This is a genomic window from Saccharothrix stipae (assembly GCF_054781895.1).
Window position 1 is genome coordinate 1 of the sequence record NZ_BAAGTN010000015.1, and the last position, 57671, is coordinate 57671.

A 57671-nucleotide genomic window follows, 5' to 3' on the forward strand; every position below is an offset into this window, starting at 1 on the left:
AGACCTGGAAAGTCCTGGCCAAGCTCCGCTGCTGCCCACGCCGAGCCACCGCGATCATCGCAGCCATCCTCGTCCTGCACCACATCGACACCCGTCGTCAACCACGATGAAAAAGGTTCAGTGGTTCTGGCGGGCCACGATGCCCGGCGTCGCCACCGACCACTACGGCGCGGTGGAGGACCTGGGCCGCAACCGCGTGAACCTGAACGAGGTGATCACGCACTGGCTGGACATGCTGAAGGTCGCCGGTTCCACCCGCTGACACACCCGCCGATGCCCGCGAACACGAAACGGAGACAGAGGCCGCCCGGATCACGCGGTGCAGGCGGACGGCGCCGGGCTGAGCGCCTGCCTGGCACCTCGCCTTCGGCACTCGGCGTAAAAGCCGGGAGGGAACGAACCGGCGGCGCTCCCAGCAGGTGGCGGATGACGATGCGGAGCCTGCCCGAGTGCCGTGGTCGAGCGTGGAGATCGTGTCACCGCACGACCCCGAGACGCGGTTCAGCCACAAACCCGGCAAGGTCGAATGGGCCGGATACAGGGACCATCAGACCGAGACCTGCGACGAGGAGCGACCGAACCTCATCGTGCATGTGGTCACCACACCGGCTCCGGAGCAGGACATCGGCGTCGTTGGCGGCATCCATGCCGCGTTGGCCGAACAGCAACTGGTGCCGGCCGAGCACTTTGTGGACAGCGGCCATGTCACACCCGAGACTGTTCACCACGCGGCGACCGATCACGGAATCACCATCGTCGGGGCGGTCCGTCAGAATCCCCACGCCGAGGAACGACCGGGCTTCGCCGAGGAGGACTTCCGCATCGATTGGCAAGCCGAGACTGTTGTGCCCTACGCGCCGGCGCCACCGTCTCGGAAGCCGTGCGCGCCCAGGGACTACGCCACTGCCGATACCGCGGCCTCGCGAAGACTCACGTCCAACACGTCCTCACCGCAGCCGGCACCAACCGGATCGACGTCGACGGCCGCGAAGGCCTCTGCAGCAACTCTTCCGCACTCCGACCGCCGACTGACTCCCAAGATCACCAACAGCATCCGAAATGTGGGCCAGAACCAGAACCAGTTTTCACGCGTCGTCGACAGGTGGTCGAGCCGTCCTCGTCGTGCCCCGTGTAGAGATACACCCGACCATCGTGCACCAGCGGCACAGGGTCGGCGGTGTACATGTGCCGCACGATCGGGTTGTCCGCTCTGGCCACGGCGGGCAGGAGTGCCGGCGCGCACAGGACGGCGACGAGTAGAGCACCTGCGCGTCGCGGTGTCGCCGAGGACGGCAGCGTTGATCTCATGAGGAACGCAACAATGCATTTATCCCAGTCATTGCGTCACCGAACTGGCCTGGCCCTCATGTCCTGGCCGCAGCCCGCGATCCGGCTCACCTGACCGCATCGAACGACATTCGACTGCAGTAGCTCGGTTCAGCGAGGAAGTGAGCGCCCACATCGGCGAAACGGCGAACGGGACCTGGCGGGCGGGCTCGGCCTTGTGCCGAGCCCGCCCGCTCAAGTTCCACCCGTTCCTGATCGCTCGCTGTGACGCTCACCCGGTTCGGCGTACGTCGTCGCCCGCGAACGTCGGGAACGCCGGAGTCGGACCTGTGTCACGCCACCGGCTAGCGCTGCAGGGTCAGCACGCCCGGCCGGTACGGCAGGAGGCCGTAGTCCATGTTGTCGGTGCTGGGGTCGCGCCCCTGGTAGAGGAACTGCAGGTTGCAGGGGTCGATGGTCTTGGTCTGGTCGGGGTTGGTGCGCACCAGATCGCCGTGGCTGATGTCCCTGGTCCAGGTCGCGCCGCTGTTGGCACTGCCGGCGAAGGGGCTGGTCACGGTCTCGGCCTGCGGCTGCGGTGTCCACGTGCCGTCGAGGCTGGTGGCCGTGAACGAGCGGAAGTAGCGACCATACCCCGTGTAATTCTGGGCCTCGACAATCATGAGGTACTGGTTCTGGCCCTGGACCTTGTAGACCTCGACCGCCTCGAACAGGTTGAGCGCCGTGTCGCTCATGATCTTCGTGACCGAACCGAAGGTGCCCGGGAAGTTGCCGATGGGCATGCTGGCGCGCCAGATGCCGCCCTCGTCGTCAGCGAAGAACATGTACATGTTCGTGTCGTCACCGATGAGGGTCACGTCGAGGGGGCCTCCCTCGGTCACCCCGGGGAGGGTGCCCGTCCACAACTCCTGCAGCGCGGACCAGCCGTTGGGGTTGGTGGGGTCGCTCGAGGTGCGGTAGCCGAAGCTGTATGGCCAAGACCCGTTGTAGGCGAGCACCCAGAGGTTCTTCGGGGCGAAGTAGAACAGCGTCGGCGCGATGCCGTCGAAGGGAATCGTGTTCTGGGTGGCGGTGGCCATGTCGGACCAGTTCGTGAAGGGGCTGAAGGTCGTCAATCCCCAGCGCCCATCTTGACCGGCGAGGGTGTTGTGCGTCGTGGCATAGACGATGTGCTTGCCGTTGTGGACGACGTTGGTGAAGTCCTTGAGCGAGGCCCACCCCGCCTTCGGGTTCGCCAGCGGGCCGGTCGACGTCCAGCGGTACGTCGACGGAAGAGCGCAGGTGCTGCCCCCGCCGACCCGGACGAGCTGCCACTGCTGGTTGGTGCCGCCCCAGTCGCTGTACTGCACGACGCCGGCGCCGTCGTTGGTCGCCGCGTTCTGGACCTCGGCGACCTTGCCGCTGTTGCGGTTGACCAGCCGGACGTAGCCGCCGTCGGAGTCGGCCAACCGGAACTGCTGGTTGGCGCCGTTGCCGTCGGTCCACTGGTGGATGGCGGCACCGTCGGCCGTCGACCAGCTGGACACGTCGATCACCTTGCCGGAGTGCCGCGCCTTGATCCGGTAGTAGCCGCCGCCGGAGTCCACGAACTGGAACTGCTGGTTGGTCCCGTCGTGCCGGGCCCACTGCGTGACCGCGGCACCGTCGGCGCTGCTCACACCCGCCACGTCCAACGCCTTGCCGCTGTTGCGGTTCACCAGCACGTACCACGCGGTGGTGTCCACCGTGGCGGCCGACGCCGGCGTCGTGACCACCGAGAGCAACCCGCCCACGAACGCCACCGCCGCCGCAGCAGCCAACCCCGACCGCCACCGACGACGCCACCTCACGGAACGCGCAAACCCAACCGACATAGCATCTTCCTTCCATCATTGGGATCGCCGACATGAGGCGGGCGCATCGGCGCCGACGACACCCACGCACGGCCACTGGCCGGCGATTTGTTAGCGTTAACATCGCCGCGACGAGCCGTGCGGAAATATGTAGGAGTAAGGGTGATGACTGACCAATCAGCGGTGCGACTGAGCGCACCACGTGGACTGTGAACGATAACATCGGCTCCGTCAAGATGTAACGGGAAGGTTTTCGCGGGAAGTCCCGTATCAGGCGCCGGCCCCTCGCCGGGCCTCGGCGGCCGTCAAGCTGACCTCAGCCTTTCGCCAACCGTTGTCCAAGGCCGCGATCCGCTGGCCCGGATCTTTCGTGTGGGTGACGGCCTGGCTTGAGTCCGTGGTCGGTGGCTGGTTCTGGCTGGTCAGAGCGATCGTGGTAGGTCGTGCAGGCGCTGGTGGCCGTCATGATCAGCTCGGCCCAGGGCGCGCGGGCGGCCAGTCGGAGGTCGACGCGTCGGGCGTGTGGCCTTGGCGGCGCGGATGCCGTCCTCGGCGCGGGCCCGGCGGCGGTGGCCCCGGCGACCTATCCCCCGTCACGCGCGGTGCCCTCGTCGTCGTAGGCCGGAGTCCACGCGGCGGTGGGGATCAGGGCGAGGCGTTTGACGGTGTTGTCGGGCAGGGTGAAGCCCAGCGAACAGCCCAGTCTCCTCGCCTGCAGCCAGTTCACGAATTGGGTGCCTCCGGCGGCGTCGGCGCGAATGAGCACCTTGCGTCCGACGCGTCCGCCCTTGGCGGTGAACGGCAAGTGCCGCAACGCCTCCCGCGTCGTGGTGATGTGGTCGGCGGCGGTGTCCGACCCGGCGTTGCCCGTCCGCAACAGCAACGCCAACGGTTCACCGGTGCCCGCGTGCCGTGGTCCACGCACGATTCGAAGCGTTCGACTTCGAGTGCGCTTACGGCTTCAACGGCACTGACGGCGTCGAGGAGCGGCTCACCACGATCCTGGGCGGCGGCATCGGCCGCCTCGCCCGGGATCAATCCGTGCGAGCTCCGCCGCCACCTCGTCGACGGCGCCCTCCGGTTCCCCGGAGCGGTCTGGCTCGTCACCACCGCCAATCCCGCCTGAGCCCGAACGCGGACACCGGGAGCTCATCGACGCTCCCGGCGTCCGTTCATTGCGTCAGCCGTATCGGCAGGTGCTGCCGCCTTCGTTGAGCGTTCCGGCTCCTTGCTGCTGCGGTCGGGAGTCGATCAGGGTGTGGTGAGGGAGAACCGGTTGACGGTGACGGCCCCGCCGAGGGTGGCGGTGGCGTGGTTGAAGATCGCGAACCGGTGGCCCATGAAGAAGTTCGGGCGGTCGCCGAGTGTGAACGCGGGTCCGAGCGGCGTGAAGGTCGTGCCGTCGGTGCTGTAGGAGAAGGTCGCCTGGCGTCCGGGGCCGGGTCGGATGTCGGCGGTGACGCGCAGCCAGACCCGGCTGCCGCCGCTGCCGCCGTCGACCCGGGCGAGTTGCCACTGCTGGTTGGTGCCGCCCCAGTCGCTGTACTGCACGACGCCGGCGCCGTCGTTGGTCGCCGCGTTCTGGACCTCGACGGCCTTGTTGCTGTTGCGGTTGACCAGGCGCACGTAGCCGCCGTCGGAGTCTGCCAACCGGAACTGCTGGTTCGTGCCGTTGTGGTCCGCCCACTGGTGGATGGCGGCACCGTCGGCCGTCGACCAGCTGGACACGTCGAGAACCTTGCCGGAGTGCCGCGCGCGCAGCTTGTAGTAGCCGCCGTCGGCGTCCACGAACTGGAACTGCTGGTTGTTGGCGTTCGTGCGGGTCCACTGGTGGAGCTGGGCTCCGTCGGCGGTGGACACGCCGCTGACGTCCAGGGCCTTGCCACTGTTGCGGTTCACCAGCACGTACCAGGCGGCGGGGTCGACCTTGGCGGACAGTTCCGCACTCGCGCGTTCGGTGCCGGTACCGACGGTGTTGAAGCCCGAGTCCATGGTGTGGCCGTCGGTCATGGAGATCCGGGTGACGCCGTTGTCGCGGCGCAGGCCGATCCAGGCCGAGGAGTCGCGGAGGATCGCCAGACCGGCTCGGTCGCCGTTCGCCATCCGGGCCGGGTCGAGTTCGATGGTGGCCGTGGAAGAAGGACCTTGGATGCGGTGGGTGAGGGTGTTGCGGGCCCGGTAGAGGTCGTTCGTGACGGTGGCGGTCTGGAGCCTGAGGCCGTTCCCGGTGGACCACTTCGTGTCGTCGGGGTTGTGGTTCCATTCCCACTTCGCGGCCAGGGTCGCGGTGGTGAACGTGTCGGCGCCGGTGAGCGGCGGAACCGGGTGCGGGGTGAGGTTCGGGAACGGGTAGCTGCTCCCCCAGGTGCCGTTGACGGTGGTGACCTTCGGCCAGCCGTCCGAGGTCCAGGTGATCGGGGCGAGGGCGGGCACGCGGCCGCCGGGGTAGGCGTCCACGAAGCCCATGTAGTACCAGTCGCCGTTCGGAGTCTAGACGAGCCCGCCCTGGTGCGGGATGCCGCCGCCGGGGATCGGGCCCGGCATGTCGAGCAGCACCTCCCGGATTTCGTAGGGCCCCAAGGCGACGAGGACTTGAGGATGTACTGGCCGTTCGGGGGCTTGGTGAGGAACATGTAGTAGCTGCCGTTGATCTTGTAGAACCGGGCGCCCTCCATGCCGCCGATGTCCGACGGACTGGAGAAGACCTTCTGGTTGCGGACCTCGGTCTTGCCGTCGGCCGAGAGCTGCGCGACGTAGAGCTCGGTGTTGCCGTAGGCGACGTACATGGTGTCGTCGGTGTCGACGAGCATGCCTGCGTCGTAGTAGGAGCGGGGGAACTCGGCGTGGCGGGTCCAGGGTCCGGCGGGGTTGGTGGCGGTGTACATGAACGAGCGGTGGAAGTCGATCTGGCCGAGCCAGTAGAAGCGGTTCTCGCCGGCGCGGTGGGTGAGCGAGGAGGCCCAGATGCCGACGATGTAGCGGTGGCCGCCGTTGAGGTCGTACCAGTCGGAGAAGTCGAGCCTCGGCACGGAGTGGCCGATGAACTCCCAGTTCACGAGGTCCCGGGAATGCAGGACGGGCGCTCCGGGCGAGTAGTGCATCGTGGACGCGGTCATGTAGAAGTCCGCGCCGACGCGGATGATCTCGAGGTCGGCGAAGTCCTGCCAGATGACGGGGTTCGCGTAAGTCGACTCCTGGGCCTCGGCTTGGGTGAACGGGTCGAGGGCGGTAGCGGCGGCGACCCCGGCGAGCACGCCGGCTCCGCCGATGAGCATCCGCCTGCGGCTCATGGGGAATTCGAGCCAGGGCATGGTGGTTCCTCTCGTCAGTCGAGGGTCGGCGCGGTCCGTGCCGGCGCGGGCGTCGCGGTGCCGATGACGGCGGCCGCGCCCGCCGCGGCGGCGAGGCTGAAGACGGCGCGTCGTGTCAGGGACAGGGACAGGGGAGTTCCTCTCGTAGGGCGGGACCGGACCGGGCGGTCGCGGACCGGCGGGTGCGCCGCCTCGGTTCGGTCCCGGGTCGGTCAGTCGACGGAGGCCACCGCGATGTCGGCGAGGACGGCGTCCGCGAGGACGGTGTCCGCGCTGCAGGTGGCGCCCACGGGGCTCCTGACGATGGACCTGCGCCAACGCCGGTCCCACCTGCCGCCATTGCACGACCACCGCCGTAGTCGGGCCTCGCCCGGCACCCATCGCGAAGCCTGCCGACCGGTCCGTGGGCGGCAGTCGCCATGCCCGTGCGGCTCGATCGGCATCGGCACAAGTACCGGAGGGCAAGCGCGATGAACCAGGAACCGCCTGCAACTGATCTGACCCTGCTGTAACTGCTGCTCGTCCAGTGGCGCTATCGGCTACCCCGGCCGGCAAAGGCCCACCACGGGGTCGGGCGCCGGATTGCCGGCCCGGGCCCGACCCCGTGGTGGTTCAGCTCTTGCCGGTCAGGCGCCAGACCTGGTTCTTCTTGGTGGCCAGGGCACTGGCGGAGTCGCAGGTCCACTGGTGGACCAGTGCTCCGACGGCGGTGGAGATCCCGCTGACGTCCACGCACTTGCCGCTGTGCACCGCGACGAGCTGGTAGTCGTTGGCGGCGACCTGCCGCAGCGTGAACTGCTGGTTCGTGCCGCCGTGGCAGGTCCACTGGTGGACCGCCTCACCGTCGGCGGTGGAGACGCCGCGGATGTCGAGGCACTTGCCACTGGAGCGGTTCACCAGGGAGTAGGTGTCCGCCACCCCTTGCACCGGGCGGAAGTCGAACCGCTGTTCCTCACCGGCGCCGCAGGTGTACTGCCGGTACTGAGTGCCGTCGGCGGTGCTCTGGTTGGGGTCGTCCAGGCAGTACCCGCTGTGCTGGGCGACGGCGGTTGACGAGAAGGTGGACTGGCCGGTGGTGAACTGCCACCAGTTCATGTTGAACAGGTACCCGCTGCCACCGACGAAGCGCAGGTACAGATCGCGGGTCCCGGTCGCACCGGTGACAGGGCACGAGACCGTGCTCCAGGTCTGCCAGCCTCCGGTGCCCGACACGGTGCATGTCCCGACCGTTGGCCCGGTAGGACTGTCCAGGTGCAGCTCAACTCGGCCGCCGCTGGTGCTTGAGGCCACCCTGGTGGCGAACGAGCCGGCACCGGTGCCGAATGCCACGCCCTTGACCTTGATGTAATCGCCGTTCTCAATCCAGCTGACGTTCATCCCGCCCTCGCTGGAGGGCTCGGTTTCGATGCCGCTGCCCCACGCGATGGTCTCGGCCTCCTGGCGGACGTACGGGTTGAGCGTGTCCACCTGGGGCGTGCCGGAGGTGGTCATGTTCATGGTCGGGATCGTGCCGTCGGCGTTGTAGGTGAACTTCTCCACCGCCACGGACCGGGTGAAACCGCCGCCGCCGGGCAGGGCGCCGTTGTGGTAGAAGAAGTACGAACCGCCCTTGAAGTCGATGATCCCGGCGTGGTTGGTGAAGCTGGAGCCCTGCGTAGGCATGATCGTGCCGCGGTAGGTCCACGGCCCGGTCGGGCTCGGCGCGGTGGAGTAGGCGATGAACTCCCCGCAGCACTTGGCGGCGAAGACGTTGTAGTACAGGCCGTTGCGCTTGTAGACCCACGGCCCTTCCTCGTACAGCGTCGGCCGGTTCGTGTCGCCGGTCCGCTCGCCGAACCCGGCGGTGGTGAGCGGGATCTGGGTGGGGCTGCCCGAGAACGAGGTCATGTCGGCGTTGAGGCGCACGTACCACAGGTTGGGGTTGCCCCAGTACAGGTAGGCTTGGCCGTCGTCGTCGATGAAGACCGTCGGGTCGATCTCGCTGTTCTCCACCAGTGGCCGGCCGATGGCGTCGCGGAAGGGGCCGGTGGGGCTGTCCGCCACCGCCACGCCGATGGCGAATTGGCCGGTCGCCCGGACCGACACCGGCACGTACCAGTAGAACTTGCCGCCCCGTTCGACGGCCTGGCCCGCCCACGCGTTGGCGCCCGCCCAGCTGAAGGTGTTCAGGCTGAGCGGTGAGCCGTGGTCGGTCCAGTTGACCATGTCGTCGGAGGACCACACCCGCCAGTCCTTCATCACGAAGGAGGTGGAGCCGTCCTCGTCGTGCCCGGTGTAGAGGTAGACCCGCCCGTTGTGCACCAATGGGGCAGGGTCGGCGGTGTAGACGTGCTGCACGATCGGGTTGTCCGCCCGGGCCGCGGCCGGAAGAAATGCCGTCATGCACAGAAGGCTCAGCGTCAAGGCGAGCAAGCGTTTCGACGACCGCTGAAGTGTGAATCTCACTGCTTGAGTCCCTCATTCGGTTGGCATGTGCAGGGTGGCATCCGGCGGGGACCGCCAGAAGCCGGACCTCTAGCGCTGCAGGGTCAGCACGCCCGGCCGGTACGGCAGGAGGCCGTACTCCATGCCCTCGGAGCGCGGGTCGCGTCCCTGGTAGAGGAACTGGAGGTTGCAGGGGTCGATGGTCTTGGTCTGGTCGGGGTTGGTGCGCACCAGATCGCCGTGGCTGATGTCGTTGGTCCAGGTGGCGCCGCTGTTGACCTTGCCGGCGAAGGGGCTGGTCACGGTGTTGGCCTGCGGCTGCGGTGTCCACGTGCCGTCGAGGCTGGTGGCCGTGAACGCGCGGAAGTAGCGGCCATACCCGGTGTAGTTCTGGGCCTCGACGATCATGAGGTACTGGTTCTGGTCCTTGACCTTGTAGACCTCGACCGCCTCGAACAGGTTCTCCGGCGTGTCGCTCATGATCTTCGTGTACGACGAGCCGAAGCTGCTCGGGAAGTTGCCGAGGGGCATGCTGGCACGGTAGATGCCGCCGCGGTCGTCGGCGAAGAACAGGTACATGTTCTTGTCATCGGCGATGAGGGTCTGGTCGATGGGGGCCGCAGGGTCGGGGAGGGTGCCCGTGAACAGCGTCTGCTGCGGGCCCCAGCCGTTGGGGTTGGTGGGGTCGCTAGAGGTGCGGTACGAGAAGGAGTCCGGCCAACCCCACTGGTAGGCGAGCACCCAGATGTTCTTCGGGGCGAAGTAGAGCAGCGTCGGCGCGATGGCACCGAAGGACATTCGGTTCTGGGTGGCCGACGCCATGTCGGACCAGTTCGTGAAGGGGCTGAAGACCGTCGATTCCCAGCGCCCCCGGTCACCGGTGAGGCCGTTGTGCGTCGTGGCATAGACGAGGTTCTGGCCGTTGTGCTTCACGGCGGTGAAGTCCTTGAGCGAGACCCACCCCGCGCTCGGGGTCGCCAGCGGGCCGGTCGACGTCCAGCGGTACGACGACGGCAGTGTGCATGCGCCGCTGCCCCCGTCGACGCGGACGAGTTGCCACTGCTGGTTGCTGCCGCCCCAGTCGCTGTACTGCACGACGTTGCCGCCGTCGTTGGTCGCCGCGCTCTGGACCTCGACCGCCTTGTTGCTGTTGCGGTTGATCAACCGGACGTAGCCGCTGTCGGAGTCGGCCAGCCGGAACTGCTGGTTGACGCCGCCGTGATCGGTCCACTGGTGGATGGCGGCACCGTCGGCCGTCGACCAGCTGGACACGTCCAGCACCTTGCCCGAGAGCCGCGACTTGATCCGGTAGTAGCCGCCGCCGGAGTCCACGAACTGGAACTGCTGGTTGTCGGCGTTCGTGCGGGTCCACTGGACGAGGTTGCCGCCGTCGGCGGTGGAGAAGTTGTAGACGTCGAGGGCCTTGCCGCTGTTGCGGTTCACCAGCACGTACCACGCCGTGGTGTCCACCGTCGCGGCCGACGCCGCCGTCGTGACCACCGAGAGCAACCCGCCCACGAACGCCACCGCCGCAGCAGCAGCGAACCCCGACCGCAACCGACGACGCCACCTCACGGAACGCGCAAACCCAACCGACATAGCATCTTCCTTCCATCATTGGGGACCGTCGACATGAGGCGGGCCGCATCCGCGCGGGCCCCGACGACACCCGCGCACGGACGACGGCCCAGGTAAAGTGTTAGCGCTAACATCTTCCGGGACGGCGATCTAGGCGCGAATGTGGAGGTATACAAGCGATAGGTCAGCCGACCCGGCGGTGCAACTGAACGTTCCCCTGCGGTCGAACTGTTTGCAGTGATCGCCACCGCCGACCTCCCCGCGAGTCCCCGTTCGCGTACCCCGAGTTGCAAGTTCAGAGCGCAACTCGGGGTCCGCGAACGTGGAACTCAGAGGTCACGAAAGGGCGACTCGCGGGGGTTCTAGGCGTTACGGCGCTGCCACTGCTGGTTGGCGCCGGTGCCGCAGGTCCATTGGACCAGGCGTGCGCCGTCGGCGGTCGACGCCTCGAACACGTCCAGGCACTTGCCGCTGTGCTGGGCCACCAGCCGCACGTAGCCGCTGCCCGCGTCCTGCACGCGCCAGCGCTGGTTGGTCTGACCGTTGCACGACCACTGCGCCACGCGTACCCCGTCAGCCGTCGCGCCCGTGCCGCCGTAGACGTCGAGACACAGTCCACTATGGACGCTCACGATGTTGAACGTGCCGTCGCCGAGGTCGCGGAACCGCCAGCGCTGGTTGGCCTGACCGTTCGCACCCCACTGCACGATGTCGCCGCCGTCCGCGGTCGACTCGTCGTACACGTCGACGAGCTTGCCGCTGTGCCGCGCGGTCAGTGTCTGCTCGGCGGTCACCGGAACGGTGCTCTGCGGCGCCAGCCGGTACAGACCGGAGCCGTGCGCGGGCAACGACCGCGTGAGCGTGCCGCTCGCCGTCCCCAGGCCGGCGCCCGACCACAGGTCGGTCACGGTGGCGGACCCGATGCCGAGGTCGGAGAGCGTGACGGACACGTTCGCGGTGGAACCGCCACGGTTGAACAGCGCCACGTACCTGTCCGCCGAGCCGGGCACGTCCGCCGTCCACACCTCCTGCGTGCCGCCGTAGAGCCGCCGGTTGTTGGTGCTGCGCTGGTCCACGGCCAGCACGGCGGAGTTCGTCATGAGCGCCAGCTCGGACGCCCGGTTCTGGGTCAGGTCACCACCCCACATCAGCGGCGACTTGGTGATCGACCACAACGTCATCAGCGTGTGCTGCTCGTCCGGCGTCAGGTTGGAGTACCGCGGCTCGCCGACCGGTCCGGCCTGGGACAGCCGCCCGATCGGGATCATGTCCGGGTCGGGCCACGCGCCCGGCGCCCGGTGGGGCGTCCACGCGTGCAGCCGCTCGAACAGGGCGTCGACCGATCCCCAGTTGTCCCACAGGTCGTTGACGATCCGCCACATGTTGGCGTTGTTCGCGACGTGCGTGCCGTTGTCGGTCGACGTCGGGCCAGGCGAGAGGCTGAGCACCATCGGGCGGCCGCTGCGCTGGATCGCCAGCTTGTAGCCCTCGATCTCGGCCTGCCGGTAGGTGGGCGCGGCGATGTCGTCGACCTTGACGTAGTCGACGCCCCACGCGGCGAGCTGTTTGAACTGGGAGTCCAGGTAGGCCTGGGCGCACGGGTTGGCCATGTCCAGGCCCCAGTTGAGGTTCAACCAGGCCGCGGTGGTGTTGTTCTCGATCTCGTTGGCCCGGCAGTTCGTGCCCGACACCGGCAGGTTGTCCGCGACGACCTGGCGCGGGATGCCGCGCATCAGGTGCACGCCGAACTTCAGGCCGGCCGTGTGGATGTAGTCGGCCAGCGGCTTGAACCCGTTGGTGCCCGCCGCGGAGGGGAACCGGGTGGTGTCGGGCAGCAGCAGGCCGTTGGCGTCGGTGCGCAGCCTGGGCTGGAAGTTGGCGTCCTGGTTCGGGCTCCCCGTGTGCCGGCCCGGGTAGTACCAGGCCCAGTCGATGACGATGTACTGCCAGCCGTGCTGCTTGAGGTTGTCGCGCATGTAGTCGGCGTTGGCCTTGACCTGCGCCTCGGTGACGTTCCAGTTGAACGAGTCGTAGCTGTTCCAGCCCAGCGGCGGAGTCGTGGCGACCCCGTTGTCCCAGGCCACGGCGGGCTGCTCGGACCCGGTCGTCAGGGTGGCCGCCATCAGGGTCGCCGCAGCGAGCACCAGACCCGACCGCCGCGCTGTCGTTCGGACTCCACGCACACTGGTCTCCACTCGTCGTCGAGCGATGTGATCGATAACATGAGACGGCGCGCCAGAGTGTGCTCGGCATGTGTGACCACTGTCAAGAAGGAAAGTGAGCGTTAACACAGCAGCGGCGCGCGGCGCAATGGTCCGGCCGGTCGACCGGTGGGGTCGGCGCCGATGACGTGGAAGCCGGGATCATGGCGCTCTGGCCACACCTTCGGCGGGTCACGTCTGCAACCCTCGCGGGACCGCCTGGTGCTGCACTACGCGCCGCTGGTGAAGTACGTCGCCGGTCGGGTGGGCACCGGCCTGCCCGCGCACGTGGACGTGGATGCGGCGGATCTGATCCAGTCCGGCATCTTCGGCCTGGTCGACGCGATCGAGAAGTTCGAGCCCGAGCGCTGCGGCCCGCCGTCCACCAACCGACACCCGTACGGCGGCCGACCACCCAGATACCGGCCAAGCGGGCCTGCGCCTTCATCGCCGCCAACGCCCGATTCCGCGCCCGGATCACCTCACGCAGCGAGTGCGCACCCAACTCCCGCATGTACCCGCTGATCCGGATCACCCAGATCCACCGGCTCGCCCACCTCCGGTATCCAGAACTGGGTCACGGTGCCGCTACAACAGCGGCGCCAACTCGTCGAACTGCCGCCCGCAGAACGCCCGCTCGTACTCCCCCACCACGATCGCGTCGAACCCACGATCCGGATCCCCGACAGCCGCCAACAACCGGGCCACGTCCGGACGATTGCACCACCGACGCCGCCGCGACGCCCCCTCGTCGAGCCGACTCCCCTCCCTCTGGACATAGAGGGGAGCCATGAGAGTGCGTTGGCGGCGTTACCGGGGTTGTGGCGACGGCTCTCCTGAGGCATCGGTGGTCAGTCGCGGGTCGGTTTCCGCGTTGCCCAGCCGCGAGCCGTGCGCCGGCTCCAAGCAGACGTGCCGGCAGCTCCTCCGGGCTCGCCGAGCGGAATCGATCGCACCGCGTTACCACCTCATTGGTGGTCTGTACGACCGTCCACCATCCAGCGCTCCCGGTTGGCGCCGTTGTTGATGTCGACGACTGCTCGGGCGATCATTTCGCTCGACCGGTCAGTGTGCCTGGCCTGGTCTGCGCCTGGCCACCAGCGGTGGATCGTCATGAGGTGCCGTGCCAGGAGGGTGGCGGTCGGGTCTGTGGTGCCGGCCTGTTCGGTGACAGCGAGGCAGGCGTCGACGGCTGTGCTCCGTAGGGTGTTCCGGTTGATGGAGGCGGCCTCTGCCAGTGCGCGGCGCCAGTGCGCCCAGTCTTGCCGCGGCGGTTCAGGTGGTTCGGCCACGGGGGCCGTGTGCTCGGACTGGTAGATCCGCAGGCACCGCAGCCGTCTGGTTCGCCTGTCGGGGTCGGCTTCTTCGAGGTCCTCTGTCCGCGTCGCCCGGAGGCCGGCGATGAACTCGTCGTCCAAGGGGAGGCGCTCGGCGAGTGGCACGACTCTTGTCACCGCGCGGCCAGCCGCTCGTCGATGCGGCAGAACACGCCGTTGAGGCCGTTGAGGCCGTCGAGGTGGAAGTGGTCGGCGCAGGCCGCGCGCAACGCGTCGAGCAACAGCGCGGCACGCGACGACTCCGGCGCGCAGAGCACCAACGTGGCCAACGCGTGCGACCGCTCACACATGCCTTCCATCGCACGGGCGATGGGAATGGCACGGTCGACAGCTGTGCGCGGCACCAGGTGCAGCACGTCGGCCAGCCCCATGCGGTCCTCTCCGGGCCGCCGGCTGTCGAGCGATGACTGCAATGCCATCACGGCCCAGATGCTCCGAGGATCGGTGACGTCGTCGAGAAGGCCGTGGAGTTCGGGTTGTCGGAGTTGGACGTGTCTGGCCGCGTCGAGTGCCGCTGCTGTCAGCCGGTCGCGGTCGGCTCCCGACAGCCGGGCCGCCAGGGCGATCAAGGCAGCCACCCAGGAAACAGGGTTCGCCTCGTCGGGCAGAGCGTCGAACACCTGTTGCAACATCGCGAGAGGCAGATGCTCGGTGAGGTTGGACAGGAGTAGTGCACGGTCGTCGGGATCGACGACCGCCTCGATCACGCGGAGCACAGCGAGCAGTTCGTTCTCCTGGAGCCTCGGCGCCAGCCGGACGAGGGCGTACGCACGCTGCGTCGGTGTGTCGAGCTCTACGACGAGACCGAGGGCGTGCCTCAGTAGATCCGCCGGCAGGTGCGGCGCCAGGTCCGTCAATGCGTGCGTGCGGAACGCGGTCGTGGTCTCCGCGCATGCCATCGTCACCGCGCGGGTGAGCAGGGGTGCCGGCAGCCAGGGCGCGAGCGCCTGCAGGTTGGTCAGTGTCGGGTCGTCGCCGAGAACCTGGGCGACCAGTGGCGGGCGGGCCTCGTCGGGCAGGTAGGGCAGAGCGAGTCGCGTGGTTTCCGCGTGGGCTGCTTTGCCGGCATGGAGGGCGACGAGGAGCGCGTCGAGCGCGGGGCGGCGCTCAGCGTCCGGGAGTCCCGCAAGCAGCGCGCGGACAGCGGTGGGACCCAGTTCGGAGTCGCCGGTCCGCAGCAGGGAACTGACCAACCTGCCGGGTTCGGTGGCATTCGGCGACCGGTCGAGCGTGGCGGCGAGAGCGCTCGCCTCGGTGAGCAACGCGGCCCGCTCTTGCTCGGAAGCGCCGTTCGCCAGGATGATCAGGAGGCAGAGCCGCCGGCGTGGATCGCGCAGTCCGGTGACCTGGGTGCGCAGCGGGTCTCGCAGGTCCGGAACTGGTGGGAGGGCCTGGCTCAAGGCCGAGAGCTCGATCGTGTCGACCCGCTCGGACCGGGCCAGGGCGAGCAGTCGCTCGCGGACCAGGTCAGGGACGTGGTGGGCGAGTCGGGACAGGAGCCACGCCTGAGCCGTGCGGTGCAGCCGGTCTGCGGCGGCCATTGCCTTGTCGAACAGGGCGGGGCGGTGGTCGGTGGGCGCGCAGGGAATCAGTGCGGCGAAGGCCCACGCACGATCCATCGTGTCACCGACTGCTGCGGCGGCGACCGATGCCTGGGTCAGCAGCAGTGGACGGTCGACGTCTGTGGGGGCGGGCAGGCGGGCGAGAGCGGTGAGCGCGCGGGCGCGGCCGAGGGGGTCGGCGATGGCGCGGGCGTAGGTGAGGGCGGTGGTGAAGCTCCACACCCCGCCGCGCACCAGAGCGGACATGAGCGGGGCCGGCACGTTCGCCGCGATGGTGGACAGGGTGGCTTTCGCCAGGAGGTAGTGGATCTCCAGCGTGCGGTAGGTCGCGCGGTCGTCGGGGGTGGCTGCGGCGTCGGTGGCCCGCTCGGCCCACCGCAGCGCGCGATCGAGGTCCGCCAGGTAGCTGTCGACTCCTCCGGTGTTGCACCTGGGCGCCGAGGCACACCCCCTCCTCCATCGACCGGCTATGACCAAGATCAGATGCCCTCTTGGCGTGCACTAGCACTTCTCGGTCTTGCCGGTGGCGTGGGTGTACCAGCTCTTGGAGCTGTTCTGGTGGTATTCGGTCCAATACGATCTACAGTGGACACAGGCGACGCGCTGGAGTTGTCTTCACGCTGGAGTCGGGTAGGCCTTCATCAGCGTGGCGAGGTACTCCTGGGCGGTGTACGGCCGCGACAGCGGTGCTGCCTGGCCGGCCCAGAGGTTGACGTGTTGCGAGTCGCCGCGCGCGGCGGCGGCTCGGCGCAGGGGTTGCATGAGTGCGTTCTGGACCGGGTACGCGGGTACGTTCCTCTCTTCGGCCGCGAGTTCCCGGATCAGCGGGTTGATGATGGCCCGCGCGGGCCGGCCGGAGAAGAGCCGGGTGAGCACGGTGACCCGGGCGTCGGGGCCGGTGAGCGCCGCTTTGTGGACCTGGCTCGCCCCGGACTGCACGGTCGCCAGGAATCCGGTGCCGATCTGCACGCCCTCGGCGCCGAGGGCGAATGCCGCGGTGACGCCGCGATGGTCGGCGATCCCCCCGGCCGCGACGACCGGGATGTCGACGGCGTCGACGACCTGCGGAACGAGCGAGAACGTGCCGACCAGCGACTCGGCGACCGGCCGCAGGAACGCGCCCCGATGCCCTCCGGCGTCGCTGCCGGAGGCCACCACGACGTCGAAGCCGGCTGCCTGCACGGCCAGCGCCTCGTCGACGGTGGTGGCCGTGCCGATCGTCACGATGCCGCGGCGACGCGCCTCGGTCACCACCCGGGCCGGCGGCGTGCCCATGACGAAACTGATCACCGGTGGCTGCGCCGCCAGCAGCGCGTCCACCTGATCGTCGAAGGCGGGCGGCGGCGCGTACGAGGTCGGCGCCGGTATGCCGAGGCGGTCGTAGAGCGGCCGGAGCCGTTCGAAGTCGGCCGGTGCCGGGCGCAGGACTTCCTCCCCCGGGTGCGGCACCCACAGGTTCACGTTGAACGGCCGGTTCCCGGGGATCGCCGCCTTCAGCTCGGCGACGAGGGCTGTGATGGCGCCGGGGTCCAGGTGGTGCGCCCCGAACGAACCGAGGCCGCCGGCGCCGCTCACCGCGGCGGCGAGGGCGACGCTCGACAGCCCGCCGCCGAACGGACCTTGGATGATCGGGAGGTCGGTGCCGAGCAGGCGGATGAGTCGGGTGCTCATGCCGCGCCGACCAGTCGTCCCTGGCGCATCTGGACGGCGACCTGGGCGACCCGGCGACCGAGGTGCTCGGCGGTGCGCAGGTCGGCCGTGGGCGGCGCGTCGTCCGGGCCGGTGTCGGAGGGCGCCTGCGCCATCGCGCCGAGGAAGCCGCCCAGCCGGTTGAGGTCATCCACCTCGCCGGTGGTGCTGTAGAGCCAGCCGGGAGGCAGGCCCAGCGAGACCCAGTGCATGCCGTGCTGAGCGGAGAACACGGTCAGCGACGACAGGGTGTTCAGCTTGTCGCCGTTGACACCGGCGGACGTGGTGAACCCGGCGGCGAGCTTGTCGCGCCAGCCCTGGCGGGCCGTGTGGCCGTGGCCGCTGTGGTACGCGATGACGACACTGATCGACATGCGCCCTCCTTCCAAGAGGTGATGCGCGACCCTAGACGACCGGTCAACTAAAAGATAGTTGACCGCCCGTATACTCGTCGTCATGGGTCGCACCAGTACCGCTCGTGACCGGCTGCTCGACAGCGCCTGTGAACTCATGAACATCCGTGGCTATGCGGCCATCGGCGTGGCCGAGATCTGTGCCCGGGCCGATGTCCGCAAGGGCAGCTTCTACCACTTCTTCGAGTCCAAGCAGGCGCTCACCGTCGAGGTGGTCGACACCCACTGGCAGGCACAACGGGTTGCCTGGCACGAGCGCCTCACCGGACCGGAACCAGCTCTGGAACGCCTCCGGCGACTCATCGCCTGGCTCGTCGAGACACAACGGGAAGGGTGGCAGGTCTCCGGCAGGGTCGACGGGTGCCTGCTGGGCAACCTCGCGGCAGAACTCAGCGATCAGGAAGCCGTCGTCCGGCAACGACTCACCACCGCCTTCGACGAACAGACCGAGCTCGTCCACACCGCGCTCACCGACGGCGCCCAGGACGGCAGCGTCGCACCCGCCTACGCGGACCGGGCCACCGCACGGGCCGTCGTCGCGCACGTCGAAGGCGCCGTACTCCTGGCCAAACTCGCCGGCGACCTGAGATCGCTCGACGATCTGTGGCCGCACGTACGACGCCTCGTCAGGCTTGACCCACCACCCGACGAGGCGGGCCGGCAGCGCGAGGGCGTCAGCTGACCACGGGAGATCGTCGACGCGATCCAGTACGTGTGCCGGACCGGGATCGCGTGGGAGTACCTGCCGCACGACTTCCCGCCGTACAGGACCGTCTACGACTACTACGCCAAGTGGGAGACCGACGGCACCACCAAGGCACTGCACGGCCTGCTGCGCGGCAAGGTTCGCCGCCGACCGTCCGTTCTATTCGGGCAAGCACCGGAGGCACGGGGTGAATCCGCAGGAACACCGCCTCGGCCGCGGTCGGGTCCTGCGTGGACGCGCCGGTGGCGTGGTCCTGGGTGGTCGTGTTCGTCCTGGTGGGTAACGGGCATGCGCGCGGTCGCGATTCCCAATGATGTCAGGGCCGCGCGTCGTGGAGCGTGACGATGGGCATGCAATCGGGGTGGCGCTTCTGCGAGCGGTGTTATTCGCTCGCCTACAGCGGGTTCGGTGACGGTGTCTGCGTCGAGGGCTTCGCGCACGATTTCGAACGCAGCGGCGAGTACTTCGTCTCCATGCAGGACGTGCCGGAGGGGAGCCAGCCCGGCTGGCGGTGGTGCAACCGGTGCCAGTGCCTCTGCTACGGCGGGTTCGGTGTCGGCACGTGGTGCGCGGCGGACGGTCCGCACGACTTCGCGGGCAGCGGTGAGTACAGCGTTCCGCTGGATACGAAACCGCCGGCATCCCAGGACGGGTGGCGGTGGTGCCGCACGTGCCTGTGCCTGGCGTACGGCGAGTCCGGCGGCACCTGCCCGAGCGGCGGCGAGCACGACTTCAGCCTCAGCGGCGCGTACAGCGTGCCCACCGTGATGCCGCCGCCGGAGATCCGGCCGAGCATCACGGTCGACCGCGACGGCGAGATGCTGCGGGTGAACGGCGAGGGCTTCACGCCGAACGGCCGGGTGAACGTCCGCTACTACAACGACCACAAGGACCTCGACCTGCCGACGACCGCCAACGGGATCGGCCGGGTCTCGCACATCACCGGCTATCGGCGCATCGAGGGCAGTTGCACCGTGTTCGTCCGCGACGAGGCCACCGGCCAGACGGCCATCGGCTCGGCGGGCACTTGGGTGCCGGAGGGATTCCCCTACGACCCGGTGCCGATCGACCCGGGCACCGCGATCGGCGAACCCGACCCCCGGTACGAGTAGGTCGGCCCGACGCGCGGCGTCACGGACAGGGCGGGCGGTGCGGCAGGTCCGGGAAGTGGCGGGTCCAGTCCGACGTGGAGATCGGTTTGCGCGCCCTGGCACAGACCTCGGCGGCGGTGTCGGTGCGCAACGGCCGAAGGCGCACGGTGGCGTCGGCGCTGCCCGTGATCAGGGTCCGGCCGTCCGGGCTGAACGCGGCGGCGTTCACCGCGTCCGAGTGGTTGGTGAGGGTCGCGGTCAGGACCAGGGTCTTCGGGTCGGTGATGTCCCAGATCCGGGTCGTGCCGTCGTTGGACGGTGGGGCGACGGTGTGCCCGTCCGTGCTGATGGCCAGGCGGTTGATGGCGTCACCGTGCTCGGTCGCGGTGGCGTGGAGGGTCGGCGCGTCCAAGTTCGTCGTGTCCCACAGGCTTCAACGCCCGGTCCGCGCCGCCGGTGGCCAGCAGGTGGCCGTCGGGGCTGAAGACCGCCGCGTTGACGGCGTTGCGGTGCGCCTCGACGGTGGTCCGCCTCGTCGGGTCGGCCGTGTCCCAGAGGTGCACCTTGCCGTCCAGCCCGGCGGCGGCCAGGTGGTGGCCGTGTGCCTGCCGACAAGGAAGTGGAGAGCCTGGCGCTACGGCACCAGATCACCATCCTGGAACGCCAACCGGGCAACACCCGCCCTCGGTTCTCCCCCGCCGATCGGATGTTCCCCACGGCGCTGCCGCACCGACTCCCGGTCGCTACGCTCCATCGGCTCCGCCTACCGGTACGCCCGGAGACGGTGCTGCGGTGGCACCGCGGCCCCTTCGCCGCCGCCAGGTCCGGCCCCAAGCGGCCCGGCCGACCACGAACCGTCCGCTCGATCCGACTCCTCGTGCTGCGCCTGGCACAGGACAACCCCACCTGGGGCTACCGCCGCATCACGGAACTCCTCGTACTCGGCATCACAGTCGCCGCCTACAACGCGCGACCACTACACCCACTGCCACCAGCCACCGACAAAGCAGCCGTCACCCACCTCGACATCCGCCGACGGCAACGACTGGGCGGCATCCTCAACGAGGACCCGCACGGACGACACCGTCGGCAGGCACACCGTTGACGACGTCGGGACTTCACCTCGATCCTGAGCGTGGTCCACAGTCGCCTCGGATGCGCCGCCGGCATCCCCCACCGGAGAAAGGACCTCCCGACATGAACACCTCCGCTCGTCCGAAACGCGGGTCGACAGCGGCCGGCCTCGTGCTGACGCTGCTGACGGCTCTCGCCGGCTTACTCGTCGTCGCCGGCCAGTCCGGCGCCACGGCGCAACCCACCCCGACGAACACCTCCTCGATCACCCACCCGACGGACTACCCGCCCACCAGCACCACGCCGGCACCGACCGGTCGGTGCACCGCCGTCTACCGCCTGGTCAGCACGTGGCCGGGCGGGCTGCTCGGCGAGGTCGTCGTCACGGCCGGCTCGCCGATCACCACCTGGAAGGTGCAGTGGACGCTCGCACCAGAACAGGTGGTCACCGACCTCTGGGGCGGCGTCGCCTACGACCTCGACCGGACGGCGAACGCGCGCAACGCAGACTGGAACGGCGTGCTCGCGCCCCAGGACACCGCGACCATCGGCTTCACCGTGTCCGGCGGCCCGCAGACGTACACCCCGAACGTCAGCTGCATCGCGTCCTGACGACCGGCACGGTGCAGGTCCCCGTCTATTCAGCCAGAGCGCGGGCACGCCGCCCTCTGGCCTGAGCGGTATGCGCTGTCGGTCGAGCACGACCCGGCCGACGGAGAGGTCACGCTGGTTGGCGACAGGGCCGGGTGGTCCGCCTTGGCCGCGAGGGAACCGACGTGGTCCGACTGGCGACGGCCTACCGCCCCGACAACTGCGGTGAAGGAGAAGCGGTTCATCCATTCGCCCGCGTTGACAGGCCTCTTGAGCTGAGCTTACGGTTTCCCGAGCCTCATCAACTGACGTGAATCCGACCGCGAGATGGAGGGAAGCCCGCGGTCGGGTGTGGTCGGGGGACCGCGGTCGGGGTGGGTGGAACTCCAGCGCACATCGCTTCGCACACCCGGGGGAACCGTGGTCGTACCGTCAGCACGCTCGGCGAACGGGTTATCACGCAGGACGAGGTTCTTGGCAACGGCGTTGGCCCTGGTGCTCGCCGCGAGCACCGCGGAGACGATCACTCCTCCCGCGGCCGCGGCCCCACCGGAGCCGACGCCCGCGGCGACGGCTCCGGTGGAGTCGCGGCCGGACGTGGTGTCGGCGGCGGTCAGCGCGCGGGCGCAGGGCTCGCGCGTCGAGGTGGAGTCGATGCGGACCGAGACGTCGTCCACGTGGTCGAACCCGGACGGGACGTTGACCACGGAGGCCCACGGCGCGCCGATCCGCTTCAAGGACCACGGCGGCGACTGGCGCACGGTGGACCTGAGGTGGCGCAAGGACCGGGACGGCAGCGTGGCCCCGACCGGCCACCCGTTGGGCCTGAAGCTGGGCAGGAAGAACGCCAAGGCCGGGACGTCCTTCGTCACGGCGGCGGCCGACCAGGCGCGTCAGGTCGAGTGGCTGGCGCCCTGGACGTTGCCGGAACCGAAGCTGGACGGGACCAAGGCCACCTACCCGGACGTGGAGCCCGGCGTCGACCTGGTGCTGCACACCCGCCGGTCCGGCTTCGAGTACGACTTCGTGGTCAAGACCCGCCCGGCCACCGCGCCGGTGTGGCGGATCCCGCTGCGCGTCAAGGGCCTGACCGCGAGGCAGCAGCCCGACGGCACGATCGACTTCCTCGACGCCAAGGACGAGGTGCACTCCAGCATCCCGGTGCCGCTGATGTGGGACGCCGAGGTCGACGAGCGCAGCGGCGAGCACGTCAACCGCGCCGCGGTGGGCATCTCCGTCGAGACCGCCGCCGACGGGTCCACCAACCTCGTGGTCGCTCCCGACCCGGTCTGGTTCAACGCCCCCGAGCGGACCTACCCGATCACGGTCGACCCCACCTACGCGGTCGGCACGGCGTACTCCAGCTTCGACACCTGGGTCCAGTCGGACTACACGACCGACCAGTCCACGTCGTCGGAGCTGAAGCTGGGCACGTACAACGGTGGCGCGGTGAAGGCGCGGTCGTTCCTGAACTTCTCCGTCGCCCCGTTCAAGGGCAAGCAGATCGTGAGCGCGCACCTGTCGATGTTCGAGACGTGGTCCTACTCGTGCACCCCGTCGATGATGATCGTCCGCAGCACCCACCAGCTCGCGTCCACGGCCACGCGCTGGACCGCGCAGCCTACGTTCGGCTCGCAGTACGGGTCGACCAACGTGGCCAAGGGACACGACAGCGGCTGCCCGGCGGGACGGATGTCCGTGCCGATCACCCCTCTGGTCCAGGCGTGGTCGAACGCGCCCTACACCGTCGGCGGCATGGTGCTGATGGCGGGCAACGAGGCGGATTCCAACTCCTGGAAGAGGTTCCACTCCAGCGAGAGCTCCGCCGACCCGTACGTCTCCTACACCTACAACCGCCCGCCCGGTGCGCCGGCGACCGTGGAGCCGAGCGAGGCCGTCGCGTACGCGGCGCCGGGTGAGACGAGTTCGTGGCTGTACTCCCCGAGCCTGCGCCCCTGGGTGCGGACGAAGGCGACCGATCCGGACGGCAACACGGTGAAGTACGTCTTCGAGTTCTACACGGGCACGGGCCCGACCTTCAGCCTGAAGGGCACCTGCACGTCGTCGGTCTACGCGTCCGGCACGACGGCCGGTTGCCGTCCGGCGACGGATCTGCCGGACAACACCCTGCTCTACGTCCGGGCGAAGGCGAACGACGGCCGGCTCGACGGCCCCTGGGTCAACTACAACCAGCGGCTGCGCACGGGTGCGGCGACTCCGGCACAACCCGTCGTGTCGTGCCCGGCGCCGTTCAACGTGACCGACACCTGGCAGGACAACCCGCCCACCACGGACGTCACGTGCACGATCACCGCGACCGGCACCGGTTACAACGCGCCGGGCTACCTGCGGCTCATCGTGGACGGCAAGCGCCCGGCGGCGAACTTCACCGGTGGCGCGGAAGGCCAGATCAAGATCACCCCGTCGAACGACCCGGCGGTCGCGAAGCACACCGTGACCTTCCCGAAGGACAAGGCGGGTCTGCACACCATCGTCGTCCAGGCCGAGACCCCGGCCGGCAAGCTCTCGCCGAACCGGACCCACAAGTTCGGCTGGGGCGGCACGACGCTGACCTCGCCGACCTCGACACCCCGGACCACCACCACCGACAACATCCGCGTCACAGCCTCCGGCCCGCCGAGGGGAACCGCCTCGTCGGTGACCGCGAAGGTGAAGTGGCGGGTCTCCGGCTACGGCGGGAACGACGACCTGACCGGCTGGAACGACGCGACCGACCTGCCGGTGACCGACAACGGCGCCGGCGGCGTCAACGTCAACGCCCTCTGGGACACGACCCTCGCCAAGACCGACGCGAACCTGGACGCCGACCCCGACACCGCCGGCATCCAGCCCACCACGCTGAACGACCGGATCCCGGTCAAGCTCGACGTCCAGGTCTGCTTCAAGTACGGCACCAGCACCGAGCAGTGCACCTGGTCCCAAAGCCCCGGCGCCACCGTTCAGCGCCTGCCGCACGCCTTCGGCAACGGTTTCCCGGTCTCGGAAGCCGGCCCCGGCCAGGTCGCCCTGTGGACCGGCGAGTTCCACACCGAGAGCACCGACATCTCGGTGCCCGGCTACACCGGTGACCTGTCGCTGTCCCGGTCGCACTCGACGTTCGCCGGCGCCACCGACGCGGTCAACGGCGTCTTCGGTCCTGGCTGGACCGCGCAGTTCGAAGGCGCCGACGCCGGCGTGGCCGGTGCGCAGGTGGTCGACAACACCCGCGCCGACGGCACGATCGTGCTGCTGGAAGGTGACGGGACCGCCCTGGTGTTCGAGTCACCGAACGCGATGCGGCGCACCACCGCGTCCCTCCAGACCGGGACCTGGGCCGCCGCCGACGAGGAGACCTCGTTCGACGGGGGCAAGCTGACCGTGACGGGAACCGGCGCGGCCACCACCATCGCCTACACCGAGGACGACGGCACGACCACCACCTTCACCACGACCACCGCCGGAGCCCCGACGGCGGGCGCGGCCGGGAAGTTCCGACCGGCGGGCATCACCGAGGCCGGCGTCGCGGGGAAGACCACCTACACCTACGACCCCGCGAGTGGCCGTGTCGCCCGCATCACGGCACCCGCCGCGCCCGGTGTCGTCTGCACCGACGCCCAGGGCGTCCACACCAACGCGGTGGGCTGCCGGTCGCTGCGGCTGGAGTACGGCGCCTCGGGGTCGGCCAACGGGCGACTGGTCGCCGCGTGGCTGGACATCTTCAACCCGGACAAGGCCGGCGGTCCCGGCATGGACGCGATCAAGGTCGCGGCCTACACCTACGACGCGGCCGGACGCCTGGCGACGGCCACCGACCCTCGCGACAACCTCGGCACCACCTACGGCTACGACTCCGGCAACCGCCTCACCTCGGTGAAACCCGCGGGCCTGGTCCCGTTCCAGCTCTCCTACACCGCCGCCCCGAACGTCAAGCTGGCAGCCGTCAAGCGCGACCGGCCGGCGGGCGACCCGACCGGTGGCGTCGCGACGCTGGCGTCGTTCGTCTACGACGTGCCGACCACCGGAGCCGGCCTGCCCGACCTGTCGGCCGGCTCGGTCGGGCGCTGGAACCAGGCCGTCGCGCCGGTGAAGGGCTTCGCCGTCTTCGGCCCGGACCACCCGGTGGGCTCCACGTCGCCGTCCGGGATCGCGGCCGGCGACTGGGAGCACGCCGACCTGCAGTACACCGACGCCCAGGGCTACACGGTCAACACCGCCAAGCACGGCGCGGGCGCGTGGCAGCACACGGCCACCGACTACAACGCCCAGGGCAACGTGGTGCGCGAACTGGACGAGCGCGCGCTGCGGCTGGTCCTCGACGGCGGGATGCCCTCCGGTGCCTCCGCCGACCAACTGGCCACGTTGACCGTCTACAACGCCGACGTCGTCAACGGCTCGACCGTGGTGACCCCGGCGGGCACCCTGGTCACCGACACCTACGGGCCGACGCGGACGGCCGCCCTGCGCGACGGCTCGCCGCACTGGCTGCGCACCCACACCCGCACCGAGTTCGACCGGGGCGCACCCCACGGCGGGATCAACCCCGCGACGACCTTGCCGTACCGCCTGGCGACCTCGGAGACGACGTTCGCCCACGACCCCGGCACCGGCCAGGACGTCGAGGTCGTCTCCCGCACCCTGACCGACTACGCGCCGCCGGTGGCGGGCGACGCGGACGGGTGGGCGCTGGGCCTGCCGGGCCGGGTGACCACCGACGTCGACCTCGACGGCACGCCGACCGCCGGCGACATCGTCCAGCTCACCCGCTACGACGCCGAGGGACGTGCCGTCGAGACCCGGCAGCCGACCTCCGCCGGCGCGGACGCGGGCACCACCCGGACCGTGCACTACACCGCGGCGGCCAACACCGCGCACGCAGAGTGCGGCGGGAAACCGCAGTGGGCGGGCCTGGTCTGCAGGACCCACCCGGCCGCGGCGCCCAGCTCGGGGCCGACCCTGCCCACGACCACCACGACCGGCTTCACCTACCTGCTCGCGCCGACCGCGGTGGTGGAGACCTCCGGCGCGGTGACCAGGACGACCGGGACCACCTACCTGCCCGACGGCCGGACTGCGTCCACCTCGACGGCCGTCACCGGCCTGGCGGGGTCGACGCCGAACACCCGCAAGGAGACCGAGTACGACCCGTTGACCGGCGCGGCCACCAAGGTGACCGCGAAGAACGCCGACGGCTCGACCGCCGGCACGGTGACCACCGGGTACGACTCGTGGGGCCGCCAGACCAGCTACCAGCCCTCCGGCGAGACGCCCACCACCACCGTCTACGACGCCGCGGGTTCCGTGGCGACCGTGACCGACGCCAACGGCTCCACCCGCTACACCTACGACGGCACCGACGCCGCCGGTCGCACCGAGCACCGCGGCCTGGCCACCAAGGTCGAGGTCACCACCGCCGGCTCCACCTGGACCTCCACCGGCGCCTACGACGCCGACGGCGGCCTGATCACCCAGAAGCTGCCGGGCGGCATCACCCGGCACACCGACCTCGACAACGCCGGTGAACCGGTCGGCCTGCGCTACACCGGCCGGATCACCACCGTGGACGAGGACGGCGCCACCACCGTCGACCCCGACGGCGGCTGGCTGGCCTGGTCCCAGGACAACGACGTCACCGGCCGCGTGGTCCGGGAGTGGACCCCGCAGGGCAGCGCCTTCACCGGCCCCGCCGGCAGCGACCCCGGCCACGCCGTCCCCTACGACCGCGCCTACACCTACGACGCCGCCGGCAGGCTCACCCAGGTCCGCGACCGCACCGCCGCCACCACCGGCGTCGACATCACCGACCCGGCGGAGACCCCGGCCTGCGTCACCCGCTCCTACGGCTTCGACGGCAACCACAACCGCCTCACCAAGACCACCACCCCCGCCGCAGCCGACGGCTCCTGCACCACCAGCGGCGGCACGGCGGTCACCAGGGCGTTCGACACCGCCGACCGCCCCGTCACCGGAACCGGTGGTCAGGGCGCCTACACCTACGACCCGCTCGGCCGGACGACGAGCCTTCCCGCCTCGGACGCCCCTCGGCCACAAGCGGGCGACGTGACCCTGGCCTACCACGACAACGACCTGGCCAAGTCCATCACCCAAAGCGGCACCACCACCGCGTTCACCCTCGACGCCCTCGACCGCCGCGCCACCGAGACCGTCACCGACACGGCCGGGTCCACGCAGACCGTCCGCCACTACACCGACACCTCGGACAACCCCACCTGGGTCACCCGCAACGGCGTCACCCGCCGGTACACCGAACTGGTCGGCGACGACCTGGCCCTGACCGTCGACAACACCGCCGCGGCCGAACTGACCATCGCCAACCCCCACGGCGACGTGGTCACGACAATCGACATCCCAGCCGCGAGCGCCGCCGCGACCTCGATCACCGGCTGGAGCACCTACGACGAGTACGGCAACCCCACCACGCCCAATACCACCACCACGGGCGAGGTCGAGTACGGCTGGCTGGGCGCCAAACAACGCGCCGTGTCCGGCGCGGGCCTGACCCTCATGGGCGTCCGCCTCTACAACCCCGTGACCGGGCTCTTCACCAGTACCGACCCGGTGTCAGGGGGAAACAGCAACGCGTACACCTATCCTTCGGATCCGGTCAACGACGAGGATCTCGACGGCCGATGGCGCAAACCGAAGTGGCTCACGTGGAAAAATGTGGGACGAGCCGCAGGCGTCGCCGCGTTCGGCGTCTGTGTCTTCGCTTCGGCCGGCGTCTGCCTCGGTGCAGGTCTGGCAGCCGGCGCCTTGGCGGCGCGTGGCAGCGCGGGCAGGTGGGGCGGCCGCAAGTATTGGAAGTCCTTCGGAATCAATGCTGCTTGGGCACTGGCGGGCGGCGCAGTGGGCAAGGGCATCTCACGCATGTACGGGGCGCGAGCGACCAGCCACGCCAAGCACATGCGCATGGGGCGGTGGCGGAAGTTCTACCGCAATAGGATCTGGCGATCGAGCGGCCCTGTGTCATCTCGGGTCAAGGTGCGCCACCACCGCTCCCTCCACTACATGCACCAAGCAAAGAGCGGCTTCGTGATGAGCGTTTTCCAGAACGGCTGGTACAAGCGGAAGCGCAGGAACTACGGCGCCGACTGAACCCGATGGCCAGCTCACCGTGTTCATCACGGCAGCCGCCGCGAGCCGGGCGGCCGCTGCGTTCGTCGGCCGACCAGGCTCACGGCGTACCTCCGCGACGGAGTCCACACCACCGAGCCACTGGGCCAGGACGCCCGCGAACCCATCGTCCAGGCCATCGAAGCGGCCTGAGGCACGTTGTGCCGCTTCGACTGGCCTACCGCAGTGGGTTCGCGCATCGGTCCGGTCCGCAAGCAGGAAGCACTGACAAGGAAGGTTCGACTTGAACGTCCGCTCCTTGGCCACGACGGCGGTGCTCGCACTGGCCGCCGGCTTGCTGGTCGCCACGCCCGCTCAGGCGGAGACATCCGTTACCTTCACCCCGCGAACGATCCTGGCCCCCGGGCTCCCACCGGGTGGCGGGGTCGACCAGAACGTCACTCCCGTGGGCACCATCTCGCTGGACATGACCGCCACGCAGACCGCTTATGTGGTCTCGAAGATGCGGGTGGACAACGCCACCATCCGCAGCCTCTTCGACAACGAGGTCGTCTGCCGGGGTCCGGGCGGTTGGAGCAAGAACATGGTGATCGGGCAGAACGTGTACGACAGGAACTCGGGCTCACCGTTGCAGGACGTGACGCTCTACACCCGATTCCTCGTCCACCCCGGCGTCGCGGGCACGATCACCTGTACCGCGAACGTGCGGGGCAACTCGCTCAACGCCAACGACGCCACCTACCGGTTGGTCAGCGGGTACATCACGTTCGCCGACACCTCCGTCACCAACGCGACCAACGGGCAACCGGTGCAGTCCAGCGTGAGCGCGGGGGTGCACCGCCTCAACGCCGGCATCCCGGTGGTGCGACTGCCCGCGCTCGACCACTTCGACCTCCCCTCGACGGTGCAGGGCCTCAACGTGGTCGGCGATGTCGAACTGATGATCTGCTGGCCGAGCACCCCATGTGACAGGTACAAGACGGCAGAGGTGAAGTTCACCCTCTTCGTCAACCAGTGGAAGTCGGACGGCACACTCTGCAAGACCGACAGCAGCGTCCAGGTCACGCATGACGTGCCGTACTGGGTGCACCACAAGTACGTGCCACTCAACAAGGCGGACTTCACCGTGAGCAAGGCGCCGGGCTGCGTCCCCCGGTTCAACGCCTACGTCAAGGCCGAGTGGCTCAGCGGTGAGACCGCCGGCATCCAAGGGACGGCCGTCGGACTCCCCGACTCACGCGGCTCGACAACCACCCATGACTCCGACATGAGCCACGCATACGTCCTGCCGTATTGAGCCCTTTTCATCGTGATTGTGCAGGTCACGGCGCAGGCTGAACAAGGTGGCTGCGGGCCGGGCGAGGCTCCCGGTAAGACAGAGTCGACCAAGATCCGATGTCCCGACCGGGAGCCTCGTCGTGCTGTCCTGCCCTGCCTTGATCCGCTGTCCAACCGCACCTCCTCCACCTGCGCGATCCGAAGGCATGCTCTCGACACGCTGACACTCGCTCTACCGGCGACGACGCTTTCGAGCGGCACAGGGTTGTGGTGGCGCCGATGTGCGGCACCCGACTCGGCGAAGTGGCAACTGGGCGAATGCCTGCCGGAGCGTCGGCCGATACGCTGGAAGAGCACCGCCACCGTTCACCCGACCAGGGGAGCTTTCATTGGTGCGCTTGCGTTTTCTCGCTCACGCCACCGGTGCCGTGGTGCTGGCGGCCGTCTTGTCCGCCGCGGTGCTCACCGGTACCGCCAGTGCGTGCAGTTGTCTGCCCTATGACACCGAACCACAGCGCTACGCACGGGCCGATCACGTGTTCAGCGGCTACGTGTCCGCGTCCACCGTCCTGGAGCGCGGCAAGCCCAACTACGTCTGGGACGACCTGCGCGCGTACACCGTGCAGGTCGATCAGGAGTACAAGGGCGACGTGCCGACGACCGTGACCGTGACGACCAACTACGCCGGGTCGATGTGCGGGCTCTCGCTCTACGTCGGCGAGTCGTACCTGGTGTTCGCGTTCGGCGACTCCGCCGACGGCGAGGTGTCGTCCCACTACTGCTCCGGCACCCGCCCGGCAAACGCCGGCCCGCCCGTGACGACCACGGCGATGGCCGCCCCGGCCGCGGCACCCGCCTGCACGGCCGCCGCTGCCTGACCACCCCCGGACCGGATGTGGGTGGCCGCCACCACCCACATCCGGACATCGTGTTGCAGCGCCTCGGCGACATCCGTTCACAGCTGACGGCGACCTCGACCCCGTAGTCGAGCACGGAGCACCGCGTACGAGTACCGGTGACGAGGGCGTCGCGGTGCTCGCGGCGGGCCGTCCGTCCCTGCACGGGCTACTGGCGGCGAAGGCGGCCGGCCACTCGCATGTGATCGTGGACGGCACGCTGATCCACACCGATCGGATCTCCGTTCCTGGCCCGACCCCAGGAGTGGACTTGTGGTGGATCGGAAGGGTGCTCAGGTCGGTCGTCACAAACTGACCTTGAACACCGTTCGTCCGTCTTCGGCCACCGCCTCGACCAAGGCATTACTCGTCTAGGACTGCTTGACGGCCTGCACGATCCACGCGGCGGACGCGTAACGCACGCCGTGCTCGTCCAGGTGCCGGGCGATGTCCTCCCGTGCGGCCTGGACGACCCGTGCGCGCGCGTCCTCGTCGAGTTCGGTCAGTTGAGAGGCCTGCCGGGCGGTGATGAACGCCAACGCGTCCTCCACGTCGTGGCCGAGCCACACCGGTTCGGTGAGGGCGTGCAGCTCGACGTCCGCCATGCCCGCGCCGGTCAGCAGCGCGCGCACCCGGTCGGGGTCGCTGAGCGAGAACGGGTGCGCCCCTGTGGGCGGCGGCTCGGGCACGGGCTTGCCGGCGGCGAACAGCGTGCGGAACGTGGACGCGAACTCGTTGCGCGCCAACGGTTGCCACGTCAGCAGCGTCATCCGGCCGCCGGGTCGCAGGGCGGTCGCGATGTTGGCGAAGGCCTTGTCCGGGTCGCCGAAGAACATCACCCCGTGGCGGCTGATCACGAGGTCGAACGCGGCCTCGGGGAACGGGTGCACCTGGGCGTCGGCCTGCTCGAACGCGATGTTGGTGATCCCGTCGAGCTCGGCCCGCCGCCGTGCCTCTTCGATCATCTTGGACGACAGGTCCACACCGAGGGCGTGGGCGGCACGCCGGGCGGCGTCGCGCGTGGACTTGCCGGTGCCGCAGCCGATGTCCAGGACGCGGTCGGCGGGGTCCACCCGGGCCGCGTCGAGCAGCCGTTCGTGGTACCGGGCGGCACCTTCGTCGAAGCGGTCGGCGTGGTCGGCCCAGAAGGCGCCCTGGTCGCCGTCCCACGCGGTGAGCTGGTCGGAGTTGGTCGGATCCACCCGCACGGTCATCCGCCCGACGCTACCGCCACCCCGCGCCTCGGTGCATGAGCGGTCTCGATTCCGAAAGCCTGGCGACTGCCGCACCGACTCCTCACCTGCATCCGCACCCTGGCGGAGCACCGGGCAACTCTGGGGCCGGTCGTGCGTCTTGTGTTCAGTGGGCGGGGAGGCCCATGGTGAGGGGGAAGATCATGCGCAAGGTCTCATTGGTGGTCGTCGCTGTGCTGACGGCGATGTCGTTGGTTCCGGCGAGTGCCGGGGCCAGTGCCTGCGAGCCGGTCGACTGGGGTTCGGAGCTGAAGACCGTGTTCGACGGCACGGGCGGCTCCGTGACCGACATCCGCTCGGGACGTCACGAGTGCTTCGACCGGTTGGTGATCGACACCAACCTGGTCGAGGGCGGGTACTACGTGCGCTACACCGACGAGGTCACGTACGTCGGGTCGGGCGAGCCGGTTCCGCTGCGGGGTGGGGCGAAGTTGTTCGTGATGGCCTACACGCCGTCCTACGACGAGAACTTCGACCCGACCTACCTGCCGGCGGACCCGACCGAGGTCGTGGACGTGACCGGGTACGAGACGTTCCGGCAGGTCGCTTGGGCCGGGTCCTGGGAGGGCACCACGGACCTGGGACTGGGCGTCCGCGCCCGGTTGCCGTTCCGGGTCTTCACGCTGGCGGACCGCGTCGTCGTGGACGTCGCCCACCGCTGGTGAGGCGTGGGGTTGTCCCGCCGGGGCAACCCCACCACGCAGTGCGCGTGCCGCTCTTCTGCGGCTGCCACCTTCGGCCGCGTTGCTAGCCTCTGGAGATCAGACGTGGTATCACGGGGTCGACGTGCAGAACGAGTTCTGCGGACATGCGCGGAACGTGGTCGAGGCCGGGATCATCTCGGGTGGCGTGCACATCAAGATCCCCGAAGCTGTTCGGCTGCCCGTCGCAGGTCGTGCACCCGCCGTCGCACCGCAGTCGGTTCGGCGTAGGGGTGCACGAGGACCGTCTCGGCGAACGGGGCGAACCAGTCGTGCGCCGATGGGAGAATCCTGCGGCGTACGCCCGCGCCAGGACCGCGAGCGGGATGCCGCCGTCGGTCAGGACGTGGTGCTTGGAGCCCGGTCGGGCGCGGTCGGCGGGACTCGGTCCGCTTTGGGGCCGCGTCGTGCGGTCCGCACGTGCGAGGTGTCGATCACGGCACGGTCCCGGTCCAGCCTGCCCGCCGAGTGCAGCTCCGCGAGCAGCACCTCGTGCAGCCGCGACCAGACGCCGGCCTCGTTCCGGGTCCTGCGCGGCACCACCGGCAACAACGGCTCGATCCGCTCCCACAGATCGTCGGAGACGATCCACGGCGGCGACTCACCCCTCCTCACGACCGAACATGATCCACACCGGACACGCCCGATGACTTCCGGTTCCTGATTCGCGACCGGTCCGGCCAGTTCACCACCTCGTTCGACGTGGTCTCACGGGTATGGGTGCACGAAAAGTTTCGCACCGAACAGGTCGATCCCGCGGTTACCCCTGAAAGGGGCCGGATCGTCCCGGTTGTTTCCGTCCGATCGGCTTACAGCCAAGTTCCGGGCCGTCTGCGAAGGTTAGGCGCAACGCCGGCCTCGTCACCAGGAGTGAGCCCATGAGCTCGATCAACCGATTATCCCGACGCCTGACCGCGTTCTTCGCCGTCACGCTCGCCGTCCTCTTGGGCACCACACTGACGGCCGTGCCCGCGCAGGCCGCTTACGGCCCCGCGCAACCGATCTACATCCAGTTGCAGCGCACGTCATCCGGCTACACGACCCAGGTCGGCAGGCTGGTCGGTACGCTGCGGTTCGACGACGGCAACTCGCTCTACCGGCTGGACGTGACGCTGTGCCGGCAATCCAGCTACGTCGACACGACTCTCTCGATCAGCGTCAACAACACCTTGCATCAGCGGATCTCGCAGCGGGATGAGACCCTGCGCCCGGACGTCTGCGGCGGGCACGGCATTTCCGGTGTGATCAACGCTGATTTCGCGTACAGCGGCACCATCTACAACATCGGTATCGGCTACCAGGGAATCCACTTCGACGGCTCGACCGCCAGGCCGGTTGGCGGGGGCGCGTTCTACGACAGCCCGTTCAACTAGGACCGGTCGCGTTGCGACTGTCTTGGGGGCAGATCGTGCGGGTCATCATCTGATCAGGGCGCAGGTCGACCCGCTGAACGGTGTCGAACGGTCCTCGTTCGTCCACGATGGTCTGTCGCACGAGGTCTACTTGGCCGGGCGGGGCCTGCCGTGGTCGTCACGCACGAAATGCCCGGACTGCACCTGGATGTCGCGGGGTTCGCCCGGCGGCTGATCGACGCGGGTTGCACGACCTACCTGCCGTCGTCGGTCGGCCGACCGGGCGAGCCGCACGGCGGCGCGGCGGTCCGGCGTTCCGTGGCGCCCGTCGACCGGGCATTCCTCGCGGCACTGCTCAACATCCGTCGACGGCGGCCGATAGCCGGTCATGCGGGCGTAGTGCACGGTGCGACCCAGCGGCCACGCCTGGTGCAGGAAGATGCGTTGCCAGGTGTGGGCGAGCACGGGGCCGAACTCGGCGCGCAGACGGTCCATCCGAGCGGCCATGACCGTGCCGGTGTCGCGCCAACTGGGCCGGTAGGACTCGGTGAGGTCGGTCAGGCGCAGGTCGGTCAGCCCGGCTGCGCGCAGGGCGTCGCGGTAGTCGGTGGCCGGGCGGAAGCGCCAGGTGAACCGGGCCGCGAAGTCGTGCAGCAGCGTGCCAGGCCGGCTGAGCACGGGGTCCATGAGAGTGAGCGCGGCACCGGGCTTGAGCAGCGCGGCCATGGCGCGGAAGCCGCCGGTGAGGCGGTCGGGCGGGAAGTGCCCGACGACCTCGATCGCGGTCACGCCGTCGGCCCGCCCGACCAGGTCGACGGTGGCGGACGGGTCGAGGACGTCGGCGACCCGGACCTCGACCCGGTGGCCCACACCCAGGCGGGCGGTGATGCGGCGCGCGACCTCGGCCTGCTCGGGGCTCAAGGTCAGGGTGACCACGCGGGCGGTCGGGTGGGCCAGCGCCAGGCGGGCGGCGGAGTTCCCCCGGCCGGTGCCGACGTCGACCAGCAACAGGTCGCCCGACGCGGTGGCCAGCGCGGGTTCCCAGGCCAGGTCGACGGTGTTGACCTGGGCCGCGGCCAAGCGGGTGACAGGGTCGGGCAAAGCGCGGTGCCCGGCGTCGTAGACGCCGAAGCTGAGACTGAGCCAGGCGTGGCGCATGATCCGGCCCCAGGTGTCATAAAACTCCACCGGACCGCCGAGCGCACGGCCCAACAGCGGTTTGGCCATGCTTGTCAGGTACTGCCGCCGCAGTTCGGCCGGGGACTTCGCGCGGGCGAGGTCGGCGTAGTACTCCTCCTCCACCGCGTCACGCGCGTCGATGAACACGCGAGCGAAGGCCATCTGATCGGCAAGTCGGTCGGACACGTTGGCAGCCTCCCCGTCGTGACTGTGTCGCCCGACAGCGAACTACATCTGAGGTTGACCCGTTTGACGGACAGGGCGAGGATCACCCGGCACCGTCCCGTCCGGCATCGTGGATCGGCTGGTCGCCCGCGGCGAGTTCGACATCGCCGACGAGATCCGTCACCGACCGGTCCACGTGTCCGTCCGCCACGATCGACCGCTGCCCCAGCCCCGAACCCGGCCGCGCCGGGTGGTAGGCACGATTGGTTTCGTGACGGACTCCGGGACTGCCGCCTACGACCGCTGCGTCGATCTGCCGCCGTGGGTGGCCGAAGCGGTCGGGGCCGCTCGCTCGGTTTCGCGTACTCGTGCCTGCCCGAGCAGGGCCGGTTGCCGCGGGTGCTCGCGGGTGGTGTCGGCGCAGGGGTGATCGGTGAGACCGGGACGGGCCGCGGCGTGGGTCTGGCCTGGTTGGCATCCGCCGCGCACCCGAACGCACGGCTGGTCAGTGTGGAACGTGACCGGGCACGGGCGGAGACCGCCGCCGGGGTGTTCGCCGACGAGTCGCGGGATCCACGTGCGTACCGGAGACTGGTCGGAGCCGGCCGACACCGCTCGACCTGTTGGTCCTCGACGGCGGCGGTCAGGGCAAGGGCGATGAGCGGCCACTGGACCCGGGGGGACGATTGTCGCCACCTTCCTGGGGTGACGTTGACGCAAGCCTCACGCTGCACCCGAATTCGACAACCGTCGCGCCCGAGCGGTGCTCGCCTACCTCCGCGACCGCTGAGCAGCGTTGACGAAATCCGGAACGGCGGTGTGGGCGGGACGAAAGCCTCTGCTCAGTCATGCCGTCCACGTCGACATCCCGATGGAGCCGGGTCGGAGGTTGGGCGGCGTCCGACCACAGGCATGATCGGACGGCTGCACGTCGACCTTCGCGTATGCTCCTCCCCCGTTGACCTCGGGAGTCGAGTGTGTCCAGATGGCTCGTAGTGCCGGCAGCCGTTTGCCTGCTGGTGGCGTGTTCGACAACCCAGGAGGTTCCCCCACCAGCGTCACCCGTACCGTCCTCGACCTCGGTGACGGACAAGTGGAACGCGTCGGAGCGCAAGGCGAAGGCCGCGCTCGCAGCCAAGGACGCGCTCGCACCCAACGGCCCGTGGAAGGAAGACCGGCCGATGACCGAACAGCGGGGCGTCCCCGAGGTCCTGCGACTGTGCGGGCCGGTCCAGGTCGAACAGGGCTGGATGGTGACCGAGGGGCGGATCTGGGTCGGAGAGCTCATGGACGCGAGCCAGTACGTGCACGCGCTGTCCGACGTCAAGCCGCGGGATCTGGTCGAGGAGATCCGGACGAGGGCACGTGATTGCCCGCAGTACGCGCACCGCGACGGCATGCCGGAACGGGTCGTGCACCCCGACGCGGACGTCCCCGCACCCTCCGGTCTCGACGACTTCTACGCCTACTGCGAGACGGCGAACGACCGACTACCCGGCATGCAGCACTGCACGGCGATCATGGCCCGCGACGACCTGCTCGTCACCACCCACAGTTGGGGGTACAAGGCCGACATCAGGGCCGCACGCGCGGAGGTCCTGGACCGGTTGCGGCGGGTGGTTCCTGTCGTGGCCGACGCGGTACTCGCAGCCTGACACCGACGGGCGTGGCCGCGCACCGCTCATCACCGGGTCCTGTCGCAATTTGTACGCAGTGTCAATGCGAGGAGACGCCTCCGCGTCGAGCATCTCCAAGATCCGCTCGGTGACCTCCTGCGGCGCCGCCAGAAGCGCCGGGTCGAGATCCTCGAAGGCACGCCATATACAACGAACTGCGACTGGAGTACCAGGCCACTGCCTAGACCAGTTCCTCCCGGTTCACGTCCAGGTTGCGGAACTGGACCGGGCCGTCGCAGAGCGCGGCCATCTCTTTGGCGAACCGGTCGGTCTCGGGTCGGCCGGAGTTGCGCATCGCTTCCTCGTAGGAGGGGAACTCGATGATCTCGACATAGCGGTTCGGCCGGTCGTGGTCGGCGGTCAGCACCGCCCTCGTCACGGTCGACTCGCCGCCGCTCTCCTCACGCCACCGGTCCAGCAGGCGGCTGATCTCCTCGGGCTTGTGGGTCTCGTACTCGATCAGCTGGATGAACTTCATGACCGTCTCCCATCCGCAGGGGACCCCTCGGTCCACCAGGATGCGCCCTCCGGCTCAAGGTCGCATGCGGCCGTTGGTCTCCTTCATCGAAGCTCGGTACTGCCCCTCGGGCCCTGGACTCGGACGACGAGGGCGGGCTTCGGCCCTTGACGGATCTCCACCCGGGCGCCGAGGGCGTGCAGCGGCCCTGCGAGCGACGCCGGGTCCGGATGCTCTACGTGCAAGGACTCCAGAACGAGCCCCGCGGGTGCCGAGGCCGCCGGGTGGTGTGGAGTGTCGCTCCAGCTGATCAGGAACGGGATGACGCCGGCGGTCAGCGCGTTGCGCGTGAGGTGCCATCGCAGCAGGGTGCCGGTCGGCGTGAGTCGGTGGCCCTCGATCACGTCGCCCGGGTCGAAGCCGTTGGCGCGGGCTTTGCCGAGAGCGTCCGCGATGTCGTCGCAACCGAGAGCCCAACCCACCAGGCCGCCGCGGGTGATGCCGTCGACGCCGTACGGCCGCGGACCGGAGGGGTCGGGTTGGGCGGGATCAGGGGCGACGATCTCCAGATACGTCTCGGGCCCCAGGGCGAGCAGCTTGTTGTGGGTGCCTTGGCCAGGGTGCTGCCCGCCGCCCTCCGCCTGCACACCAAGGTGCCGCTCGAGGTCGGCCACCGCGGCCTCGAGATCCGGTGCGGCGTAGATGATGTGGTCGATTCGCATGGAAACCTCACGGTTCGCTTCGAGCCCGTAGCCGACATGGGGTGCGGACTTCCAGGCCGATACCGGGATCGAACCAGTGACCTCTCCGGCGTGAATGAAGCCATTAAAAATGCCCTATCAGCGAAAACAGGACTTCCGCAGGAAATGTGGAGATTAAGAGCCGTTGAATGCGGTTCAACGCTGTTGAACGCGCCCGACGGCTTCAATTTTACTCCCACAGCGTGCTCCCATGTGCTCCGCAAAGCACCGCAGGAACCATGCGGTGGGGTGTGCCGCGCTTCCAGCAGCGTGGTGACGCCCCGTGAGCCGATGAGCACGACCCCGTCGAGGTCGACCACCAGCGCGTCGAACTGCCGGGCGTTGACTTTGCGGGATCGGGTCCGGCAGTGCTGTGCGATGTCTTATGGTGTGAGCCGCTGAGTCGGATCTTGGTAGGGGGTCTTTGGTGGACGGGCTTCTCGTCCTGCTGCTCGTTGTCGTCGTGGCGGCGGTAGGGGCGGTGGCTGTCGGGCTGTGGCTGCGCAAGCGGAAACCGGTGGTGGTCAAGGCTCCGGTGGATCCGTACGCGGACAACGATCACCACGCGATCCATGGTGACCCCCGCAAGCTCAAGGCCGGTGACCTGGTCGAGCTGCGCGGTGAGTCCTACGTGGTGCGGGGCAGTCTGCGGCTCGACGAGGGTGGCTGGTCCTGGTCGGAGCACCTGTTGGAGCAGACCGACGGCGAGCGGGTGTGGTTGTCGGTCGAGGAGGACCCGGAGCTGGAGCTGGTCAGCTGGACCGAGTTGGACGTCGACCTGGTACCGGGGCCGAAGACCCTTGCGCACGACGGGAAGCAGTACCGCTCCGACGAGTCGGGCAAGGCCGAGTTCCGCAGTGAGGCGACGACCGGGCTCGATGCCGACGGCGTCGTCAAGTACCACGACTACACCGCCGGTGACTCGCTGTTGTCCTTCGAGGCCTACGGCGAAGCCGGCTGGGAAGCGTCCATCGGCGCGAAGCTGTCCACCTACGACGTGCGCATCTACCCGGTGAGCTCCGAATGAGCGACGAACGCGACGATCGCCTGACTCCCGCGGTGAGGAAACCGCGCTTCTGGTTCTGGACGGCGGGCATCCTCGGCGTCGTCGCCGGGGTGATCGCCATCGCGATACTCGCACGCGGGACGACTGTGCGTGACCACGTCGACAGCACCTACACCCGCGCGGCGAACCTGGACCGGGGCGAGGAGATCGCCTTCACCAGCCCGCGGGCACCGAGCCTGGTGGCCGCGGACATCATCGGGCGGTGGAAGCCGGTGTCGCAGTACGCGGACGCGAGCGGGGTCTACCTGCGGTACAACGACGACATGGTGCTGGTCCGTCCACAAGGGACCGGCAGTGTCATCCGGATCGACGACGTGGACCGCGCCTACCGCACGTACCACTCGTCGGTGGGTGGCAACTGGGGCTGGACGTCCGGGCACGGGGAGTCGTTCCGGGGACGGGGTCCGGGGGCGGGCAAGTGAAGAAGGCGATCGTCTGGGTCACCGTCATCGCGGTGGCCGTCTTGATGGTGTCCGTGGAGTCGGGTTGGTGGTCGTCGAGCGACAACGACACCACCATCCCGACGCTGTCGGACGCCGACGGCAGGGACCTCGTCAGCAGGCTCGCGAAAGCCGAAGCGGCACAGGGCGTCTGCTACGGCTGGGTCGTGTACGACGGCTCGGGCGATCCGGTCACGTCCGGTTCGAGCCGAGGCGTCGGCGTGTCCGCCGAGAAGTGCGCGCGGTACGCGATCCTGGTCAGCACGATCACCTACACCCCCGCGTCGAGCGAGTCGGAGGACTCCGCCTCGGTGAGCGTGCGCACCTCGAGCGGCCTGCCCGCCCTGACCTCGTCGGACCTGTCCCGCGTGGGCGTGGACACGGCCGCCCTGCTGGCGGAGCCGACCACGACGACCGCCTACGGCGCACTCGCGCTCCCCTTGCTCCTGACCGAGAAGGGCGATGTCGCGCCCTTGGCACCCGAGGTGGCAACAGCGCAGGCCGCCACCCCGATCGGGCGTCCGGGCTCTGACTTCGCCGCCAGCCACCGCGGCGCGATCACCGCACTGTCGATCTTCGGCGGAGCTGCCCTGATCGGTCTCGTCGTCGGATTCATCCTGCGCCGCAAGCGCGGTCAAGAAGGGTAGTCACCGTGTCCGACCTGCTCAACGGACTGCTCGGCACGCTGGCCTACGGGGCCGTCGGTCTGGTCCTCATGACGCTGGGCTTCGTGCTCGTCGACGTCGCCACACCCGGCAAGCTGCGGGACCTGATCTGGGTCGAGCGCAACCGCAACGCCGCGGTCCTGCTGTGCTCGGGCCTGCTCGGCATCGGCATCATCCTCACCACCGCCATCGTGATCAGCGACGACAACGTCGCCGTCGGGCTGCTGAACACCGCCGTGTACGGCGTGATCGGCCTGGTGCTCATGAGCCTCGCGTTCGTCGTGATCGACCTCGTGACCCCGGGCAGTCTCGGCGAGGTCATCTCCACCGAGGAGGGCCACCCGGGGGTCTGGGTCTCGGCCACCGCGCACGTCGTCGTCAGCGTGATCATCGCCGCCACCATCTCATGACCCGCACCCGGTCGGCCAGGATCGCGCTGCTGGCGACCGTGTTCGTGTGCGCGGCGTGCGGGCTCGTCTACGAACTCGCCCTCGTCGCGCTCGGCAGCTACCTGATCGGCGACACCGTCGGGCAGGCGTCGATCGTCGTCTCACTCATGGTGTTCGCCATGGGCATGGGCGCGCTCTTGGCGAAACCGTTGCAGCGCAAGGCCGCGGTGGCCTTCGCCGCGGTGGAGTTGGTGCTCGCGCTGCTGGGCGGGCTGAGCGTCTTGCTGCTGTACGCGGCGTTCGCCTGGCTCAGCCTCTACACCCCGGCGCTCATCGCGATGGCGCTCGTCCTGGGCACGCTCATCGGCGCGGAGATCCCGCTGCTGATGGAGATGCTGCAGCGGATCCGCCGCCAGGAAGCGGGTTCGGCGGTCGCCGACCTGTTCGCCGCCGACTACGTGGGCGCGCTGCTCGGCGGGCTCGCGTTCCCGTTCGTGCTGCTCCCCCTGTTCGGCCAGATCGAGGGCGCGCTGGTGGTCGGCATCGTCAACGCCGTGGCGGGACTCGGGCTGGTGCTGACCGTGTTCCGCACCGAACTGGGCGACAAGGCCAAAGCCGTCCTCATCGGCTCGGCCGTGGCCGTCGGCGGCGTGCTGGGCGGCGCGTACGTCATGGCCCAGGACTTCGAGGTCACCGCCCGCCAGGCCCTCTACGCCGACCCGGTCGTGCACGCGGAACGCACGCCGTACCAAGAGATCGTGCTGACCGAGTCGGTCCCCCTGACGGGTGCCCACGACGTGCGGCTGTTCCTCAACGGCGACCTGCAGTTCAGTTCGGTCGACGAGTACCGCTACCACGAGGCGATGGTGCACCCGGCGATGTCCGGCCCGCACGGCCGCGTGCTCGTCCTCGGTGGCGGCGACGGTCTCGGGCTCCGCGAGATCCTGCGCTACCCCGACGTCGAGCGGGTGACCTTGGTCGAGTTGGACCCGGCGATGATCGACTTGGCTCGCACCGACTCGCGACTGACCTCGCTGAACCGCAACGCTTTCGCCGATCCGCGAGTGGTCGTGCGGACGGAGGACGCCTTCACCTGGCTGCGCGGCGCGGCCGACCGGTACGACGTGATCATCGTGGACATGCCGGATCCCGACTCCACCGCGACGGCCAAGCTCTACTCGCTGGAGTTCTACGGCCTGGTCGAACGCGCACTGGCCCCCGACGGCCGGATGACGGTCCAGTCCGGCTCCCCGTACTTCGCCCCCAGCGCCTTCTGGTGCGTCGAGAACACGCTGCGTGCCGCAGGTCTGAAGACCGTGCCGTACGAGGTGTCGGTCCCCGCGTTCGGCGAGTGGGGATTCCACCTCGCCGCCCGCGAGACCACACCGTCGCTCGCCCTGCCGTCCGGGATGCCGCTGCGCTCGCTGGATCCGGCGACGCTGGCGGCCGCGGCCGTGTTCCCGCCCGACCGCCGCAACCCCGGCGGACTGGCGGTGTCGACGCTGATGGACCCCGTCATCCTGCGCTACGCACAGGAAGAGTGGACCAACTACTGAGGCTGACCGCTCACCGCCGCGGGGCGGTGGGCGTCACGCCGCTCATCCGAGCACGCGGATCCGGTAAGCCTCGAACCGCTCCCCGATCTCGACCGCGCGACCTTCCGCTTCGGCCAACGGCATCGACCGGCACTCGTAGCCCAGTTCCGCCGTCAGCACGGCCATCGTGGACGGCTCGAAGTGGACCGTGCCGTCCGGCTCGATGGACGTGATGCCGTCCTGCACCTGCCCGCTGAGGTTGATCGCCGCGGCCTCCTGCGGTGACATGCCGTCCGGCAGCGCGGTGCGGATGCGGCCGTCCGCCACGGCCACGGGGTAGCCGCCGGCGAGGCCACCCGGTCCCGGCGCGTGGACGAGCGCGTCCCGGCCGTCCGCCAGCGGTTCCAGCAGGCTCAGCCCGGACGCGGCGGTCATCGCCTGGCCGGGCATCCCGCCAGTGCGGCGGTACTCCAGCGGAAGGCTCTTGAGCAGCGACGCGACATCCAGGCGATCGGTCACGTCCGCGCCGCCGTGCGCGATGGTCAGGCCCATCCGGGCCGGTCCGGAGTCGCCGGCGCGGGACAGCCGGTGCGACACGTAGTGGTGAGCCACAAGTCGGACGTCGACCTCGCGCACCGGCACACCGAGCCGGTCGGCCGCGGCGACGCGGATGCCGGGCACGTTGTTGGCCACGTTGCCGATGCCGACATCGGGTGACAGGCCGACCGCGTTCAGCACCGGGTGCACGGCATCCGGGTAGGCGGCGTTGACCACGACCGCCCGGCTGCCCGCCAGCCGCACCGCCCGCATGGCCTTGTGCACCGGGACGAGGTGCATCGGCAGCCAGGGGCCGTAGTTGGCCGCGTACAGCCGCTGGAACGCGTCATGTGGCAACGTCGTGATCACCCACCACGACTGGAAACTCGCCGCGAGGAACAGCACGTCCGGGTCGAACGCGGCGATGCACTCGGCGGTGCGCCCCACGTCGTGCAGGTCCGTGGTGGCGTAGTCGACCGACGCGCCATAGCCGCGTTGCAGGCTGCTGAACCGGGTCAGGTTCGTCGCCCGCAGGGTCGCGTCCTCGTCCCGGCCGACCAACCGCACGTGCCGGTCGCCCGGACCGTGCGCCAACTCGTGGAACACCCGACGGCCGAGGTCCCCGGCGCCCAGCACCATCACCTTGCTCATGACGGACTCCCCCCGTGCACCAACTCGGGCAGGGCGTGCATCGACGAGAACGTCGGCACCCCTGCCCGGTGCGGCGCTTCCACCGGAACGACGTTGAACTGCAGCACCCGCATGCCGGCCGACAGGGCGGCGTCCACCCCGACCAGGCTGTCCTCCACCACCACGCACCGGTCGGCGGCCACGCCCCGGTCCCGCGCGGCCCACCGGAACAGCTCCGGGTCCGGCTTCCACGCGTTGACCTCGTAGGCCGAGTAGAGCCGGTCGCCGAAGAAGCCCAGGATGCCGCAGTCGGCCAGCCGCTTCTCGATGATCTCGCGCGGGCTGTTGGACGCCACGCACAGCTCCACCCCGACCCGCCGCAGGGCGTCCTCCACCCCGGGCACGGGTTCGAGCGTGCCCCCGATCAGCTCCTGGCACTTGGCCCGCACGATCCGCACCGCGTCGGGCGGCGGCGGGCGGTGTGCCATCTCCGCCAACAGGTCCAGGCACTCCTGGACGCGTTTGCCGGAGAACAGCGCCGACGCCTGGTCGGGCGTCAGGTGCACACCCATCAGCGTGCCGACGTAGGCCAGCGCGCCGTCCTCCGCGTCCTGGGTGTCCACCAGCACGCCGTCCAGGTCAAGGATCAGCAGGGCCACTTCAGACGTGCGGTCACTCGTAGCCAACCCAGTCCACCTCCTCGATCGTGGCGATCGCCTCCGCCAACTGGTCGTGGCTGTCCACGTGGCCGGAGACCGACGCCACGTGGGAGCGGGTGCCCAACCGCCAGTCGACCGACGTGCCGGGCGTGGACAGCACCATCACGCGGTCGACGTCACGGGTCCGGCGCAGCCGGGCCACGCCGTGCAGGGACCGCACCCGCTTGGCCGACAACGGCGGGATGACGAGGTAGTTGAACGCGATCGGCCCGTCGTAGCGCGGCTCCAGGTCGAACGCGACGTCGACCGCCGACCGGACCGCGACCGCCGCCGGGTCCGAGGTGGACGAGCGCACCGCGAGGTCGTCCACCCACGCGCCGAGCCGGCCGTTGACCTCGATCACCCGCGGCCCGGACGGGGTGAGCTTGATCTCCACGTCGGCGACACCGCGCCGGATGCCCAACGCGTGCACCGCCCGGCACGCCAGCTCCTCGATCGCACGCACCTCGTCGGTCGGCACGACGGACCGGCCACCGTACCCACCGCGTTCCCGGAACGGCTCGGCCACCGAGAACTTGCTCGTCACGAACACCGGCCGCACCAGGTCGCCGGTGGCCACGCAGTCCACCGCGATGTAGTCGCCCCACGGCTCGTCGGTGGGTCGGCCGACCAGGAACTCCTCCAGCAGCACGGAGTCCTCGGTCGCCAACGCCTCGGTCACCCACTCGCGGCACGCGTCCGGGGTGTGCACGACGGTGGTGTTGCGGCTGCCGGCGCCGAGCACCGGTTTGATGATCGCGGGCAGGCCCACGTGCCCGATGGCCTCGTCGACCTGGTCGGCGGAGGTCAGCGTGCGGAACCGGATCGCGTCCACGCCCGCCTCGGCGAACCTGGCCCGCTGCCGGTCCTTGCGGGTGATGGCCTCGATGTCGGCGGCCGAGTGGTAGGGCAGGTCCAGCGCCTGCGCCAACCCGACCGCGGGCACGAGCTGCCGTTCGCTGAACGTGACGATCCCGTCCGGCCGGTGCGCCTTCAGCTCGGTGACCGCGTCGACGGGCACCACCGAACCGAGCAGTTCCAGCATCGGCCGCATCTCCCGGCCGTGGTCGGAGTCGGCGACCGCGAACACCAGCTCGCAGTCGATCTCCCCGGCGGCCTCGGCGATCCGGGACGGCGCGAGGCTGCCGGTGTCGTAGACCACTACGAGCTTCACCGCAGCACCTCCGTGAGCTTGGCCCGGTCGGTCTTGCCGTTGTCGTTGAGCGGCAGGACGTCCAGGTGGCGGACCCGTTCGGGCACCATGTGCAGCGGCACCTGGCCGCGCAGCCACCGGTCCAGGTCGGGTCCGGGCACGGGACGGCCGGTGTAGCCCGCCCACAGCCGGGTCTCACCGGCCACGGTCACCGCGACCACGCCGGCCGACACGATGTCCGGGTGCCGGAACAGCGCGGCCTCGACCTCGCCCAGCTCCACCCGGTGACCCATGATCTTGACCTGGTGGTCGAGCCGGCCCCGGTGCACCATGTCCCGGCCCTCCCGGCGGATCCGGTCGCCGGTCCGGTACCAGTGGTCGCGGGTCAACGGCGTGGTGCCGTCGTAGACGACGGCGGGCGAGCCTTCCTCGTAGCGCACGAAGCGGCCGACGTTCTCCCGCGGGTCCAGGTAGCCGTCGAACCGCTGGGGGCCACGCAGGCACAGTTCGCCGTCGTCGGCGGGCAGGCCGTCGTCACCCAGGATGACGCCTTCCGTGCTCGGGTACATCCGTCCGATGGGCACGGTCGCGGCGCGGGCCCAGGCGTCGCGGTCGGCGAACGGGACTCGGTACTCGGTACAGGTGATCGTGCACTCGGTCGGCCCGTAGAGGTTGTGGAACGCGCTGTCCGGCGCGACCTCGTGCCACATCTCGGCGTCCTGCACGGTGACCGGCTCCGCGCCGAACAGGCTGTGCCGCAGCGTGTCCACCCGGCCGCGCGGGAGGTTGCCCACCTGCTCGGCCACCCGGATCACCGACGGCACCGAGAACCAGTGCGTGAGCCGGTTGCGGACGATGAAGTCCACCGGCCGGTACAGGTCCTCCTGGTCGGGCACCACGAGCGTCGCGCCGGCGCCCCAGGTGACGAACATGTCGAAGGTGGAGGCGTCGAACGTCAGCCCGAAGACCTGTGTCAGCCGGGAGTCCACGTCCACGTCGTAGCGCTCGATGTTGTAGCCGATGTACGGCGCGATGCCGCGTTGCAGGATCGGCACGCCCTTGGGCTGCCCGGTGGAGCCGGACGTGAACAGCACGTACGCCTCGAGCTCGGGGTCGGTGGGGATGTCGGGCAGCTCGCCGTCGCCGACCGCGTCCAGCGTGATGACGGTGGGCCGGAACCGCTTGGGCAGCGCGGAGAACAGGTCGACCCCCGGCTCCACCAGCGCGACCTCGACCCCGGCCCGTTGCGCGATGTCCAGGTTGCGGTCGCGGGGGTACCGCGGGTTGAGCGGCAGCACGCCGGCGCCGACGCGCTGGATCGCCAGCCAGCCCGCGTAGGCCCCGAAGTTCTTCGACGTGACCAGGGCGATCCGGGTCGGTGTCGGTCCAGGCAGCGCGGTGATCGCAGCGGCCAGGGCGAGCGCGCGCTCTTCCAGCCCGGCGTAGGTCTGCTCCTCCTCGCCGATCACCAACGCGGTCCGATCAGGGAACTTCCGTGCCGCCGCGTCGAACCACTGGTACAGGACCTCGCTCACCGCTTCCCTCCCCCGTGCCGGGTGATCCACGTGCGTTCCAGGTTCGCGACCAGGTCGGGGCTGTGCAGCAGCCGTGCCTGCTCCAGGGCGTACCAGGCCATGTACTCGCGGAACCGGGACTCCGGCTCCTCGAAGCGGCGAAGCATCCGCCGGTTGGCCAGCACGGCGGGGTCGGCCAGCGCGACGGCGGCCGCCGTGGTCCGGCCGGCCAGCTCGTCGGTGTCCACGACCTCGTCGCACAACGACCAGCCCTCGGGCGTCCCCGCGTCGACCCGCCGGTCGCGGAAGATCATCTGCCGGGCGAGGCGGGGCCCGGCCGCACCGGGCAGCCGCAGGTTGGCCGCGCCCGGGATGATGCCCTCGCGCAACGCGGGCAGCGTGAAGTACGCGCCGCGTTCGGCCACCACGTGGTCGAACACCAGCAGCAACTGCGCGCCGCCGCCGATCGCGAACGTGTCCACCACGGCGATCCACGGCTTCTCCACCGGCTCCGGCAGCCAGCCGTCCCGGTCGGTGACCAGCCCGCGCACGATCTTGTTGATGTAGCCCAGTTCCCGGCTCAGGAAGAAGTCCAGCAGCGAGATCTCGCCCTGGTAGAGCCGGGTCAGGTTGATGCCCGCGCCGAACACGCGCCGCCCGGCGTACCGCGGGTGCGTCATCGCGCCGCCGCGCAGCACGCCCACCTCGGTCGCGTCGTCCAGCAGCACGAGGTCGACCGCGACCTCCAGCGCGGCCACCACGATGTCGTCCTCGGCGTTGAGGAACGGCAGGTTCAGCAGCGTCACCTCGGACACGCCGTCGACCCGCCGCACGGTGACCACGCCGAGGTCGACGAACCCGGTGGCGCGGAACGCGGGCAGCGCCACCATCGCCTGCGGGGTGGGTCTGCGCATGGACTCGACCAGGTGCTCACCCGCCGTCGCGTCACGCAGCAGGCCCCAGGAGAAGATGCCCAGGTCGACCTCGCGGCCCTCCTTGTCGGCCTGCGGTAGCACGCGTTCGCGTTCCCGCTGCGCCTTGGTCGGCACCAGGCCCGGCCACAGCTCGGTCGCCTGGTCGACCAAGTCGTGCAGGCCCAACGGCGCCCGGCCGCCGTCGGTCAGCTCGGCGTGCACCCGCCCGGCGTGCCGCTCGACGAACTTCCGGCGCACCAGGCGCGCGGCGTCGGTCACGGTGTCGGCCGCGCGCCGCTGGTCCGGGTCGCGTTCCGCCTTGGGCGGCAACGCGGCCAGCTCGTCCTCCACCCGGGACAGGAACGCCGTCACGGCGCCGCCGTCCTCTTCGAAGCCACGACCGAGCGCCGGCGTGTCGTCGATTCCCACCGTCGGATCCCCCAAGTGCTCCCGCGTTACCGGTGTTGCCTGGCCTTCCCCCGCGCCCGCAGCGCCTCCTGTCGTGCCCTGCCCCGTTCGGCGGCGTCCGGCGCGGTCGCCTCGGCCGCGCCGGTGAGGTGTTCGGCCATCGCCCGCACGGTCGGGTGGCGGAACAGGTCGATCACGCTGATGGGCCGGTCGAACTCGGCCCGCAACCGTTCGCACAGCCGCACGAGCAGCAGCGAGTTGCCGCCCGCGTCGAAGAAGTTCTCCCGTGCGCCGACCGTGCGGCCGAGGACGGAGGTCCACGCGCGGGTGACGGTCTGCTCGGCGTCGGTGAGCGGCAGTTCCTCGCCGACCTGGTCGGGCGTCTCCGCCAGGAGCCGCAGGATGCCGTCCCGGTCCGGTCGGCCGTGGGGCAGCACGGGCAGGGTGTCGACGGCCTGCACGCGTGCCGGGACCGTGTAGTGCGGGAGCCGTTCGGCCAGCCAGTCACGCAGACCGGTCGCGGACATCCCCTGCCGCACGACGGCCACCGCGTTGTCGCCGTCGAGAGCGCAGGCCCGCCGCACGGCCGGGTGGGTGAGCAGGGTCGACTCGACCAGGCCCAGGTCGACCCGGCCGGCCCGCCGGAGCACGTGCAGCGTGCCGTCCGGGGCGCGGCGGGCGAGGTCGCCGGTGGCGAAGATCCGGCTGTCCGGGTCCGACGGGTCGGGCCGGAACCGGGCGGCGGTCTCGTCGGGCTGGTCGAGGTAGCCGTGCGCGAGGCCGTGTCCGCCGATGTGCAGCTCGCCGACCACGCCGGGTGGGAGCGGGCGGGACCGGTCGTCCAGCACGTACGCCCGCACCCCGGGCAGCGGTCGGCCGTTCACGAGCGCCACCGACGTCTCGGCGGTGGCGTACAGGTCGACGAACTCGCGGTCCGGCAGGGCCGCGCGCAGTGACGCCGGCGGTTCCGCGCCGGTCGTGACGATCGTGCGCACGTCGTCCGGCAACCGTCCGGCGACGTGCAGTTCGGCGATCGACGCCGGGGTGTCGAACAGGGCCGTGCCGGAACCGAGCGTGCCGCCGTTGACCAGCGGGGCCAGGATCTCGAACATCGTCGCCGCCCCGGCGAACGACCCGGACATCGGCCACGACGTGATGTCGTTCCAGCGCAGGGCGTTCGCGAACGCCCGGTGCCCGACGACGACCGCACGGGGATCGTCGCCGGCGGTGTGCAGCACGAATGCCGCGTCGGCGGATGTCACGGCGGACGTGACCTCACGGGCGGGCCACGGCTCCAGCCGCAGCACGGGCGTCGGCGACGACGCGAACACCGGCTCGGCCCGTTCGTCGGCCAGCACGACCGCCAGGCCGTACTCCTCCGCCATGGCCCGCAACAGGTACCCGGGCAGCGCGGGGTCGAGCGGCACGCACACCCCGCCCGCCGTCAACACCCCGAGTACAGCGGCAGGCAGCGCGGCCGACTTGGCCACGCACACCCCGACCCGGGGCCGCGCACCGAACCCGTCCAGCCGCCCGGCGACACCGGCCACGACCTCGGCCAGCTCGCGGTAGGTCCACCGCCGGTCGGCGTCGACCGCGACCGCGTCCGGCCGTTCCGCGACCTGCCGCGCGAACAGCTCGTGCACGCACCGCTCCACCGGCCCGGCCAGGCTCGTGCGCTGGTCGACGGCGACCGCCCGCAGCTCCGACACCCGGAGGTCGGGGTTCTCCCCCACGTGCCGGAGCACGACCTCCAGCCGCTTCAGCATCGAGTCCACGACGGCCTCGTCGAACAGGTCCCGCCGGTAGTCGAACACCGCCTCCAGACCCCGCGGGGTCTCCAGCAGCCTGATGCTCAGCTCGACCTTCATGCTGTCCAGCCCCATGTCCCGCCGGGTGAACGTCGTTCCGCCGACGACCTGCGGCGCGGCCTCCACGTCGTGGCTGAACATCACCTGGAACAGCGGGTGGTAGCTGGGGTCGCGCACCACGGCGAGCTTCGCCAGCACGTCCTCCAGCGGCAGGTCCGGGTGCTCGTGCGCGTCCAGCACGTCGTTGCGCACGCGGCGCAGCACCTCGGTGAACGGGGGGTCGTCGCCGAGTTCGGTGCGCAGCACCACCGGCTTGACCAGGTACCCGATCAGCGCCGTGTGCGCCGAGCTGTCCCGTCCGGACAGCGCCATGCCCATGAGCACGTCGTCGTTGCCGTAGTGGGCCAGCACGACATCACAGGTCGCCTTGAGCGCCATGTACGTCGTCGCCCGCCCGCGCCGCCCGACCTGCCGCACGCGGTCCAGCACGTCGGCCGGGATCAGCCGGGTGCGACTGGCCGACCGGTGGTCGGTGGTCATCGGGCGCGGCCCGCTGGTGGGCAGGTCGATCACGTCCGGGGCGCCCGCCAGCCGGCGGGTCCAGTAGTCGCAATCGTCGCCGGCGGGCGGCAGGTCGCCGAACCGCACGGGCAGGTCCGGCAGCGCCTCGCCGCCGTACAGCGCGACCAGCTCGGCCGTGAACACGTCCAGCGACAGGCCGTCGATGGCGATGTGGTGGACGTTGACCACGAGCCGGTGCCGGTCCGGTCCCAGCCGCAGCAGCAGGACCCGGAACGGCGGCCCGGCGGCCAGGTCGAACGGCTCCTGACCGAACCGGTGCCCGGCCTCCTCGTCGCCGTCCACCGCGGACAGCTCGATCGGCACGACCGGTTCGACCACGTGCGCGCCGTCCTCGACGCGGGACCGCAGCGGCTCGTGCCGCCCGACGATCGAGGTCAGGCACCGGCCGAGCAGGTCGACGTCCAGCGGGCCGTCGATGTCGACCGCGAACGGGTGGTTGAAGAACGGGTCGCCGGGCCGGATGCGCGACAGCGTCCACAGCCGCTGCGCGGCGGGTGACAGGGGGAACCGGTCAGAGCCCACTGGTCGCCTCCACGCGGGTCGCTCGGCGGACGGGGATCGCGAACACCAGGGAGCACACCAGCAACGCCAGGCCCGCGTAGACAATGGAGTCGGCGATGCCCGGCCACGACGCGGTCAGCCCGCCCAGGGCCACCCCGACGACCATGCTGGTGATCATCACCGAGTTGAGCAGCCCGACGCCGCGACCGCGCAGCGCCTCGGGCAGGTCGCGCAGCACGGTGTTCGCGATCGGCACCTGGAACAGGCTGGACCCGAGCCCGGCGATCAGGCACCAGACGACCACCGACGCGAACCCGAGCTGGCCGCGCAGCCACTCCGTCGGCGCGAGTGCCACCAGCGACAGCCCGAACAACGCCACGGTGACCAGCAGCAGCCCGCGCACCGGGTACTTGCGGACCATCATCGGTCCCAGCAGCGCGCCGAGCACGGCTCCGCCGCCGAACAAGGCGTGCGCGAGCCCGTACTCGGCGGGCGGCAGGCCGAACACGGTGAGCAGCTGGGCGTTGAAGTTGGTGGTGAACAGGCCGAGCACGATCATCATGGGCACCAGGAACGCGAACAGGAACCGCAGCGTCGGCACCCGCAGCACCTCGCGCAGCCCTTCGCGCAGCGCCGCCCAGTACTTCTGCGGCGCCCCCGTCGAGACGGGCACCTTCTTCAGCACGCCCATGCTGCCCAGCAGGACCGCCGAGACCGCGAACGTGGCCGCGTTGATCACCAGCACGGCGGGCACGCTGCCCAGCGCGATCAGCACGCCGCCCAGCGCCGGGCCGACCAGGTTCAGGGTGTGGTTGGTGCTCTGGAACAGCGCCACCGCGGACGGGATGCTGTGGTTGCCGACGATCGCCGGGATGGCCGCGATCCGCGCGGTCTCGAAGAACGTCTTGCCCAGGCCTTCCAGGAAGATCAGCGTGAGCAGCAGCCAGGACGAGCTCAGCGCCGGGATCATGGCCAGCACGATCACCACCCGGGCCAGGTCGGACCCGACCAGCAGCACCCGCTTGGGCAGCCGGTCGGTGAGCGGACCGGCGAACACCCCCAGCACGCCGGTCGGCAGCAGCTGCGCGATGATCACCAGCGCGATCAGCGCGGCGGGTGCGTCGGTGAGCGTCGCGGCCACGTAGATCAGCGTGATCCGGGCCATCGCGTCACCGAGGAACGACGCCACCACCGCGAACCAGTAGCGGATGTAGGTGCTGTCCTTGAGCAGTTCAAGCATCCGGCGTCACCTCGTGCAGGAGGGCCGTCAACGACTCCACCAGCGGCGGCCGCATCACGGTGTAGTGGTTCCCCGGCGCCTCGCGCACGTCCAGGTTCGCCGCGAGGGAGTGCCAGGTCCGGAACGGCTCGCGCGACTCGTCGGCCGCGTGGATCAACGTCACCTTGCCGCGCAGCGGTTCGGGCCGGTAGGCCCACAGCAGCCGCAGGTTCGCCACCCACAGCTCCAGCACGGCCCGGATCTGCTCGCGGCCCGCGTCCGACGGCAGGTAGTCGCCCGCGCGGGCGATCGCGAGGAGGTAGTCCAAGTGCTCCTCGTCGGTCATCGCCCGCAGGTCGTCGAGCGTGCGCCGGCCGTCGAGGTAGTCCCACTGCAGGTTGGCCGCCACGGCTTCGACGATCTGCGCCCGGTCGGGCTCGGGGCCGTCCTCCAAGGCGGGCGGGTGCGACTCGATCAGCACCACCGACACCTCGTCTCCCCCTTGCTCCAGCACCCGGCCGATCTCGTAGGCGTTCGCGCCGCCGTAGCACCAGCCGGCCAGCGTGTACGGCCCGGCGGGCTGCACCTCGCGGACCAGGTCGGCGTAGGCGCGGGCGCGTTCCTCGAAGGTGGTGAACGGCGAGTGCCCGTCCACCGGCGGCGGTGACGCCAGCGCGTACAGCGGCCGGTCGGCCGGCTCCAGCAGCTTGGTGAACGGCATGTAGCAGACGACCTCGCTGCCCGCCGGGTGCGCGAAGAACAGCGGCGGCACGTCGGTTCTGCCGGCCCGCAGCTCGATCAGGTGCGCGCGCTGGTCCTCGTGGTAGCCCTCGCGCAGCATCCGCGCGAACCGCTCCACGGTGGCGCCCTGGAAGATCGCGGCCATCGGCAGCACCTGCCCGAACCGGCGCTCGATCTCCGCGATCAGCCGCAGCACCAGCAGCGAGTGGCCGCCCAGGTCGAAGAACCGGTCGTGCAGGCCGATCGGGCCGGTGCCCAGCACCTGCTCCCAGACCCGCGCCACCTCCAGCTCCACCGGGTCGCGCGGGGCCACGTAGTCCTCGCGCCGTTCGGCGGACGGCTTGGGCAGCGCGCGCCGGTCCACCTTGCCGCTGGTCGTCAGCGGGAACCGGTCCACCGTGACGACGACGGACGGCACCATGTAGTCCGGCAACGACTCGCGCACCAGCGCGCGCAGTTCCTGCGTCGGCAGCGCGGGGTTGTCGGTCTCCACGTACCCGACCAGCCGCCGGTCGCCCGGCCGGTCCTCGCGCACGACGGCGACCGCGCGCCGCACGTCCGGGTGGTCGGCCAGCCGCGCCTCGACCTCGCCCAGCTCGATCCGGTAGCCGCGCAGCTTCACCTGTCCGTCGTCGCGGCCCAGGAACACCAGGCTGCCGTCGGCCCGCTGGCGGACCCGGTCGCCGGTGCGGTAGAGCCGGGCACCGGGCCGGCCGGACAGGTGGTCGGGCACGAACCGCTCAGCCGTGCCCGCCGGCCGGCCGCGGTAGCCGCGGGCCACGCCCGTGCCGCCGAGCCACAGCTCGCCCGGCACGCCCACCGGCACCGGCGCGAACCGCTCGTCCAGCACGTACGCCTGCGTGTTGGCCAGCGGTGTGCCGATCGAGATCACGCCGTCCTCCAGCCGCCAGGCGGTGGACCAGATGGTGGTCTCGGTGGGGCCGTAGACGTTCCAGGTTCGTCCGACGGCGAGGTGGTCGGCCAGTGCGCGCGGCAACGCCTCGCCGCCGACGATCGCCCGCAGCGTCTCGCCGTGCCGCCAACCGGCCTCCACGAGCAAGTGCCAGGTGGCGGGGGTGGCCTGCATGACGGTCGCGTCGACGTCGGTCAGCAGCGCGGCGAGCGCCCGGCCGTCCTGTCCGTGCTCCTTGGTCACCACGACGCACCGGGCGCCGGTCGCCAGCGGTCCGAACAGCTCCAGGCCCGCGATGTCGAACGACACCGACGTGACGGCGGCGAGCACGTCGTCCGCGCCCAACCCGACCTCGTCGGCCATGGCGAGCAGCAGGTTCACCACACCGCGGTGCGGCACCTCGACGCCCTTGGGCCGCCCGGTGGACCCGGACGTGTAGATCACGTACGCCAGCCGCTCGCCGTCCGGGTCCGGCGGCCGGTAGTCGGCGGTCCCGGCGGGCAGTTCGGTGACCACGAGCAACGCGCCCGCGTCCTCGACCATCTCCGCGCGGCGGCGTTCCGGGTGGTCCGGGTCCAGCGGCAGGTAGGCCGCGCCGGACATCAGCACGCCCAGCAGCGCGACCACCAGGTCGCACGACCGGGGCAGGCACACCGCCACCACCGCGTCGGGCCCCGCGCCGCGTTGCTGGAGCAGGCCCGCGACCCGTTTCGCCTCGGCCACCAGCTCCCGGTACGTCAGGCTGCGGTCGCCGCAGGTCAGGGCCACCGCGCCAGGGGTGCGGGCGGCCTGCCGGCGGACCAGCTCGTCGACGGTGAGGTCGGGCTCGCGGTCGACGTCGGTCCGGTTCCACTCCACGAGCTGCCGGCGTGCCTGGTCGGCGTCCACCAGGGACAGCTCGCCGACCGGCCGGCCGGGGTCGGTGACGGCCTGCTCCAGCAACCGGGTCAGCTGCCCGGCCATCCGGACGACGGTGGCCTCGTCGAACAGGTCGGTGTTGTACTCCAGCAGCCCGAGGAACGCGTCGCCGCCGAGCGCCTCGTCGTCGAAGAAGCCGAGCGTGACGTCGTCCTTGGCGGTGTGGTTGTCCAGCAGCAGCGATTCCTGGGTCAGGCCGGGCAGCTCGCCGCGCTGCTCGTGGTGGAAGTCCACGAAGATGAACGTGGTCTGGTAGATCGGGTTGCGGCTGGGGTCGCGGTCCACGTCCAGCTCGTCCAGCAGCACGCCGAACGGGATGTCGTTGTAGTCGAGCGCGCCGTACATCGTGGCGCGGGCGGAGGCGACCAGCTCGCCGAAGCCCCGGTCCGGCTCGACCCGCACGCGCAGCGGCAGCATGGTGAGGAAGTAGCCGATCAGCGGCTCGGTCTCCGGACGGCTGCGGGTGGAGGACGTGGTGGCCACGATGATGTCGCGCCGGCCGGTGAGCCGGTGCAGCAGCAGTTGCCAGGCCGCGAGCAGCGCCACGTTGACCGTGACCGACTCGCGGCGGGCGAAGTCGCGGATGGCGGCGGTGAGTTCGCCGGTGAGCCGGAACTGGTGGCGTGCGCCGTTGAAGGTCTGCACAGGGGGGCGCGGCCGGTCCGTCGGCAGTTCCAGCACCAGTTCCGCGCCTTCGAGGTGCTTCTTCCAGTACGGCAGGTGGCGCTTGGCCACCTCGTCCTCGATCCACTTCGGCTGCCACTCGGCGTAGTCGCCGTACTGGATGGCCGATTCGGGCAGCTCCGGCGCGCGTCCGGTGGTGAACGCGGTGTAGTACTCGACCAGCTCGTCGGCGAAGATGCCCAGCGACGCCCGGTCCCACACCAGGTGGTCGATCGTGCCGACCATGAGGTGGTCGCGGTCGCCGAGGCGGTAGAGCGTGACCCGGAACAGCGGCCCGGTGGCGATGTCGAACGGCACCCGGATCTCTTCCTCGGCCAGGCGCAGCATCTCCGGCTCGTCGGGCACGTCGACGTGGCGGATCGGGACGTGCGTGGTGTCGTGCACGACGGCGACCGGCCGGTTGTCGGCCAGTTCGTAGGTGGTGCGCAGCGACTCGTGCCGCTGGACGAACGCCGTGATCGACCGCTGCAACGCGGGCGCGTCCAGCTCGCCGCGCAGGCGGGTGGCGAAGAAGATGTTGTACGCCGGGTCGGTCGGGTCGAACTGGTGGATCAGCCAGATCCGTTCCTGGTCCAGCGTGAGGCGGTGGGTCCGGCCCGGCGCACGGCGGGCGATTCCTTGTCGCACCGCGGGTTCACGGCGCAGCCGCTGGTCGAGCAGCGCGCGCTGCGCCGGGCTGAGCTTGGCCAGCCGGTCCGACAGCTCGGTCACGGTCGGACTCCCCGGTAGCGGTCCTTGAGCTCGGTCAGCCGCCGCAGCCCGGCCAGCACGGTCTCCGGTTCCAGGCCGAAGTCGACCAGGCACGCGGCCTCGTCCACGCCCAGGTCCACCAGGTCCTCCACCAGTGACTCGCCCTTGTCGGGCGTGCCCAGCAGCGCCAGGCTCTCGAAGTAGCGGTCGAAGGTCGCGGCCAGCATCGCCTCGCGGCCGGCGTCGTCGAGCTCGTTGTACCGGCTGTCGAAATTGCCCTGCTGGGCCAGGAACGTCCGCAGGTAGCCGATGAGCGGCTCGCGGACCTGCTCACGCACCTCGTCCTCGTCCGCGCCGAGGAACGTGTGCACCATCGCGGTGACCCGGCCGTCGCTGTGCCCGGCCTCCTTCAACGCCTCGCGGTACGCGGTGATCTTGTCCCGCAGGTCGGCGGGCCGCTGGGCGACCAGGCCGGTCAGCACGTTCGCGCCGATCTCACCGGCCCGGACGAACGTGTCGACGCTGCCCTGCGAGGAGATCCACAGCGGCAGCCGGGACTGACGCGGCCGGGGCAGCGTGCGGACCGGCACGCCGTCGATGTCGACGGTCTCGCCGGCCCACAGCCGTTGCACCAGGTCGATCGCCTCGAACATGTCGTCCTTGCGGCTGGCATACCGGGCTCGGCCGCCGGGTGCGATCACGAAGTCGTCGGGGTGCCAGCCGGACGCGCACGCGATCGCCGCCCGGCCGCCGGACAGGTTGTCCACCACCGACCACTCCTCGGCCAGCCGCACCGGGTGGTGCAGCGGCACGGCGACGCTGCCCGCGCGGATCTGGATGTGCTCGGTGCGCACCGCGATGGCGGCGGCGAGCACGGACGGGTTCGGGTACAGGCCGCCGAAGTCCACGAAGTGCCGTTCGGGCACCCAGATCGCGGCGTAGCCGTTGCGGTCGGCGTACTCGGCGCTGTCCAGCAGCAGCCGGTAGTTGTCCGGCCGCTCGACCGAGCCGTCGCCGGAGAAGAAGAACAGGCTGAAGTCCATGGTGCTGGACCCGCGCCGGGTGCGGCGGGGCGGTTTCGGCGTGGGCCGCGCGGTCGGCGCCTTGACGTCCCGTTCCCGCATCGCGCGTGCCAACGCCTCGCGCTGCGTCGGGCTCAACGACGACAGCCGGTCCTGCAACTGCCGGAGGCGTTCGTCAGACATCGCCCTCACCCTTCAGCCGCGCCTCGACCTCGTCCGGGGACAGGTTCTCGATCTCCCGCAGCAGCGCGTCGAACTCGTCCAGCCCGATCGACTCCGCCTGGTGCGCCCGGATCGCGGCGGCCAGGCCGGTCACCGTCGGCGCCTCGAAGATCGCGCTCATCGGCAGGTCGCCGTGCAGCCGGCGGAGCCGGGAGACGATCTGGATGGCGAACAGCGAGTTGCCGCCCAGCTCGTAGAAATCGTCGTCCGGGTCGATCCGGGCCACGCCCAGCGTCTCCTGCCAGACCGTCGCCACGCCGCGGGCGACCTCGTCGTCCGGCCACACCTGCGCCGGGTCCCAGTCCGCGTCCGCGCTGCCGCCGCCCAGCGACGCCATGAACGCGGACGCGGTCAGCCCGTCCCTGGCCGCCAGCACCTCCTGGAAGTCCACTGTGGACACGATCAGGCGGTGGTGGCCGGCGGCCAGCGCGGCGCGGGCGATCGCGACGCCCTCGGCGGCGGTGATGCCCTCGGCCAGGCGCTGCCGGCGGAACCGTTCGCGCACGTCCGGCAGGTCGGCCATCTGCTGTTCGA

Annotated in this window: 44 protein-coding genes and 7 pseudogenes (1 of these 51 running past the window's edge); 22 read left to right on the forward strand and 29 right to left on the reverse strand. The window is 70.1% G+C overall.

Annotation, left to right across the window (positions count from 1 at the left end; all coding sequences use genetic code 11):
• Nucleotides 1-110 (forward strand): annotated as a pseudogene (locus tag ACYVLT_RS27430) (IS5/IS1182 family transposase); the annotation flags it as partial.
• The gene (locus ACYVLT_RS27435; RefSeq protein ID WP_461123100.1) at nt 107-262 is read left to right on the forward strand and encodes a hypothetical protein; all 156 of its coding nucleotides are present in this window, start codon (nt 107-109) and stop codon (nt 260-262) included. The pseudogene ACYVLT_RS27430 and the gene ACYVLT_RS27435, both read left to right, overlap by 4 nt.
• A gap of 214 nt (nt 263-476) precedes the next feature.
• On the opposite strand, the gene ACYVLT_RS27440 is transcribed toward ACYVLT_RS27435, so the two are convergent.
• Entirely contained in the window at nt 477-833 is a 357-nt protein-coding gene (locus tag ACYVLT_RS27440; protein WP_461123101.1) for a hypothetical protein, read from the reverse strand.
• On the opposite strand from ACYVLT_RS27440, the gene ACYVLT_RS27445 reads away from it, so the two are divergent.
• Nucleotides 827-1135, forward strand: coding sequence for a transposase (locus ACYVLT_RS27445; protein WP_461123102.1), 309 nt, complete (start codon nt 827-829; stop codon nt 1133-1135). The genes ACYVLT_RS27440 and ACYVLT_RS27445 overlap by 7 nt on opposite strands.
• Nucleotides 1136-1631: 496 nt before the next feature.
• Here the strand turns inward: ACYVLT_RS27445 and ACYVLT_RS27450 are convergent, their stop codons facing one another.
• The 7 genes and pseudogenes from ACYVLT_RS27450 to ACYVLT_RS27480 all read right to left on the reverse strand — a co-directional run bounded on the left by ACYVLT_RS27450 (nt 1632) and on the right by ACYVLT_RS27480 (nt 12615).
• The gene (locus ACYVLT_RS27450; protein ID WP_461123103.1) at nt 1632-3140 is read right to left on the reverse strand and encodes a non-reducing end alpha-L-arabinofuranosidase family hydrolase; all 1509 of its coding nucleotides are present in this window, start codon (nt 3138-3140) and stop codon (nt 1632-1634) included.
• A gap of 562 nt (nt 3141-3702) precedes the next feature.
• Complete coding sequence (locus tag ACYVLT_RS27455) at nt 3703-4044, reverse strand: hypothetical protein (RefSeq protein WP_461123152.1); 342 nt, start codon at nt 4042-4044, stop codon at nt 3703-3705.
• Nucleotides 4045-4370: 326 nt separating this feature from the next.
• Complete coding sequence (locus ACYVLT_RS27460; protein WP_461123104.1) at nt 4371-5585, reverse strand: RICIN domain-containing protein; 1215 nt, start codon at nt 5583-5585, stop codon at nt 4371-4373.
• A gap of 53 nt (nt 5586-5638) precedes the next feature.
• A pseudogene (locus ACYVLT_RS27465) lies at nt 5639-6811 on the reverse strand (glycoside hydrolase 43 family protein); the annotation flags it as partial.
• Nucleotides 6812-7042: 231 nt separating this feature from the next.
• Nucleotides 7043-8812 carry a family 43 glycosylhydrolase gene (locus tag ACYVLT_RS27470; protein WP_461123105.1) on the reverse strand — a complete coding sequence of 590 codons (1770 nt, stop codon included), beginning with the start codon at nt 8810-8812 and terminating at the stop codon, nt 7043-7045.
• Between the two features lie 132 nt (nt 8813-8944).
• On the reverse strand, nt 8945-10453 hold the full coding sequence (locus tag ACYVLT_RS27475) for a non-reducing end alpha-L-arabinofuranosidase family hydrolase (RefSeq protein ID WP_461123106.1): 1509 nt from the start codon (nt 10451-10453) through the stop codon (nt 8945-8947).
• 341 nt (nt 10454-10794) lie between these two features.
• Nucleotides 10795-12615 (reverse strand): alpha-galactosidase, encoded by a 1821-nt coding sequence (locus ACYVLT_RS27480; protein WP_461123107.1) that lies wholly within the window; start codon nt 12613-12615, stop codon nt 10795-10797.
• A 167-nt stretch (nt 12616-12782) separates the two neighbouring features.
• Between ACYVLT_RS27480 and ACYVLT_RS27485 the strand changes: the two are divergent.
• A pseudogene (locus ACYVLT_RS27485) lies at nt 12783-13002 on the forward strand (sigma factor); the annotation flags it as partial.
• A gap of 599 nt (nt 13003-13601) precedes the next feature.
• Here the strand turns inward: ACYVLT_RS27485 and ACYVLT_RS27490 are convergent.
• The 4 genes from ACYVLT_RS27490 to ACYVLT_RS27505 all read right to left on the reverse strand — a co-directional run bounded on the left by ACYVLT_RS27490 (nt 13602) and on the right by ACYVLT_RS27505 (nt 17595).
• Nucleotides 13602-14051, reverse strand: coding sequence for a hypothetical protein (locus ACYVLT_RS27490; protein ID WP_461123108.1), 450 nt, complete (start codon nt 14049-14051; stop codon nt 13602-13604).
• A 32-nt stretch (nt 14052-14083) separates the two neighbouring features.
• Nucleotides 14084-16009 carry a hypothetical protein gene (locus tag ACYVLT_RS27495; protein WP_461123109.1) on the reverse strand — a complete coding sequence of 642 codons (1926 nt, stop codon included), beginning with the start codon at nt 16007-16009 and terminating at the stop codon, nt 14084-14086.
• A 138-nt stretch (nt 16010-16147) separates the two neighbouring features.
• Complete coding sequence (locus ACYVLT_RS27500) at nt 16148-17203, reverse strand: NAD(P)H-dependent flavin oxidoreductase (protein WP_461123110.1); 1056 nt, start codon at nt 17201-17203, stop codon at nt 16148-16150.
• Entirely contained in the window at nt 17200-17595 is a 396-nt protein-coding gene (locus ACYVLT_RS27505; protein WP_461123111.1) for a hypothetical protein, read from the reverse strand. Before ACYVLT_RS27505 ends, ACYVLT_RS27500 begins: the two co-directional genes overlap by 4 nt.
• A gap of 82 nt (nt 17596-17677) precedes the next feature.
• Here ACYVLT_RS27505 and ACYVLT_RS27510 point away from each other — a divergent pair, with 82 nt between their 5' ends.
• The 4 genes and pseudogenes from ACYVLT_RS27510 (at nt 17678) to ACYVLT_RS27525 (ending at nt 19452) form a co-directional block, all read left to right on the forward strand.
• Nucleotides 17678-18316 carry a TetR/AcrR family transcriptional regulator gene (locus ACYVLT_RS27510; RefSeq protein ID WP_461123112.1) on the forward strand — a complete coding sequence of 213 codons (639 nt, stop codon included), beginning with the start codon at nt 17678-17680 and terminating at the stop codon, nt 18314-18316.
• A 9-nt stretch (nt 18317-18325) separates the two neighbouring features.
• A pseudogene (locus tag ACYVLT_RS27515) lies at nt 18326-18448 on the forward strand (transposase); the annotation flags it as partial.
• Between the two features lie 28 nt (nt 18449-18476).
• A pseudogene (locus tag ACYVLT_RS27520) lies at nt 18477-18569 on the forward strand (IS5/IS1182 family transposase); the annotation flags it as partial.
• A 115-nt stretch (nt 18570-18684) separates the two neighbouring features.
• Nucleotides 18685-19452: a hypothetical protein gene (locus tag ACYVLT_RS27525; RefSeq protein ID WP_461123113.1), complete on the forward strand. Its 768-nt coding sequence runs from the start codon at nt 18685-18687 to the stop codon at nt 19450-19452.
• 19 nt (nt 19453-19471) lie between these two features.
• Here ACYVLT_RS27525 and ACYVLT_RS27530 read toward each other — a convergent pair whose 3' ends face one another.
• Nucleotides 19472-19843, reverse strand: a complete 372-nt coding sequence (locus ACYVLT_RS27530) for a WD40 repeat domain-containing protein (protein ID WP_461123114.1) — start codon at nt 19841-19843, stop codon at nt 19472-19474.
• Entirely contained in the window at nt 19800-19994 is a 195-nt protein-coding gene (locus tag ACYVLT_RS27535; protein ID WP_461123115.1) for a hypothetical protein, read from the reverse strand. The genes ACYVLT_RS27530 and ACYVLT_RS27535 overlap by 44 nt, the downstream gene beginning before the upstream one ends.
• Before the next feature lie 38 nt (nt 19995-20032).
• On the opposite strand from ACYVLT_RS27535, the gene ACYVLT_RS27540 reads away from it, so the two are divergent.
• From ACYVLT_RS27540 to ACYVLT_RS27565, 6 genes and pseudogenes are all read left to right on the forward strand, one after another.
• Complete coding sequence (locus ACYVLT_RS27540) at nt 20033-20536, forward strand: hypothetical protein (protein WP_461123116.1); 504 nt, start codon at nt 20033-20035, stop codon at nt 20534-20536.
• 92 nt (nt 20537-20628) lie between these two features.
• Nucleotides 20629-21117, forward strand: coding sequence for a cellulose binding domain-containing protein (locus tag ACYVLT_RS27545; protein ID WP_461123117.1), 489 nt, complete (start codon nt 20629-20631; stop codon nt 21115-21117).
• A 453-nt stretch (nt 21118-21570) separates the two neighbouring features.
• On the forward strand, nt 21571-28209 hold the full coding sequence (locus tag ACYVLT_RS27550) for a DNRLRE domain-containing protein (RefSeq protein ID WP_461123118.1): 6639 nt from the start codon (nt 21571-21573) through the stop codon (nt 28207-28209).
• A 262-nt stretch (nt 28210-28471) separates the two neighbouring features.
• Nucleotides 28472-29485, forward strand: a complete 1014-nt coding sequence (locus ACYVLT_RS27555) for a hypothetical protein (protein WP_461123119.1) — start codon at nt 28472-28474, stop codon at nt 29483-29485.
• Between the two features lie 373 nt (nt 29486-29858).
• A complete protein-coding gene (locus tag ACYVLT_RS27560; protein ID WP_461123120.1) occupies nt 29859-30344 on the forward strand; it encodes a hypothetical protein in 486 nt (161 codons plus the stop codon).
• 114 nt (nt 30345-30458) lie between these two features.
• Nucleotides 30459-30651: pseudogene (locus ACYVLT_RS27565) on the forward strand (IS5/IS1182 family transposase); the annotation flags it as partial.
• An 82-nt stretch (nt 30652-30733) separates the two neighbouring features.
• Here ACYVLT_RS27565 and ACYVLT_RS27570 read toward each other — a convergent pair.
• Nucleotides 30734-31576: a methyltransferase domain-containing protein gene (locus tag ACYVLT_RS27570; RefSeq protein WP_461123121.1), complete on the reverse strand. Its 843-nt coding sequence runs from the start codon at nt 31574-31576 to the stop codon at nt 30734-30736.
• Nucleotides 31577-31740: 164 nt separating this feature from the next.
• Here ACYVLT_RS27570 and ACYVLT_RS27575 point away from each other — a divergent pair, with 164 nt between their 5' ends.
• The gene (locus tag ACYVLT_RS27575) at nt 31741-32280 is read left to right on the forward strand and encodes an AMIN-like domain-containing (lipo)protein (protein WP_461123122.1); all 540 of its coding nucleotides are present in this window, start codon (nt 31741-31743) and stop codon (nt 32278-32280) included.
• A gap of 346 nt (nt 32281-32626) precedes the next feature.
• Here the strand turns inward: ACYVLT_RS27575 and ACYVLT_RS27580 are convergent.
• Nucleotides 32627-32904, reverse strand: a pseudogene (locus ACYVLT_RS27580) (IS5/IS1182 family transposase); the annotation flags it as partial.
• Between the two features lie 290 nt (nt 32905-33194).
• On the opposite strand from ACYVLT_RS27580, the gene ACYVLT_RS27585 reads away from it, so the two are divergent.
• The gene (locus ACYVLT_RS27585) at nt 33195-33689 is read left to right on the forward strand and encodes a hypothetical protein (protein WP_461123123.1); all 495 of its coding nucleotides are present in this window, start codon (nt 33195-33197) and stop codon (nt 33687-33689) included.
• 126 nt (nt 33690-33815) lie between these two features.
• On the opposite strand, the gene ACYVLT_RS27590 is transcribed toward ACYVLT_RS27585, so the two are convergent.
• The gene (locus ACYVLT_RS27590) at nt 33816-35033 is read right to left on the reverse strand and encodes an SAM-dependent methyltransferase (RefSeq protein WP_461123124.1); all 1218 of its coding nucleotides are present in this window, start codon (nt 35031-35033) and stop codon (nt 33816-33818) included.
• A 1061-nt stretch (nt 35034-36094) separates the two neighbouring features.
• On the opposite strand from ACYVLT_RS27590, the gene ACYVLT_RS27595 reads away from it, so the two are divergent.
• The gene (locus ACYVLT_RS27595) at nt 36095-36667 is read left to right on the forward strand and encodes a hypothetical protein (protein WP_461123125.1); all 573 of its coding nucleotides are present in this window, start codon (nt 36095-36097) and stop codon (nt 36665-36667) included.
• A 202-nt stretch (nt 36668-36869) separates the two neighbouring features.
• On the opposite strand, the gene ACYVLT_RS27600 is transcribed toward ACYVLT_RS27595, so the two are convergent.
• Both ACYVLT_RS27600 and ACYVLT_RS27605 read right to left on the reverse strand, forming a co-directional pair.
• Complete coding sequence (locus ACYVLT_RS27600) at nt 36870-37166, reverse strand: hypothetical protein (protein ID WP_461123126.1); 297 nt, start codon at nt 37164-37166, stop codon at nt 36870-36872.
• A gap of 83 nt (nt 37167-37249) precedes the next feature.
• A complete protein-coding gene (locus tag ACYVLT_RS27605) occupies nt 37250-37867 on the reverse strand; it encodes a VOC family protein (protein ID WP_461123127.1) in 618 nt (205 codons plus the stop codon).
• 445 nt (nt 37868-38312) lie between these two features.
• Here ACYVLT_RS27605 and ACYVLT_RS27610 point away from each other — a divergent pair, with 445 nt between their 5' ends.
• Genes ACYVLT_RS27610 through ACYVLT_RS27630 form a run of 5 tightly spaced genes read left to right on the forward strand, consistent with a single transcriptional unit; the run spans nt 38313 to nt 42001 of the window.
• A complete protein-coding gene (locus ACYVLT_RS27610) occupies nt 38313-38912 on the forward strand; it encodes a DUF4178 domain-containing protein (protein ID WP_461123128.1) in 600 nt (199 codons plus the stop codon).
• 32 nt (nt 38913-38944) lie between these two features.
• On the forward strand, nt 38945-39373 hold the full coding sequence (locus tag ACYVLT_RS27615; protein ID WP_461123129.1) for a DUF4247 domain-containing protein: 429 nt from the start codon (nt 38945-38947) through the stop codon (nt 39371-39373).
• Nucleotides 39370-40038 (forward strand): DUF5585 domain-containing protein, encoded by a 669-nt coding sequence (locus tag ACYVLT_RS27620; RefSeq protein WP_461123130.1) that lies wholly within the window; start codon nt 39370-39372, stop codon nt 40036-40038. The genes ACYVLT_RS27615 and ACYVLT_RS27620 overlap by 4 nt, the downstream gene beginning before the upstream one ends.
• Nucleotides 40039-40043: 5 nt before the next feature.
• Entirely contained in the window at nt 40044-40466 is a 423-nt protein-coding gene (locus ACYVLT_RS27625) for a DUF350 domain-containing protein (RefSeq protein ID WP_461123131.1), read from the forward strand.
• On the forward strand, nt 40463-42001 hold the full coding sequence (locus ACYVLT_RS27630) for a polyamine aminopropyltransferase (RefSeq protein WP_461123132.1): 1539 nt from the start codon (nt 40463-40465) through the stop codon (nt 41999-42001). Before ACYVLT_RS27625 ends, ACYVLT_RS27630 begins: the two co-directional genes overlap by 4 nt.
• A gap of 42 nt (nt 42002-42043) precedes the next feature.
• On the opposite strand, the gene ACYVLT_RS27635 is transcribed toward ACYVLT_RS27630, so the two are convergent.
• The 10 genes in view from ACYVLT_RS27635 to ACYVLT_RS27680 are tightly spaced (at most 26 nt apart) and all read right to left on the reverse strand, a layout consistent with a single transcriptional unit that may run on beyond the window.
• Nucleotides 42044-43168: a hypothetical protein gene (locus tag ACYVLT_RS27635; protein WP_461123133.1), complete on the reverse strand. Its 1125-nt coding sequence runs from the start codon at nt 43166-43168 to the stop codon at nt 42044-42046.
• Nucleotides 43165-43833, reverse strand: coding sequence for an HAD family hydrolase (locus ACYVLT_RS27640; protein WP_461123134.1), 669 nt, complete (start codon nt 43831-43833; stop codon nt 43165-43167). The genes ACYVLT_RS27635 and ACYVLT_RS27640 overlap by 4 nt, the downstream gene beginning before the upstream one ends.
• Nucleotides 43820-45019 carry an ATP-grasp domain-containing protein gene (locus ACYVLT_RS27645; protein WP_461123135.1) on the reverse strand — a complete coding sequence of 400 codons (1200 nt, stop codon included), beginning with the start codon at nt 45017-45019 and terminating at the stop codon, nt 43820-43822. Before ACYVLT_RS27645 ends, ACYVLT_RS27640 begins: the two co-directional genes overlap by 14 nt.
• Nucleotides 45016-46533, reverse strand: a complete 1518-nt coding sequence (locus ACYVLT_RS27650; RefSeq protein WP_461123136.1) for an AMP-binding protein — start codon at nt 46531-46533, stop codon at nt 45016-45018. The genes ACYVLT_RS27645 and ACYVLT_RS27650 overlap by 4 nt, the downstream gene beginning before the upstream one ends.
• Nucleotides 46530-47855, reverse strand: coding sequence for an enoyl-CoA hydratase/isomerase family protein (locus tag ACYVLT_RS27655; protein ID WP_461123137.1), 1326 nt, complete (start codon nt 47853-47855; stop codon nt 46530-46532). Before ACYVLT_RS27655 ends, ACYVLT_RS27650 begins: the two co-directional genes overlap by 4 nt.
• A gap of 26 nt (nt 47856-47881) precedes the next feature.
• Complete coding sequence (locus ACYVLT_RS27660) at nt 47882-50749, reverse strand: non-ribosomal peptide synthetase (protein WP_461123138.1); 2868 nt, start codon at nt 50747-50749, stop codon at nt 47882-47884.
• Nucleotides 50739-51968, reverse strand: a complete 1230-nt coding sequence (locus ACYVLT_RS27665; protein ID WP_461123139.1) for an MFS transporter — start codon at nt 51966-51968, stop codon at nt 50739-50741. Before ACYVLT_RS27665 ends, ACYVLT_RS27660 begins: the two co-directional genes overlap by 11 nt.
• Nucleotides 51961-55914 (reverse strand): non-ribosomal peptide synthetase, encoded by a 3954-nt coding sequence (locus tag ACYVLT_RS27670; protein WP_461123140.1) that lies wholly within the window; start codon nt 55912-55914, stop codon nt 51961-51963. The genes ACYVLT_RS27665 and ACYVLT_RS27670 overlap by 8 nt, the downstream gene beginning before the upstream one ends.
• Complete coding sequence (locus tag ACYVLT_RS27675; protein WP_461123141.1) at nt 55911-57098, reverse strand: MupA/Atu3671 family FMN-dependent luciferase-like monooxygenase; 1188 nt, start codon at nt 57096-57098, stop codon at nt 55911-55913. The genes ACYVLT_RS27670 and ACYVLT_RS27675 overlap by 4 nt, the downstream gene beginning before the upstream one ends.
• On the reverse strand, nt 57091-57671 hold the final stretch of the coding sequence (locus tag ACYVLT_RS27680; protein ID WP_461123142.1) for a type I polyketide synthase. Its footprint extends 3595 nt past the window's final position; 581 of the gene's 4176 nt are visible here — the last part of the coding sequence; the start codon falls outside the window, past its right edge; it ends in the stop codon at nt 57091-57093. Before ACYVLT_RS27680 ends, ACYVLT_RS27675 begins: the two co-directional genes overlap by 8 nt.

Coding starts and splice junctions, on each gene's coding strand:
- ACYVLT_RS27435 (WP_461123100.1), top strand. CDS start 107: ATGAAAAAGGTTCAGTGGTTCTGGCGGGCCACGATGCCCGGCGTCGCC.
- ACYVLT_RS27450 (WP_461123103.1), bottom strand. CDS start 3,140: ATGTCGGTTGGGTTTGCGCGTTCCGTGAGGTGGCGTCGTCGGTGGCGG.
- ACYVLT_RS27460 (WP_461123104.1), bottom strand. CDS start 5,585: ATGGGCTTCGTGGACGCCTACCCCGGCGGCCGCGTGCCCGCCCTCGCC.
- ACYVLT_RS27470 (WP_461123105.1), bottom strand. CDS start 8,812: ATGACGGCATTTCTTCCGGCCGCGGCCCGGGCGGACAACCCGATCGTG.
- ACYVLT_RS27475 (WP_461123106.1), bottom strand. CDS start 10,453: ATGTCGGTTGGGTTTGCGCGTTCCGTGAGGTGGCGTCGTCGGTTGCGG.
- ACYVLT_RS27500 (WP_461123110.1), bottom strand. CDS start 17,203: ATGAGCACCCGACTCATCCGCCTGCTCGGCACCGACCTCCCGATCATC.
- ACYVLT_RS27505 (WP_461123111.1), bottom strand. CDS start 17,595: ATGTCGATCAGTGTCGTCATCGCGTACCACAGCGGCCACGGCCACACG.
- ACYVLT_RS27510 (WP_461123112.1), top strand. CDS start 17,678: ATGGGTCGCACCAGTACCGCTCGTGACCGGCTGCTCGACAGCGCCTGT.
- ACYVLT_RS27525 (WP_461123113.1), top strand. CDS start 18,685: ATGGGCATGCAATCGGGGTGGCGCTTCTGCGAGCGGTGTTATTCGCTC.
- ACYVLT_RS27545 (WP_461123117.1), top strand. CDS start 20,629: ATGAACACCTCCGCTCGTCCGAAACGCGGGTCGACAGCGGCCGGCCTC.
- ACYVLT_RS27570 (WP_461123121.1), bottom strand. CDS start 31,576: ATGACCGTGCGGGTGGATCCGACCAACTCCGACCAGCTCACCGCGTGG.
- ACYVLT_RS27575 (WP_461123122.1), top strand. CDS start 31,741: ATGGTGAGGGGGAAGATCATGCGCAAGGTCTCATTGGTGGTCGTCGCT.
- ACYVLT_RS27585 (WP_461123123.1), top strand. CDS start 33,195: ATGAGCTCGATCAACCGATTATCCCGACGCCTGACCGCGTTCTTCGCC.
- ACYVLT_RS27600 (WP_461123126.1), bottom strand. CDS start 37,166: ATGAAGTTCATCCAGCTGATCGAGTACGAGACCCACAAGCCCGAGGAG.
- ACYVLT_RS27605 (WP_461123127.1), bottom strand. CDS start 37,867: ATGCGAATCGACCACATCATCTACGCCGCACCGGATCTCGAGGCCGCG.
- ACYVLT_RS27630 (WP_461123132.1), top strand. CDS start 40,463: ATGACCCGCACCCGGTCGGCCAGGATCGCGCTGCTGGCGACCGTGTTC.
- ACYVLT_RS27635 (WP_461123133.1), bottom strand. CDS start 43,168: ATGAGCAAGGTGATGGTGCTGGGCGCCGGGGACCTCGGCCGTCGGGTG.
- ACYVLT_RS27665 (WP_461123139.1), bottom strand. CDS start 51,968: ATGCTTGAACTGCTCAAGGACAGCACCTACATCCGCTACTGGTTCGCG.
- ACYVLT_RS27675 (WP_461123141.1), bottom strand. CDS start 57,098: ATGTCTGACGAACGCCTCCGGCAGTTGCAGGACCGGCTGTCGTCGTTG.